The sequence below is a fragment of the Rhizobium sp. Root483D2 genome (genome assembly GCF_001426685.1).
GTDB classification, from domain to species: Bacteria; Pseudomonadota; Alphaproteobacteria; order Rhizobiales; family Rhizobiaceae; genus Pararhizobium; species Pararhizobium qamdonense.
Map to the genome: position 1 here is coordinate 126,134 of NZ_LMFB01000001.1, position 56,894 is coordinate 183,027.

Consider the following 56,894-nt stretch of genomic DNA (forward strand, 5'->3'; position numbering starts at 1 on the left):
TTTTGAGCTGAATGGAGGTGGCCTTCGGCCCCCCTCATCCGCCCTTCGGGCACCTTCTCCCCGCTGGGGAGAAGAGGGAGGATGCCGCTTCTGCCGGGGAGACGGACACCGATGTAAAACCAGGGAGCTCCGCCATCACCCCATCAATGCGCGAACGCTGCCTGCTCGTCCTTGACGCGCTGGATTTCGCGGCGGCGGGAGACGACTGAGGCGATGAGGACGCCGATGGCGACGATGCCGATCAGGATGGTGCAGACGGCGTTGATCTCGGGCGTTACGCCCAGTCTCACCTGGCTATAGATCCGCATCGGCAGTGTCGTGGCGCCGGGGCCGGAGGTGAAGCTTGATATCACCAGATCGTCGAGCGACAGCGTAAACGCCAGCACCCAGCCGGAAAAGACGGCAGGCGCGATCACCGGCAAGGTCACCTGCAGGAAGGTGGCGACCGGTGTTGCGCCCAGATCCATCGCGGCCTCTTCGATCGAGCGGTCGAAGCTTAGGAGCCTTGACTGCACGACGACGGCGACGAAGCACATGGTGAAGGTGATATGCGCCAAAGTCAGCGTCCAGAAACCGCGATCAAAGCCGATGGCAACGAAGAGAAGCAGCATAGAGAGGCCGGTGATCACTTCCGGCATGACCAGCGGCGCATAGATCATCCCGGAAAACAGCATGCGGCCGCGAAAGCGGGTGTAGCGCGTCATGGCCAGCGCTGCCATCGTGCCGAGAACCGTCGCGACCGTTGCCGAAATCAGACCGACGCGGATCGTGACCCAGGCGGCATCGAGAAGCGCCTGGTTCTGGAACAGCTGCACATACCATTTGGTCGAAAAGCCCGCCCAGACAGTCACCAGCTTGGATTCGTTGAAGGAGAAGATCACCAGAAGTACGATCGGCAGATAGAGAAAGGCAAAACCGATGACGATCGAGGCGATATTGAAACGGGACCAGCGCTGCATGACTATCTCCCCTCGCTATCGGCTTTGGACTGGGCATGCTGGAAGAACATGATCGGCACCACCAGGATGAGCAGCAGAATGGTCGCCACGGCCGCGGAAACCGGCCAGTCGCGGTTGGCGTTGAATTCGTTCCACAGCGTCTTGCCGATCATCAGCGTTTCGGAGCCGCCGAGCAGATCCGGGATGACGAATTCGCCGACGGCCGGGATGAAGACCAGCATGCAGCCGGCCACCACGCCGGGCATCGACAGCGGGAATGTCACCCGCCAGAACGCGCGGATCGGCGTGCAGCCGAGATCCTGGGCGGCTTCCGTCAGGCTGTGATCCATCTTTTCCAGCGAGGAATAGATCGGCAACACCATGAACGGCAGGTAGGAATAGACGATGCCGATATAGATCGCCCAATTGGTGTTGAGGATGATCAGCGGCTGATCGATCACGCCAAGCGTGAGCAGCAGCTGATTGAGCAGTCCTTCCGGCTTGAGAATGGCGATCCAGGCATAGACGCGGATCAGGAAGCTTGTCCAGAACGGCAGGATGACCAGCATCAAAAGTGTCGGGCGGATCGTATTGGGCGCCTGCGCCATGCCGTAGGCCACCGGATAGGCGATCAGCAGCGTCAGGAACGTCGAGATGGCGGCAATCCAGAGGCTGGACGCATAGGCCTTGGTGTAGAGCGCGTCCTCGGTCAGCCAGACATAGTTGTCGATCGAGAACTGCTTGATATTGTCGATGAACCCGCCGATGCCGGATGCGAGGTCGAACACCGGCAGATAGGGCGGCATGGCAACCGCCGTTTCCGACAGGGAAATGCGGATGACGATGAAAAACGGTATCAGGAAGAAGAACAGCAACCAGGCATAGGGGATGATGATCACCAGCCGGTTGAACAAAGCCGATCCGAATTTTGCCATGGCCTCAATCCTTCAGCACGACGCCGGCATTTTCATCGAACGAAATCCAGACTTCCTGATCGTAGCCCAGCGGGTCCTCGACGGCGCGCACGGCGTTGAGCGAGGAGGCCTTGATCACCTTGCCATCCTTCAGCTTGACGTGGAAAACCGTCATGTCGCCGAGATAGCCGATATCCCAGATTTCGCCCTGCGCAGCATTGAGCGGTGCACAGGCCGGCTGGTCGCGGCCGACGCGGATTTTTTCAGGGCGCACGGCAAAGCCGGCCTTGGCGCCGATGGCGGGCGGTTCGGTGGAGGCGACGCGGACCGTGAAGCCGCTCTGCGTTGCGATCTCGACGGTGCCGTTGCCGGCAGCGGAGACCGTGCCGTCGAAAATATTCACGTCGCCGATGAAATCGGCCACGAAACGGGAATTGGGCGCCTCATAGATTTCCGGCGGGGTCGCCACCTGCACGACCTTGCCATGCGCCATGACGGCGATGCGGTCGGCCATGGTCATCGCCTCTTCCTGGTCATGGGTGACGACGACGAAGGTGAGGCCGAGTTCCTGCTGCAGATCCATCAGTTCGAACTGGGTTTCCTCGCGCAGCTTCTTGTCGAGCGCGCCAAGCGGCTCGTCCAGCAGAAGCACCTTCGGGCGCTTGGCAAGCGACCGGGCGAGCGCCACGCGCTGCCGCTGGCCGCCGGAGAGCTGGTGCGGCTTGCGCTTGGCGAACTTGTCGAGCTTGACCAGTTTCAGCATCTGCTCGACACGCGCAGCAATATCGGCCTTCGGCATGCCGTCCTGTTTCAGGCCAAAGGCGATGTTGTTTTCGACCGTCATATGCGGAAACAGCGCATAGGACTGGAACATCATGTTGACCGGCCGCTTGTAGGGCGGGATGCCGGCAAGGCTCTGGCCGTCGAGGATGATCTCGCCGGAGGTCGGCTGTTCGAAACCGGCCAGCATGCGCAAAAGCGTTGACTTGCCGCAGCCGGATGCTCCCAGAAGCGCGAAGAATTCGCGCGGATAGATATTGAGCGAGAGATCATCGACCGCAACGAAATCACCGAACTTCTTGGTGACATTCTTGACGGCGATGAAGGGCACGGAATTGGGATCGGCCCAAGGAGCAAAGGAACGCCGGATACTGCCAAGTGACTTCATCATCTATCCCCGAATGACTTGCACGAACGGCGCCGTCCCCAGCGCCACAAAAGAAAATTGCCCGGATGAGGTCCGGGCAATTCTTTTCGACTTACTGGCCGGTGACCACTTTGGTCCACATGCGCGTTAGCACGCGCTGCTCTCTTGCATCGAAGGGCGTCGTCGTGAAGAGCTTCTTCATGACATCCTCCGGCGGATAGATCGCGGTGTCGCCCATCACGTCCTTGCTGACGAACTGTTGGGAGGCCTTGTTGCCGTTGGCGTAGAACACCACGTCGCTCGCCTTGGCAATGACTTCCGGCTTCATGATGTAATTCAGGAATTCATGCGCTTCGGCGACATGCGGCGCATCGGCTGGAATGGCCATGACGTCGAACCACATCTGCGCGCCCGTCGACGGAATGGAATAATCAACGGTCACACCGGCCTTGGCTTCGGCGGCACGGTCGCGTGCCTGGAAGATATCGCCGGAATAGCCCAAGGCCAGGCAGATATCGCCGTTGGCGAGCGCATTGATATATTCCGAGGAGTGAAACTTGCGGATGTTCGGGCGGATTTTCAGCAGCAGCTCTTCGGCCTTGGCCAGATCTTCCGGCGCATGGCTGTCGGGATTGAGGCCGAGATAAAGCAGGACGCTCGGCACGACATCGGTCGGCGAATCGAGAACCTGAATACCGCAATCCTTGAACTTAGCGGCCAGTTCCGGCTTGAAAAGCACATCCCATGTGGGCTTCTCGTCGGTGCCGAGGATTTGTTTCACCTTCTCGACATTATAGCCAAGGCCGGTCGTGCCCCACATATAGTCGATCGCGTATTCGTTGCCCGGATCGTAGGTGGCGACGCGCGTGGTGATTTCGTCCCACATATTGGAAAGATTGGGCAGCTTCGACTTGTCGAGTTTCTGGAAGACGCCGGCCGCGATCTGACGCTGCAGGAAGGTTGCGGTCGGCACGACGACATCATAGCCGGTGCCGCCGGCGAGCAGCTTGGTTTCGAGGATCTCGTTGCTGTCGAAGACGTCATAGACGACCTTGATGCCGGTTTCCTTGGTGAAATCCTCCAGGATCGACGCATCGATATAATCGGACCAGTTGTAGATATTGACCACGCGCTCCTGCGCGGTGGCAATCGTTGCGGACCCGGAAAGGATCAACGCGGCAAAGGCTGTGGCAATCGTACGCGACATAGAATTCCCCTTGGTTTTATCGGAACAGTCCGGGCGGCCGCCGTCGCCTGCCTGTCTGTCCCTCCGTATGCGCGTTTGGAAGTTAGGCATGTTTTCAAACAACCACAAGCGCTTTTACTGGCCCAAGCAGAACCATTCGGTGCACTGCCAAATTTTAGCGCTTCCTGCAAAAAGCCGAATCTTTTCAGTGCACCATCGCGGCCTGCGCGCCCGGCGGCCCGCATCCCAGCGCCGGTTAACCATAAGCGCAGATCGCGCGTGGAACACGGCGTTTACGATTGCTTAACCATGTGCGGAATGCGATTTTGCGCAGAGAAGGTTATGCGTTTCGGAGTTGGCCGTCATGAATGTGAAGTCGCAGCGGATCGATCCACGGGAATTGAAGCGGCTGTCGGTGCTGCAATCTCACAGGACGCTTCTGGCCATCGGTTTCGACTGGGCGTTGATTGCAAGCGCCATCGCCTTCAGCAAATATATGCAGCATCCCCTCGCCTATATCGCAGCGGTGCTTATCATTGCCGGACGCATGCATGCCTTCGGCTGCCTGATGCATGAGGCCGCCCACTACCGCATCATCAAGAACCGCAAGGTCAGCGACTGGATGAGCGATCTGCTGCTCGCATGGCCGATCATGGCGACGGTCGATGGCTACCGGATGAACCATCTTGTCCATCACCAGCATACCAATACCGACGAGGATCCCGATTGGGCCGCCAAGCTCGGCATGACGCAATTCACCTTCCCGCAGAAAGTCTGGCGCGGCGTGGTGCAGCTGCTCGGCTATCTCGTGGCAATCAATTCGGTGCGCGATATCCTGCACATGGCCAAGCGCATTGCCAAGCATGACCGCTCGACCCGGACCTACAAGCTCCTGCGCATCAGCTTCTATATCGCCGCCGCAGTGATCTTCTCGGTCTTCGGGCTCTGGACCGACGTCACGCTCTACTGGCTGGTGCCGTTCTTCACCTTCTTCTGCCTGTTCCTCTATGTCCGCAGCGTTGCCGAGCATTTCGGCAGCATGGATTATTCCGACGAACTGGGCAGCTCGCGCACCGTCTATCCCCATCTCTGGGAAAAGCTGTTCTTTGCGCCCCACAACATCAACTATCACCTGGAACATCATCTTTATCCGGGCGTGCCCTATTACAACCTGCCGGAACTGCACGCGGTGCTGATGACAAACCCGAATTACGCCAGCCGGGCGCACATTACACGAGGCTATACGACAGGGCTTGCTTCGGAATGCTTTGCCCCGAATGCGCCGCTGCTTCCGGCGCATCATCCTGTCAGTTACTGAATGGGCAGCTACTGAAAATCAAAGGCGCTCAGACCGGTCACCATTTCATCGAGCCCGAGCGGCCTTGTGACCGGCGGCTCAGCCCTGGCAAGACAGCCCTGCCGCTCGCAGAGACGGCAGGCGGTGCCACCGGCGACAGTTGCAAGAGGTGCGGCACCATAGACGGTTTCGCCGGCATGCGCGGCATCACAGCCGATGAGGATCGCGGTGCGGCGGACGCGATCTTGAAAATTCGCCCGCGGACCTTCGATCGTCCGGGCGATGGTCAAAAACTCCCCGCCCCCAAAAATCTCCACCCGCTCGGCCAGCACCTGGCCAGCCTGCGCAAAGGCCGTGTGAACGTTGAGCTTGGGACAGCCGCCGCCGAAGCGCGCCTGCGGGAAACCGGATGCACCCGCCTTGCGCAGCCGGTTGCCGGCATGATCGATTTCCATCAGGAAGAACGGTAGCGCCGCAGCCCCCGGGCGTTGCAGCGTCACCAGCCGGCTGGCCGCCTGTTCGAAGGAGACCTGGAAGCGGGCGCTCAACACGTCGATATCGTATTTCGCCCGCTGTGCTGCGGCGAGAAAGCCAGCGTATGGCATCATGACCGCATGCGCCGCATACCGCGCCAGCTCGAAACGGCCGATACGGCGCGCCTCGCCAGTGGAAAATGCCAGCTGCTGCAGATCGGCGGCGATGGCTTGCGGAAACGCAATCTGCGCCGCCTCCATGGCGATTTCGCGGAGCTGGTCCTGCGCCGACAGACGCTCCGACAGGAACAGCCGCATGGAATGACGATCAAAGCGGCGGCGCAGGTCCGGCATGACATGCACGGGCAGTGTGCGCACCGTCAGGCCGTGCTCCTTGCGCAGAAAGCCTTTCAGCGCTCCAGCAAGGTCTTCGCCGGGGGAAAGCTGCGCATGGAAGGCCTCTGCGGCCTCGTCTGTATCAGCGAAATGATGGGGCCGGCTTTCGAAGATGTCGCGCACCTCATCCATCGGCAGGCGCGCGTCCGACAATGCCGCCATATGGCCCTGATCGGATAAAAGCGCGCTCAGGTCCTTCAGCCGCAACGACTGTTCGCGGTAGGCGCGGTACAGTTTGAGAACGCCGATCGCGGCGTTGGGGGCAGCCTCCGCCACCTCGATCAATTCCTGATCGCCCGGCAGCTCGCCCGAGAGCAGCGGATCGGCAAACACTTCGCGCAACTGCGTGACGCTGCCGGTCGCCTCCCCCTGCAGCTCGTCGAGATCGACCTTGTAGACCGAGGAGAGCTTTAATAGCAGCTGCACCGTCAACGGACGCTGGTTGCGCTCGATCAGGTTGAGATAGGACGGCGAGATGCCAAGCGCTTCGGCCATCGCCGTCTGCGTCAGCGACAACCCATTGCGGATCCGCCGCACGCGAGCCCCTGCAAAAATCTTGTTCTCAGCCATTTGTCACGCCTTTTACAATTTAGCCAGGCCGGCGGTCTTTACAGTATTTACAAAATTACAAAGGGCCATTGTAAAAGGCAAGACATGATAACCCTTTTGAATGCAGCAAAAATCCTTTTGTTCTGGCGGGTTTGTGCAGGGCACTGTAAAACAGGTCACATCAGATCGCCGATCGAGACACCTTTAAACGAAAGTCTTATCTGTCTCGAAACATTGCAGGAGGAAACTTATGACTGATTTTTACAATCTCGTTCCCGGCGCCCCGCAGGGCCGTTTCGACAGCCTCGATCGCCCTTATACTGCCGAGGACGTCACGCGGCTGCGCGGCTCCGTCCAGATCCGCCACACGCTGGCCGAGATGGGCGCGAACCGGTTGTGGAAGCTGATCCACGAGGAGGATTTCGTCAATGCGCTGGGCGCGATGACGGGCAATCAGGCGATGCAGCAGGTTCGCGCCGGCCTGAAGGCCATCTATCTTTCCGGCTGGCAGGTTGCCGCCGACAGCAATACCGCCTCGTCCATGTATCCCGACCAGTCGCTTTATCCGGCCAATGCAGCCCCGGAACTGGCCAAGCGTATCAACAGGACATTGCAGCGCGCCGACCAGATCGAAACCTCGGAGGGCAAGGGCCTTTCGGTCGATACCTGGTTTGCCCCGATCGTTGCCGATGCGGAGGCTGGCTTTGGCGGGCCGCTCAACGCTTTCGAGATCATGAAGGCGTTTATCGAGGCGGGCGCTGCCGGCGTTCACTATGAGGACCAGCTGGCATCGGAAAAGAAATGCGGCCATCTCGGCGGCAAGGTTCTGATCCCGACGGCAGCCCATATCCGCAATCTCAACGCCGCGCGCCTTGCCGCCGACGTCATGGGCACGCCGACACTGGTGATCGCCCGCACGGACGCCGAGGCCGCCAAGCTGCTCACATCCGATATCGACGAGCGCGACCAGCCCTTCGTCGATTACGATGCCGGCCGCACCACGGAAGGTTTCTACCAGGTCAAGAACGGCATCGAGCCCTGCATTGCCCGCGCGATTGCCTATGCGCCCTATTGCGACCTCATCTGGATGGAGACCGGCAAGCCGGATCTCGAACAGGCCCGCAGGTTTGCCGAGGCCGTGCACAAGGTGCATCCGGGCAAGAAGCTCGCCTATAATTGCTCGCCGTCGTTCAACTGGAAGAAAAACCTCGACGACGCGACGATCGCCAAGTTCCAGCGCGAGCTGGGCACCATGGGCTACAAGTTCCAGTTCATCACCCTTGCCGGCTTCCACCAGCTGAACTTCGGCATGTTCGAACTGGCACGCGGCTACAAGGACCGGCAGATGGCTGCCTATTCGCAGCTGCAGGAGGCCGAATTCGCCGCCGAGGTCAACGGCTACACGGCCACCAAGCATCAGCGCGAAGTCGGCACCGGCTATTTCGACGCCGTCTCGATGGCGATCACCGGTGGCAAGTCCTCGACGACAGCCATGCACGAATCGACCGAACACGAGCAATTCCGCCCGGCGGCGGAGTAGGCGCAACCCCTCCCCAACCCCTCCCCACAAGGGGGAGGGGCTAACTTGCGGCACTTTCTGCGCTCCATCAACCACTCCAGACGTGCGGAGTTGTCTCTGGGCAGAACGGTGCGGCATGCAAGTCCCTCCCCCTTGTGGGGAGGGGTTGGGGAGGGGCTCTCAACCAATCACAACATCAACCAAGGAGGAACCACCATGACAGTCCAGACACGCGTCAAGGAACGGGCGGAGGAACAGTCCTCGGCTATGACACCGGAACAGCAGGCCATGATCCGCATGGTCGCCAACGACCTGCACAGGCTCAACCAGGCCGTCATGAAGGCGGTGGATGCTGGCGTTTCCGTCGAGCTTGTCCGCTCGGCCCGCCATCATGGTGGCGAAGGCAATTGGGGTGATCTGCTGATCCCGGTTATCGTCACGCAGGGACGCGGCTGAGGCATGACACCTTGTCCACAAACATCCCGGCGGGACAAGATCCCGCCGGGATGTCGCGTTCCGGCGAAACGCTAAAGACTGCGGCTTGGCCGCTTGCCGGCAAAGAGATCGGCATGGCTTTTGACCAGCCGGAACAGCCGCTCTGACACCATGCGGATTTCGCGGCGGTGGCGGTCCTCGCTGTTGGTGACGATCCATTGGCCGTGGCGCAACTGTTTCAGCTCCTCGCCTGCCCGCTCCAGGCCCGGATCGAGATCGCCGACGAAACAGGGCAACACCGCCTGCCCCGCCCCTGCCCGCGCCAGATCCAGCAGCGAGCGCGGGCGGCTGACGATGACGGCGACCGGGGCAGCCGCCTGTTCATGCGGAAAGCGCAGATAGGGCGAGATCGCATCCTCCTCAGACACCGCGATCCAGGCTGAGGCCAATCCCGGCTGCGCATTGCGCTGGCGGTAGGCGGCATAGGCGACCTCGCCGGTATGGCGGCTTGTCAGATGCGGCTCGTCCGGCACGACCGCCCGCACGCCGACATCGCTTTGCCGGTGTGCCAGCGTCGCCCGCCGCTCGGAAACGGACATGTCGAGGCGGAAACCGTCACGCTCGCTCCAGATCGCCTGGATGTTTTCGCAGACCAGCCACGTCACCCAGGTTCCGGCCATCAGCCGCACCACAGAGCCCCCATGCGCCTCCTGCCGCCAGCCATCGACCTTGCGCACCACGGCGTCCATGGCCTGCAACTGTTCGAACAGCGCCTGGCCATCGGCGGTCAGCCGGTACCCGGTCTGGCTGCGGACAAACAGCTGCCGGCCGATCCCCTGTTCGAGATCCAGCACCCGGCGGCCGACGGTGGCGGGGCTCAAACCATTGACCTGCGCGGCGCCGGTCAATCCGCCATGGCGCGCAACGGCCAGAAATATCTGATAGGCATCCCAGGATATGTCTTTCATCATTGAAAAACATACGCCGGTTTCTTGCGTTTATAAACCTATTTTTGAAGCATAGGTTCAAGGCGTGAACGGAGCGCGGCGGCAATGCCGCCTCATCCCAAATTGAAGAAAGCTTTCTGCAGGGCCCCAGGTCCGGCAACGGCTTTCTGTTGCCGAAGGGAAGCTGTGATGCCGGAGATGATGGGAATGGTCTTATGGATGGAGATGCTGGCGAAGGACGCGCGCAGACCGCATGAATTCCAGGAGGTGATCGACCGGAACCGCCTGTCCAGCAGGATGTCCAGCGCAATGCGGCGGCTTTGCCTGGGCTGGCTGCGACGCAAATAAAAAGCCCGGCGTCCAAAGCCGCCGGGCTTTCCGCATTTACCTAGTATCCATCAGGCGGCGCGGCCGACCTGGCGGCCGGTTGCAACAGGCTCCAGGCGGAACTGTTCGACCAGCATCATCAGCGTATCGGCCTGGTTGGCGAGTTCGCGGCTGGCGCTGGTTGCCTGATCGACCATGGTCGCATTCTGCTGCGTCATCTGGTCCATCTGGTTGACCGACCCGTTGACCTCATGCAGCGCTGCGGCCTGGTCGCGGCTGGCAGTGGCAATCATTTCCACATGGCTGCTGACCGCAACGATCTGCTGGCTGATCGATGCCAGAACCGCGCCGGTTTCCTGGACCAATTGCGAACCGGAATTTACTTCGTTGGCGGATTTGTTGATCAGGCCCTTGATCTCGCGGGCCGCACCTGCCGAACGCTGGGCGAGTTCGCGGACTTCCTGCGCCACCACCGCAAACCCCCTGCCGGCATCGCCGGCGCGGGCAGCCTCGATCCCGGCATTCAGCGCCAGGAGATTGGTCTGGAAGGCGATCTCGTCGATGACATCGATGATCTGCTCGATCTGGCGGGAAGCATCTTCGATGCGGCCCATGGCCGAGATCGCGTTGCTGACGACGACGGCCGAATTGTCGGCGCTCTTCTTGGTATGCGTGACGGCAACATTGGCCTCATGCGCCCGCTCGGCCGAGGACCGCACGGTGACGGTGATCTGGTCAACGGCGGCTGCCGTTTCTTCCAGCGACGCGGCCTGAGCCTCGGTGCGCTTGGAGAGCTGATCTGCCGATGCATGCATATCGTTGCCGCTGCGCTGGATCGACAGCGCATTGTTGCGGATCTGCAGGAGCGTGTCCTGCAGGCGGATCAGCGAACCGTTGAAGTCCATCCGCAGCTGTTCGAGACGGCCGGTGAACGGCGTTTCGATCTGCTGCGAGAGATCGCCCTGCGCCAGGCGGCCGAGACCGGCGGCGAGCTGGTTGACGGCGAAATCGATCTGGCTGTCGAGGGCGCGCTTTTCGGTATCGTTGCGGCTGCGCTCGGCATCGGCCTGGGCGCGCTGCTCCTCGCTTTCGGCTTCGATGCGAACCTTGGAAAGGGCATTTTCCTTGAAGATGCCCAGCGCCCGCGCCATGTCGCCGATCTCGTCGCGACGGGCGCCGCCATCGATCGAGGTATCGAGCGCACCGTCAGCCAGACGGCGCATGGCGGCGGTGATCTGCCCGATCGGGCCCTTCAGCGTCAGCACCAGCGCGCCACCGGCGAGAAGGGCGATCAGGATGCCCAGAACCGTTGCAAAGACCGAGACCTGGTTTGCCTTGTCGCGCTCGACCGAGGCCGTGGTCTTCTGGCCCTCGGCAAATGCGGTCAGCTGACCCCAGATGCTGTCGATTTCGGCAGCCGCAGCCGTAAATTCGGCGTGCCGTTTATGGCTGGTTGCGACCAGGGCGATGCTGTCCTGATCCATCTTCTCGATGATCGGTTTCAGCGACCCGACCAGATCGGTGAAGAATTTCAGGTCGCCGGCTGTTTGTGCAAGGCTTTGCACATCCTGGCCCATGATGGAGAATTCGCGCGAAAGCCGGGCACGGCCCTCTTCGTCGGATTTTTCCAGGAAGCTCGCGGCGGCGATGCGGATGGAATAGACGGAATTGACCAGCTTGCGTGTATCGGTGAGCACGGTTGCGGCCTTGACCAGCGGCGCATCGAGCTTGCCGAACGTGGCAGTTGCGTCGCGCATCTTGACGGTGGCTGCGGTCTGCAGCTGGATGCTGTTCTGGCGGAAGCGGGCAACCAGACGGCCGACTGCGGCGGCGTTTTCCTCGCTGAGATCGCCGGTATCGACCAGTGCCTTCATCTCGGCCACGGTCTTCTTGAAGGTTTCGGCGACGGCCTTCTGGTTTGCCGGCAGGCCGGAAGCGATCTTGCGCTGCACCTTGGTGAGTTCCCCATAGGAACTGCCCGCAAACTTGATCTTTTCTTCCGGCGTCGCCGCCTTGGCAAAGGCCGACATGAAGGCAACGAGCGTATCGCTGGACGAGGTCAGGCGGTCTGCTTCGCGCAGGATCGATTTGGCCGCTTCCTCATCCTTGCGCACTGCCCGTTCCATCTTGGTGGCTTCCTCAAGCACCTTCATCTGCTCGCCGAGCAGGCTGCCGAGGCTGTTGGAGATGGATTTGCGCAGCGCCACTTCTTCCTCGTAGAGCGTCCAGAGCTGGCCGACGCGCTCGCCGATCTTGGTGCTGCCCTCGACGGCCTCCTGCAATTGGCGTCGGCCTTCCTCGTCATTGACCTGCGCCAGCGTGCCCGACAGGACCGCTTGCTGGCCCTCGAGCTTTTCAACCACGGCCTGGCGGTTTTCCTCCGACGTGTTCTGCAGAAAGGCGTTCATGCCGGCATAGACATCCTTGAAGCCGCTCAGCGACTGCAGGACGCTATTGGAAATCTCCATCCGCCCCTGCAGCAATCCCGACGCATAAAGCCCGGTAATGCCGACGGCGCAGATGCTGACGACGAAGGGCAGGATGAACAACAGCACCTTGGTCTGGATTTTGAAGCGGGCAAGAATCTTGTCGATGAACATGAACGCACCTTGGCTCGCAGCCTGCGTCCGCCCTCCTCAAGCCGTACAGGCTTGCCCGGTGCGCCAGCACGCTGGTGATTTAACTGAAAAAATCATGCGGCGCATCGCCGCCAGCCTGCCAGGCATTCATTGCATGATCCGCCGCCTCCCCGGGGCTGAGATCACGGCAGGCTCCGTTGAGATCATTCTTCAACGGCAACGATTAATATTTGAATAAGTGGGATCTAAATCGTTTCAGATGGCTGTTGCAGCGCATCAGCGGAAAATCCCGCCCTGCGGGATTTCGCGAGACCATGCGGCATGGCATGGGCAGATATAATCCGCCTCACACAGGAAGCGGGAAGCAATCGGACCGTTTAGAACGACCAGAAGGACGGAAGGGCAACGAACGCTGCAAGAGCGAACGCGGCGATCACTGAAACACGGATGAACAAAGCCTTGCGCGCGGCACTTTCGTCGGCTTTCGCAATTGCGATTGCGCGGGCGGTGGAACGATTGCGTGATTGATTCATGGCATCATTTCCTTTCGACATCAGCAACAATAGACCCGGATGCTCCGGACCGCCAGTCCATGCCGTGCTGCAACCGCTCACAAAAGCGTAAAAAATGTCACGTTTCTGAAACAATTCCTGAAAATGACTATCGTGCCGTGCTGCAAAACGTTTGGACCAGCGTTTCAAACAGGTTCCGTCAGATGTCTTAACAAGTGCTGAAGCCGCCTGCTCTTTGATGGCTCATGCCACTTTGCCGGCTCATGCCACTTGGCCGGCCGAAAAGCCAGATGCCCAGGCCCATTGGAAATTATAGCCGCCCAGCCAGCCGGTGACATCGACGCACTCGCCGATGAAATAGAGGCCGGGAACGTCGCGCGCCTGCATGCTGCGCGAATCAAGCGCCTTTGTATCGACGCCGCCCAGCGTCACCTCGGCGGTGCGATAGCCTTCCGATCCGGCGGGCTTGATCACCCAGTCCTTCAGGGTGAGGCAGAAGGCATCGATCGCCTTGTCGGAGAGATCGGCGAGCGGCCGGTTGCTGAGCCCGGCGGCCTCGGCGAAGAATTGCGCCAGCCGTTTCGGCAAGGGTTCGGAGAGCGCCGTCTGCAGCGCCTGGCGGCCATTCTGCTTACGCGCCGCCTTCAGCACGCCGGCAAGATCGGCATGCGGCAAAAGGTTGAGGCTGATATCGCCGCCCTCGCGCCAATAGGACGATATCTGCAGGATGGCCGGACCGCTCAGGCCCCGGTGGGTGATCAGCACGGCTTCCTCGAAAACCGTCTTGCCGCAGCGCGCCTGCGCACCGACGGCAACGCCGGCCAGCGCATTCAGGCTTTCCAGTTGCACCGGATCGAGCGTCAGCGGCACCAGTCCCGGCCGGGTCTCCACCAGCGGCAGGCCGAACTGCTCTGCGATCTTATAGGCAAGGCCGGTTGCGCCCATTTTCGGGATCGACTTGCCGCCGCTCGCAAGGATCAGCGAGGAACAATCGATCGCGCCATCGGCGGTCACGATCCGGAACCCGGACACGGTTTTTTCGACCGTCTGGATCTGCGCGCCCAGCCGCAAGACCGCGCGTGCCTCCTTCATCTCGGTCAGCAGCATGCGGATGATGTCCTTGGCGGTCTCGTCGCAAAACAGCTGGCCAAGCGTCTTTTCATGCCAGGCAATCTTGTAGCGATCGACCAGGGCGATGAAATCATGCGGCGTGTAGCGCGCCAAAGCCGACTTGCAGAAATGCGGATTGACTGAGAGGAAGTTCTTCGGGCTCGCATGGATATTGGTGAAGTTGCAGCGTCCGCCGCCGGAAATGCGGATCTTTTCGCCCGGCGCCTTGGCATGATCGAGCACGGCGACGCGGCGGCCGCGCTTGCCCGCCTCGATCGCCGCCATCATGCCGGCAGCCCCTGCCCCGATTATCACCACGTCGAATTGTTCGGCCAAGACATCCATTCCCGTTTCGGTTTTCTTTCAAAGGCAAGGGCGGCAAAGTCAATTGCTGTTGTGACGATGAGGACGAATACAGCCTGTACGGCGGCAAAAGTCCCGGTTTTCACCCTAGCCAATTGCCAAACTGTGGCTATGATGCCCCATCCGAACCCAAAACCGGTGATTTATGCCCGTCAGAAGAAATGCTGCCCAACCAACTGCAAGGACTGTCAAGAGCTCGAAAATACCCGCCGCACTGCAAGCCCCCCGCGGAGTGAAGACCTGGAAGGAAGCCGCCGACTGGCTGAAAATCCGTGGCATCGAGGATATCGAATGCATCACGCCTGATATTGCCGGCGTTCCGCGCGGCAAGATGATGCCGTCCTCGAAATTCACCTCCAATACCTCGCTTGCACTGCCCTCGGCGATCTACCGCCACACGATTTCCGGCGAATATCCCGAAGAGACGGGCAATTTCCGCTATGACAGCCGCGACAGCGATATCAAGTTGGTGCCTGATCTTTCGACCCTTTCGGTGGTTCCCTGGGAAAGCGACCCGACGGCGCAGGTGATCTGCGACATTGCGGGCTCGCAGGGCGAAAAAGTTCCCTACACGCCGCGCAACGTCCTGAAGCACGTTCTCGACCTCTATGCCCAGCGGGGCTGGAAGCCGGTCGTGGCGCCTGAAATCGAATTCTATCTGGTCGCCAAGAACGAGGATCCGGATTATCCGCTGCATCCGCCGAAAGGCCGTTCCGGACGTGCCATCCAGGGCGGACAGGGCTATTCGATCGCCGGCGTCAACGAATTCGACGAGCTGATCGACGATATCTACCATTTCTCGGAAAAGCAGGGTCTGGAGATCGACACGCTGATCCACGAGGAAGGCCCGGCACAGCTGGAAATCAACCTTCGCCATGGCGATCCGATCGAGCTTGCCGACCAGGTCTTCATGTTCAAGCGGACCATTCGCGAAGCGGCCCTGAAGCACGGCATCTACGCAACCTTCATGGCCAAGCCGATGCAGGCGCAGGCAGGCTCCGCCATGCATATCCATCAGTCGGTTGTCGAAGTGAATACCGGCCGCAACCTGTTTTCCAATGCCGACGGCTCGCCCTCCAAGGAGTTTTTCTCCTTCATCGGCGGCATGCAGACATTCGTGCCCAAGGCGCTGTCGATGATGGCCCCTTACGTCAACTCGTACCGGCGGCTGACGCCGGACATGTCGGCGCCGGTCAACAATGCCTGGGGCTACGACAACCGCACGACCGCGTTTCGCATTCCGGTTTCCGAACCTGCCGCACGGCGTGTGGAAAACCGCCTGCCAAGCTCGGACGCCAATCCCTATCTGGCGCTCGCAGCCTCGCTCGGTTGCGGTTATCTCGGCATCATCCAGGGACTGGAGCCATCGGCACCGGCGGAAGCGTCGGCCGATAGCGGGACGATCGACCTGCCGAGGGGGCTGTTGGAAGCGGTGTCGCTCTTGGAAGCGGAACCGGCTTTTGCCGAGATCTTCAGCCCGGAATTCATCGCGATCTATGGCGGCGTGAAGCGGGGCGAGTTCGAAACCTTCATGCAGGTGATCAGCCCCTGGGAGCGCGAATACCTGCTTCTCAATGTCTGATACGAAAGGCGCAGCCATGCCTTGGCAAAGCCCGATCTCGCCGGGGATTTCCTGGTATGAGTCCAGTGTCGCGGAGCGGCCGGAATATCCGGCCCTTTCGGGTTCGGTGGAGACCGATGTCGCGATTGTCGGCGGGGGCTTCACCGGGCTGCAGGCCGCCTACAATTTGGCGCGCAAGGGCGTGCGCGTGACGCTGATCGATGCCTGCCGCTTCGGCGACGGTGCGTCTGGCCGCAATGGCGGACAGCTCGGCACCGGCCAGCGCTGGTCTCCCGAGGAGATGGAAGGAACGCTCGGTTACGAGCGGTCCAAGGCATTGTTTGATCTGGCAGAGGATGCCAAGAAACATCTGCTCGACTTCGCATCCACACATGGCATCGATATCGAATATGTCGAGGGGCAGCTGAATGTCTGCCACAGGCCACGGCTTGAGAAAGACTATCGCGACAGCGTCGAGATCGCCGCATCGCGCTATGGCTATGCGCACCAGAGCTTCATGGACCGCGACGAGACAGTGGCGCGGCTGGGCTCGCAGCGCTATCTGTTCGGCATCCGCGATACCGGCACCGGCCATATCCAGCCGATGAAGCTGCTGGTTGGCCTCGCCAGACAGGCGGCCCTGGCCGGCGCATCGCTGCACGAGCAGACCAAGGCGCTGAAGATCAACCAGGCCGGCGGCCGGGTGACGATCGAGACGGACAAGGGCACCATCCGCGCCGACCGTGCCCTGATTGCCTGCAACGGCTATATCGGCAATCTCGAACCGGTCACGGCACGGCATGTCATGCCGATCCGCTCGTTCATCGGCGCCACCAAGGTTCTCAGCGATTTTCCCGATGTGCTGCCCGGCGGCGAAGCGGTAGCGGATTCGCGCTTCGTCGTGCGCTATTTCCGCAAATCCAAGGACGGGCGCCTGCTGTTTGGTGGCCGCGAGGCCTATACGGCTGACAATCCGCGGGAAATTTCCGAACATATCCGCCGGCAGATCACGGAGATCTACCCGTCGCTGGCGAATGTCGAGATGACCCATTCCTGGGGCGGCTCGGTTGGCATCACGCTGCCGCGCCAGCCCTTCGTGCGCGAGGTCATGCCCGGCGTTACATCGATTGGCGGCTATTCCGGCCATGGCGTCATGCTGTCGAACTATTGCGGCAAGCTCTATTCCGATATGGTGACCGGCAACCGCTCGGACCTCGACCTGTTGCGGGAGCTGAATGTTCCGGCTTTTCCAGGCGGCACGCGGTTCCGCTCCGTGCTTTTGTTCGTCGCACTCAGCTGGTATGCCTTGCGCGACAAGTTTTAAAAGCCGCACCTGAAAAGCGCAGGAAACGCATTTTGTTGCGTCGCACCCTAGCGCTTTTAAATCGATTAGATTATACACTCCTCAGACCAGAACGAGATCGAGATTTCTCATGAGCAGCCAGATCATTCCTGTGGAACCCTTTGACTATGTGGTTTTCGGAGGCACCGGCGACCTTGCCGAACGCAAATTGCTTCCTGCCCTTTATCATCGCCAGCTGGATGGCCAACTCACCGATCCGACCCGCATTATCGGTGCGTCACGCAGCGTGCTCAGCCATGACGAATACCGTAAATTTGCGACCGACGCCCTCAAGGAACATCTGAAGCCGAGCGAGTACGATGAGGCGCAGGTGAAGATCTTCACCGACCGTCTGTTCTACGTGCCTGTCGATGCCAAGTCGGACAATGGCTGGGATCAGCTGAAGGCGCTTCTGGACGAAGGCAAGGACCGCGTGCGGGCCTTCTATCTTGCCGTCGCGCCGGCCATCTTCGGCGACATCTCCGAAAAGATCCGCGACCACAAGCTGATCACCAAGATGACGCGCATCGTCGTCGAAAAGCCGATCGGCCGTGACCTTGCGTCGGCGCTCGAACTCAACGACACGATCGGCAAAGTGTTCAAGGAAGAGCAGATCTTCCGCATCGACCATTATCTCGGCAAGGAAACCGTGCAGAACCTGATGGCGCTGCGCTTTGCCAACACGCTGTACGAACCGCTGTGGAACTCGTCCTATATCGATCATATCCAGATCACCGTTGCCGAATCGGTCGGGCTGGAAAGCCGTGCCGGTTACTATGACAAGGCCGGTGCGCTACGCGACATGGTGCAGAACCATATCCTCCAGCTGCTCTGCCTGGTCGCCATGGAAGTGCCGCCGTCGATGAACGCGGAAGCGGTGCGCGACGAGAAGCTGAAGGTGCTGCGTGCGCTAAAACCGATCAATCCCGGCAATGTCGAGAAGATGACCGTGCGCGGCCAGTACAAGGCCGGCGCTTCGGCCGGGGGTGCGGTCAAGGGTTATCTCGAAGAACTCGAAGGCGGCGTGTCCAACACCGAGACCTTCGTTGCCATCAAGGCCGAAATCAACAACTGGCGCTGGGCCGGCGTTCCCTTCTACATCCGCACCGGCAAACGCATGGCCGGCCGCATGTCGGAAATCGTCATCACCTTCAAGCCGATCCCGCATTCGATCTTCGACGAGGCTGCGGGCCGCATCGAGGCCAACCAGCTGATCATCCGCCTGCAGCCGGACGAAGGCGTCAAGCAGTCGCTGATGATCAAGGACCCGGGCCCGGGCGGCATGCGCCTGCGCAACGTCTCGCTCGACATGACCTTTGCCGAAGCCTTCAACGCCCGCAGCGCCGATGCCTACGAGCGCCTGCTGCTCGACGTGGTGCGCAACAACCAGACCCTGTTCATGCGCCGCGACGAAGTCGAGGCCGCATGGCGCTGGGTCGACCCGATCCTGAAAGCCTGGGAAGCCGTCAACCAGCAGGTCCAGGCCTATACGGCCGGCACCTGGGGACCGAGCCAGGCCATCGCGCTCATCGAGCGGGACGGCCGCACCTGGCATGAAGTGATCTGAGGACGGGCGCCATGACGGCTGCGATGCATGTATTCAACGATGGTGCGGCCCTGGCGGAAGGCCTTGCGCAAGCGGTCGCCACTGCGCTGTCGGCAGCCGTTGCGGCCCGCGGGCAAGCCTGCATCGCCGTGTCCGGCGGCTCGACGCCGAAGGCTTTCTTCAAGGCGCTGTCCGGCAAGGCGATCGACTGGACCAAGGTCACCGTGGCCCTGGTCGACGAACGCTTCGTCGCACCCGATACCGACCGCTCGAACGAAAAGCTCGTCAAGGACAACCTCCTGATCAACGCTGCGGCGCTCGCGATCTTCGAGCCGCTCTATTATCCAACGGCGACCGCCGAAGAGGCGGCTGCCGCAGCCAGCAAGCAGACCGCCGCCATCGGCTGTCCCTTCGACGTGGTGATCCTCGGCATGGGCGGCGACGGGCATACGGCCTCGTTCTTTCCGGGCGGCTCGCGCCTTGCAGAAGCGCTCGACCCGGCCACGCCGCGCGGCGTGATGACGATGGAAGCCGAAGGTGCGGGCGAGCCGCGCCTGACATTCACATTCTCCAGCCTTCAGGATGCCCGACTTCTGGTGCTCCATATCGAGGGAGCGGCCAAGAAGGACGTTCTTGCGAAGGCCGAAGCGCCCGGTGACGAGGCGGAGATGCCGATCCGCGCCATGTTGCGCCGGGCGGCCTCGCCGCTCCAGATCTACTGGGCACCCTGAAGCGGGCCGCGATCTCTCGAGATCGCTTCCCGCGCTTCAGGTCTTAGATTTACGCATGCCGTCATCGCCAACCGCTGCATACGTTTGCGCGGCATGCTGAAAGCCCGAAATCCGGGGACCCAAGACCCGGATAACCGCAACCATGCCGACCACAGGAGTGCCGAACACTCCGGAACAGGATTGCCATGTCCGCCGACAGCCGTATTGCCGCGATCACCGCCCGCATCGTCGAACGCTCGAAACCTTACCGCGAGCCTTACCTCGCCCGCGTTCGCGCGGCGGCATCCAAACGCGTCACCCGTTCGGTCCTCGGCTGCGGCAATCTTGCCCATGGCTTCGCCGTCTGTTCCCCCTCCGAGAAAGTGGCGCTTTCCGGCGACGAAGTGCCCAATCTCGGGATCATCACCTCCTATAACGACATGCTCTCGGCGCATCAGCCCTTCGAGACCTATCCGGCGCTAATCCGCCAGGCCGCCCATGACGCCGGCGGCGTGGCGCAGGTGGCGGGCGGCGTTCCCGCCATGTGCGACGGCGTCACCCAGGGACAGCCGGGCATGGAACTTTCGCTGTTTTCGCGCGACCTGATCGCCATGGCTGCAGGCGTCGGCCTGTCGCACAACATGTTCGATTCCACCGTCTATCTCGGCGTCTGCGACAAGATCGTTCCCGGCCTGATGATCGCCGCCATGACCTTCGGGCATCTGCCGGCGGTGTTCATTCCCGCCGGGCCGATGACCACGGGCCTGCCGAACGACGAGAAGTCGCGCGTCCGCCAGCTGTTTGCCGAAGGCAAGGTCGGCCGCGACGAATTGCTGGAGGCGGAATCGAAGTCCTATCACGGCCCCGGCACCTGTACCTTCTACGGCACGGCCAATTCCAACCAGATGCTGATGGAGATCATGGGCTTCCATCTGCCCGGCGCCTCCTTCATCAATCCGGGTACGCCGCTGCGCGATGCGCTGACCCGCGAGGCAACCCGGCGGGCACTGGCGATCACCGCGCTCGGCAACGAATTCACCCCTTCCGGCGAGATGATCGACGAACGCTCGATCGTCAACGGCGTGGTCGGCCTGCATGCAACGGGCGGCTCGACCAACCACACGATGCATCTCGTCGCCATGGCCCGCTCGGCCGGCATCGCGCTGACATGGCAGGATATTTCCGAGCTTTCCGACATCATCCCGCTGCTTGCCCGCGTCTACCCGAACGGGCTTGCCGACGTGAACCATTTCCATGCCGCCGGCGGCATGGGTTACCTGATCAGCCAGCTTTTGAAGCACGGCCTGCTGCATGACGACGTGCGCACCGTTTTCGGTCAGGGGCTCGATGCCTATGCGATTGACGTCAAGCTCGGCGAAAACGGCACGGTCGCGCGCGAACCGGCACCGGATGTCAGCCATGATCCCAAGGTGCTTTCGACCGTCGAACAGCCCTTCCAGCATTCCGGCGGGCTGAAGATGCTGACCGGCAATCTCGGCAAGGCCGTCATTAAGATTTCGGCGGTCAAGGCGGAGCGCCACGTCATCGAGGCACCGGCCAAGATCTTCCACGATCAGTTAGAACTGCAGACGGCGTTCAAGGATGGCAAGCTCGAGGGCGATTTCGTCGCGGTCGTGCGTTTCCAGGGCCCGAAGGCCAACGGCATGCCGGAACTGCACAAGCTCACCACCGTGCTCGGCATCCTGCAGGACCGTGGTCAGACGGTGGCGCTCGTAACCGACGGCCGCATGTCCGGCGCCTCCGGCAAGGTGCCTTCGGCGATCCACATGACGCCGGAAGCCAAGGATGGCGGACCGATCTCCAAAATCCGGGAGGGCGACATCATCCGGCTGGATGCCATCCATGGCACGATCCAGGTGCTGGTCGATGCTGCCGAACTTGCCAACCGGACTCCGGCCGAGGCCGATCTGTCCGGCAACGAATTCGGCATGGGCCGCGAGCTGTTTGCCCCGTTCCGCGCGGCAACGGGCTCGGCCGACCATGGGGCGAGCGTGTTCTTTCACTGATAGCGGAAGCTCCCGGCCTGACAATTGAGAGTCTGCATGGCCGTGGCCCTACCCGTTTGACGTTTGGCATGGCGGTGTTATCCTTGGCTCTCAGCGTGGAGCAAGAGTGTGAGATTACATCGCCGAAAGTCCGATGCCACAGCGGAGGAGACCGAAGTGAGTGAACACCGTGCTGATCGCCAGCCGCTTGCCTCAAAGCGCCTTGATGCATCCGCAATCATGGCGCTCGGCAAAAAGGTGGCCGATATGCCGCTCATCAGCAGCCGTACACCGCAGGAGATCCTGGATGGCATTGGCGATTGACGCCGCAGCTATCGATACATCCGTCCTTATCGCAATTTTCGAGCAAGAGCCGGATGCAGGTGTCTATGCGACTTGGCTGGCACAGATTCCGAATTTGTATATTTCTTCCGTGACAATCTATGAGGCATCAATCGTTTTGCTGACGCGGCGCGGCATGCGCGCTGTAGACGTGCTCCACGACTTCATCAAAGTGCATGGAATCTTGGAAATCACCTTCGATAGAAAATTCGCCGACATAGCGTTGGAAGCTTACAGCCAATATGGAAAAGGTATTGACCCAAAGGCGCGCCTGAACTTCGGGGATTGCGCCGCCTATGCACTGGCAAAAGGTATGAGGGCCCGCCTGATCTACAAGGGCGACGACTTCAGTCGGACGGACCTAGCTTATGACTGGGAGCAAGCGGCCACCTGAGATTGGCGATCACGCTTGATGCCACTAACCGCAAATCTCTATTCGCTCAGCTCAAATCTCTATTCGCTCAGCTATAGATATCCAGCACCCGATTGCGATGATTGGGGTGTGTCGAATAGACGAAGATGCGATTGAGGTCGCGCTCCGACATCAGGCGCAGGAAACGGGCCTCGATGATATTGTTGGCATGCACGCGCTTGACGACGCAGCCGACCATGCCGATGCGGGCGCTGGGCACATCGAGATAGAAATTCTGAGGCAGCTTGAACTGCGTGGCGATGCCGAGAACCGCGCTACTTTTGGATATTTTCAACAGTTCGCAGCGGCGGGAGGTGAGGTTGAGCATGCCGTTTTCGGTATATTCGATCCGGGCATCGTTGCGGGTATCCTCCATCGGGAAATTGGCTTCCCGGTCGTACATGAAGGATTCTTCCTTGCTGAGATATGTCGGTTTATCGGATGCCTGTCCCCGCATCTGTCTGCTCCATGCGCCTCTGTTTTTTTTGAAACTTTAGCCGCTGAAATTTAACAGAGCGTGACCCGGCGCCCAATTTGATCACATCGCGCATAAAAAAACCCGCCGGGAAACACAGCCCCAGCGGGTCTTTCAGGGATGGACGGGTTCTACGTGCGGTAGCTTTTTCCCTCCGCATCGAAGAGATGCAGCTTTGCCTTATCCGCGGTGAAACGCACCTTTTCGCCGCGCTTGATGTCGAGAATGCCAGGCACTTTGGCGATGATCGGTTCGTTGGCAACGAGGCCTTCGATATAGAGCAGCGTGACTTCGCCCAAGGCTTCGATGATGGCGACCGTGCCTTCGAACAGGAAATTGTCTCCGGTCGAGACGCGCAGGTCTTCCGGCCGCACGCCAAAACTTGCCGCCTTGCCGTTTTCGGAGGCTGCAGTCGGAATATCGAGAACATCCGTCTTGCCGCCGGGCAATTCCACCGTGGTTTCGGCATCGGTGGCGACGATCTTGGCCGGGATGATGTTCATTGCCGGTGAGCCGATGAAGCGGGCGACGAAGAGGTTGGCCGGGCGCTCGTAGAGTTCCAGCGGCGGGCCGACCTGTTCGATGCGGCCGGCCGACAGCACGACGATACGGTCGGCGAGCGTCATCGCCTCCACCTGGTCGTGGGTGACGTAGATCATCGTCGTATCCGGCATGGATTCATTGAGCTTGGCGATCTCGATGCGGGTGGCGACGCGCAGCGCGGCATCAAGGTTCGACAGCGGCTCGTCGAACAGGAAGACTTTTGGATCGCGGCAGATGGCGCGGCCGATGGCGACGCGCTGGCGCTGGCCGCCGGACAGCGCCTTGGGCAGGCGGTCGAGATACTGGGTCAGCTGCAGGATATCGGCGGCGGAGCGGACGCGGCGGTCGATCTCTTCCTTCGATTCCTTGGCGATGCGCATGCCGAAGGCCATGTTATCGTAAACCGTCATGTGCGGATACAGCGCGTAGGACTGGAACACCATGGCAATGCCGCGCTGCGAGGGCGGCACCTCGTTGACCAGCCGTTCGGCAATATACATCTCGCCGCCGGAGATTTCCTCAAGGCCGGCGATCATCCGCAGCAGCGTCGATTTTCCGCAGCCGGACGGACCGACGAAGACGACGAACTCGCCCTGCCTGATATCCAGATGGATGCCATGGATGACATCCACCGCGCCATAGGACTTGCGGATATTCTTCAGTTGCAAACCTGCCATGTCATCCTCCCCTTCATTCTCTCGTCTTTGGCCGGCTCTTTCAGGAAACCGGTTTGATCTGGTTATTCCACCCGAGCGAAAAAGCCGCTCCACGCCGGTAGCGTGATGGTGTCACCGGTCAAGGCCGATCCGAAGCCATGGCCGTCAAGAAGCTCAAGCTTGGCAGCCGGCTTTACGGTCGTGACCGTGTCGGCGCTCATGTTGAACAGGCACAGGATCGTCTCGTTGCCGAGCTTGCGCTCGAAACCGAGCAACGGTGCCTCATAGGCCAGAAACGCGATATCGCCCTTGGCAAAGGCCAGGTGCTGGCTGCGGAATGCCAGAAAACGCCTGTAGTGATTGAGGACCGAATTGGGGTCCGCCTGCTGCACCGAGACGGCGCTGCGGACATGTTCCGGCGACACGGGCAGCCAAGGCTTGGATGTCGAGAACCCGCCATTGACGGCGTCCTTGTCCCAGACCATCGGCGTGCGGCAGCCGTCGCGGCCCTTGAAATCGGGCCAGAACTGGATGCCATAGGGATCCTGCAGGTCTTCATAGGCGAGATCGGCTTCGGACAAGCCCAGTTCCTCGCCCTGGTAGATGCAGACGGAGCCGCGCAAGGTCATCAACAGGCTCGCAAGGAATTTCGCATGCGCCGGATGATCAGTGATCCCCTCGCCCCAGCGGCTGACATGGCGCACGACGTCATGATTGGAAAACGCCCAGCAGGCCCAGCCCTCGGGTGCGGCCTGTGCAAAGTCATGCAGCACCTGCGCCACACCTGCCGGCGTCAGCGGATCGGGCGCCAGGAATTCGAAGGCGTAGCACATGTGCATCTTGTCGTTGCCGGACGTATATTGGCCGGCAATCTCGAGGCCGATCTGGCTGTCGCCGACTTCGCCAACGGCGGCGATCGCCGGGAATTCGTCAATGACGGCGCGGAAGCGCTTGAGGAATTCCAGGTTTTCCGGGCGGTTCTTGTCGTAGAGATGCTCCTGGTAATTGTAGGGGTTGACGGCCGGCGCCGTGTTGGCATTGCGGCGCTCGGGCGCCAGCGCCGGGTTGTCGCGCAGTTCCAGATCGTGAAAGTAGAAGTTAATCGTATCCAGCCGGAAACCATCGACGCCGCGTTCCAGCCAGAACCGCTCGACGGCGAGAAGCGCCTCCTGGACCTCCGGGTTGTGCAGATTGAGATCCGGTTGCGAGGTCAGGAAGTTGTGCATGTAATATTGCAGGCGCGTCGGATCCCATTGCCAGGCCGAGCCGCCGAAGATCGACATCCAGTTGTTGGGCGGCGTGCCGTCCGGCTTGGAGTCTGACCAGACATACCAGTCCGCCTTCGGATTGACGCGGCTGGACCGGCTTTCGACGAACCATGGATGCTGATCCGATGTATGCGACAGGACCAGATCGATCATCACGCGGATGCCGAGACGGTGGGCTTCCGCGATCAGCTCGTCGAAATCCACCAGCAGGCCGAAGATCGGATCGACGCCGGTATAGTTCGAGACGTCATAGCCGAAATCCTTCATCGGCGACGTGAAGAACGGCGAGATCCAGATGGCATCGACCCCGAGAGAGGCGACATGCGGCAGGCGGGCGGTGATGCCCTTCAGGTCGCCGATACCGTCGCCGTTGCTGTCCTGATAGGAGCGCGGGTAGATCTGATAGATCACCGCGCCACGCCACCAGTCCCAGTCGGCCTGCAAGAGGGAACCCTTCTGCTCGGTCATGTTCATATTCATTCAGTCGAGGTCCTTGTCCAATCGAAAAGTCTCAGCCGCCCTTGACCGACCCCGCCAGCAGGCCGCGCACGAGGTAGCGCTGCAGCGTGAAGAAGACGATCAGGGGCACGATGATGGTGATGAAGGCCGAGGCCGTCAGGATTTCCCAATTGCCGCCGCGCGACCCCAAGAGGTTGACCAGGCGGCCGGTCAGAACCAGCTCATTATTGCCGGTTCCAAGGAAGACCATGGCGACGAGCAGATCGTTCCACGTCCACAGGAACTGGAAGATCGAGAAGGAGGCGAGCGCCGGGAAGGACAGAGGCAGGATGATCTTGATGAAGATGTCGAAATCGCTGGCGCCATCGACGCGGGCCGATTCCATGATTTCACGCGGCAGGCCGGCCATATAGTTGCGCAGAAGATAGATCGCCAGCGGCAGGCCGAAGCCCATATGCGCCAGCCAGATGCCGACATAGGTCTTGGCGGGAACGCCAAGGAACGCGCCAACGCCGTTGTAGAGTTTCAACAGCGGGATCAGCGACATCTGCAGGGGAACGACCAGCAGGCCGACGACGACGGCGATCAGGATCGCCCGGCCGGGAAACTTCATCCAGGCCAGGGCATAGGCGGCAAAGGCTGCAACCAGGATCGGGATGATCGTTGCCGGAATGGCGACGGTCAGCGAATTGATGAAGGATGCGCCGATACCGGCGGCGCGCATGACCTCGCGATAATTGTCGAACGTGAAGCGCGGCGGGATGGCGGCGGTATAGAAGATGCGCTGGCCACGCGACCCTTCCATCGCCGTATCCGAGACGATCTGGAAAGTGCCGTCGGCCTGAACCGTCAGCTTTTCGCCGTCATTCAGTTCGGCGGTCTCGCCGGGCTTGAAGGCGGTCGGCGCCCTGCTGTTGAAGCCGAAGGCCGAAACCTGCGCGCCCTGGCCTTCCAGGACAGTGCCGGCAATGACGAATTTGCCGTCTTTTTCCACCTGCATATCGGCACCCGGAGCACGGAAGACGAGGTTCTGGCTGGAGGTGGACAATGCCGTCCACCAGCCGGAAACGGCGAGCTGATCCTTGTCGCGCAGCGACGAAATCAACAGGCCGGCGGTCGGCAGGGTCCACAGGACGACAAGCAGGATGACGGAAATATGGACAACCCAGATGAGGGGGGAGCGGGAAGAAGCAATCATCTCAATGGCCCTCCATTTCCTTGGTTGCGTTACGGATGTTCCAGATCATGATCGGGATCACCAAAAGCATGATGATGACGGCGATGGCGGCACCCCGGCCGAAATCACCGCCGCCGCGGAACATCCAGTCGAACATCAGATTGGCGAGAACCTGGCTTTGCCACTGCCCGTTGGTCATGGCGAGAACGATGTCGAAGACCTTGAGCACCAGGATGGTGATGGTGGTCCAGACGACGGCGATCGTGCCCCACATCTGCGGGATCATGATCTTGAAAAAGATCTGCAACCCGTTGGCGCCGTCGATGACGGCAGCCTCGATCGTTTCTTCCGGAATGCCGCGCAGCGCGGCCGACAGGATCACCATGGCAAAGCCGGTCTGGATCCAGATCAGGATCACCATCAGGAAGAAATTGTTCCAGAAGGGCAGCGTCACCCAAGCCTCCGGCGTGCCACCGAAATAGACCACCACGGCATTCAAAAGACCGATCTGCGCGGTGCCTTCGGCGCGGTAATCGTAGATGAATTTCCAGATGACGGACGCGCCAACGAAGGAGATCGCCATCGGCATGAAGATCAGCGTCTTGGCGATATTGCCCCACCATATCCGGTCGGTGAGCGCCGCGATGATCAGTCCGAAGAATGTGGCGGCGGCGGGCACGACCAGCAGCCAGAGGAAATTGTTGTAGATCGACTGGCGGAACTCGCCGTCGTTGAACATCCAGATGAAATTGTTCAGCCCGGCGAAATTCTCACCCGACCTGTCATGCAGGCTGAGCCACACCGAGGCGATCACCGGGTAGATCAGGTAGATGGTCAGCGAGAACAGGGCGGGGCCGAGGAAGAGCCAGGGCCGGATGGCATTGGTGATGCGCAGGTTGCGCGAGGCAACGGGGCCTGTCAGCCCTTTCGATGGAAAGAGCCGGTCAAGGATCCAGTTCGTGCCGAAGAAATAGGCGGCGCAGGCCAGAACCCCCGCAGCCATCGTGGCAATGGCGAATATCAACTGCTGCATGACGTTTCCCCTCCCCGAGATAACCGCCGGAGGAGAATTTCCCGCTCCGGCGTTCGTGACATCTTCCCGTAAAGGGAAGATCAGGCTGCTGACAAACCTCGAAAAACTCAGTTCGAGGACATGCAAAACCTTTCTGCCTCATCCCCGCCGGCCTGGGCGGGGACTTCAGTGACCCGGCGGCGGCCGGGTCAGTCGCAGCGCGGTTTGGAGATCCTACTTGATCGAGTCCCAGGCCTTCTGGATGCCGTCGGAGACATCCTTGGCCGACTTGCCGCCGACATAGTCGATCATGCCGGTCCAGAAGGCGCCGGCGCCGATCTTGCCTGGCATCAGGTCGGAGCCGTCGAAGCGGAAGGTGGTGGCGTTCAACAGGATTTCGCCCTGCTTCTTCATCGGGCCGTTGGCATAGGCATCCTTGTTGGCGCTCTTCAAAGGCGTCAGAAAGCTCGACTGCGCCATCCAGACTTCATGTGCGATCGGCGTTTCCAGGAACTCGATGAAGGCGCGCGATGCCGGCGTATCCTTGGTGATCATGGCCAGCGTGCCGGCGCCCAGAACCGGATTGCCGAGGTCCGGCTTGCTGGCATAGGGCGGCATGTAGAAGAAATCGGCATCTTCACCCACCTTCGTGCCTTCGGGGAAGAAGGACGGAATGAACGAGGCCTGATGGTGCAGGTAGCATTTCGGCGGCGAGGCAAACAGGCCCTTCGGGCTATCGCGGAAGTCGGCGGAGGCGACGGCTGCAGCGCCACCATCGACATTCTTGTCGTTCTTGGCAAACCAGCCAAACTCGTCTATGGCGCCGATGACGGCGGGATCGTTGAACGGGATCGCGTTGGTGACCCACTTGTCATAGATGTCGGCCGGCTGCGTGCGCAGCATCATGTCCTCGACCCAGTCGGTGGCCGGCCAGCCGGTCGCACCGCCGGAGCCGAGACCAATGCACCAGGGCGTGCCGCCATCGGCGACGATCTTTTCCGTCAGCGCCTTCAACTCTTCCATGGTCTTCGGGACCTCATAGCCCGAATCCTCGAAATTTTCCGGCACGTACCAGACGAGCGACTTCACGTCGATCTTGTAGGGGAAGGCGTAGAGTTCCTTCTTGCCGTCCTTGCCGGCATAGGTCGACAGATCGACCCAGGACTGGCCGGCGGCGTAATTGTCGAGCAGCCATTTCTGGGTGTCTTCGCCCAGCGGCGTCAGGTAACCCTTCGAGGCCAGGTCGGCAATCAACCCCGGCTGCGGCAGGATGGCGATATCCGGCGGGCTGCCGGCCTGCGTGTCGATGACGATCTGCTGCTCGTAGTTTTCAGACGACGAGTATTTCACATCGACGCCGGTCGCATCGCGGAAATAGTCGAGCATGGATTGGGCCAGCGCTTCGTCCTCACCGCGCCAAGGGCCGAAAATGGTCAGCGTCTGACCCTTGAGGTCATGGCTTTTCTTGAACTCTTCGAAGCTTGCCCAATTGAATTTGGAATCTTCACCCGGCTTGAATTTTAGCTCGGCTGCATGCGTTGCACCCGCGACAAGCGCAAGGGCGGCCACGCCCAACAGGAATGTTCTTTTCACGCCATTTCCTCCCAAGAAAGGCCCGGCCCCATGAACGCCGGGCAAATACCGCAGCGCCGCCAAAAAATTCAAAGCGCTTTGAGTTTGCTAACAAACCATTGCGACGGGCTTCAAGTCAAGACCTTTCCCGCATGGGTCGAGTTAAGCCCCATTTTCTTGCGGCGCAGCGAAGTTTTGCAGCGCAATGAGGCCGATTTTTCTAGATGATGATCAAACCCGATGGTACAAAAACTGCCATGCGTGGAGATTAGAAGCAAAAACTGAAGAGAAATCAAAGCGCTTTGGGAGTGCGCGCCTGTCATGAACGTGAATTTGAAGCAGCTGGCGGAGATGTTGGGCCTGTCGCAAACGACAGTCAGCCGGGCGCTTAACGGCTATCCGGAAGTCAACGCCGAGACGCGTCAAAGGGTGCTCAGCGCCGTACGCGAGACCGGTTACCGGCCAAACCGTGCGGCCCAGAGGCTTGCCACCGGCCGTGCCGGGTCGATCGGGCTGGTGATGCCGATCGCCCGGGGCATTGATTCCGATGTGCATTTCGGCGAATTTCTGGCCGGGCTCGGGGAGGAATCCGTCCGGCATGATTTTCATTTCGTCATCAATCCGAGCGCCCCGGACGACGAGGAAGCGACGTTCAAGCGGCTGGCCGCCAGCGGCAATGTCGATGCGCTGTTCGTTGCCTATGTGCGGGAACATGATCCGCGCATCGCCATGCTGAAAACCCTGTCGATCCCTTTCGTCGTGCATGGCCGGGCGGTCGGACAGCCTGCCGATTATCCCTTTCTGGATATCGACAATACCGGCGCCTTCTACGATGCGACGCGGCTGCTGATCCAGCTGGGCCACCGGCGGATCGCGCTGATCAACGGGCCGGGGAACCTTGCCTATTCCATCCGCCGGATGAAGGGAATGCGGCGCGCACTGGAGGAAAACGGGCTGCGGTTTGACGAGGGCCTGGTGCGCAATTCCCTGATGACCGACGAATATGGCCACCGCGCGATGCAGCAGTTTCTCGAGCGGGATGAGCCGCCGACGGCCGTCCTCTGCTCCAGCACCGTGATTGCGCTCGGCGCCGTCCGGGCGATCAACAGGGCCGGCCTGCAGATGGGCACGGATATTTCACTGATTGCCCATGACGACGTGTTGCCGATGCTGAAGCCTGAAAATTTCAGCGTGCCGCTGACGACGACGCGCTCATCTCTGCGGGCCGCCGGCGCCCGGATCGCCACACGGCTGATTTCGCGCATTCTGAAAACCGGCGACTATCCGGAACAGGAACTGTGGCGCACCGAACTGATCGTCAGGGCCTCGACAGGCCCTGCCCCGAAATCGTAGGTGCTTTCCCGCTCAATCCATCAGAACTTTGGCGCTGTTTTTCCGGCCTTGCGGTAGGCGGCGATCACCGTGTTGGCCATCAGCATGGCGATGGTCATCGGCCCGACGCCACCCGGCACCGGCGTGATGACGGCTGCCACCTCGGCGCATTCGTTGAAGGCGACATCGCCGACAAGGCGCGACTTGCCCTCACCCTTTTCGGGCGCTGCAATGCGATTGATCCCGACATCGATGACGGTGGCGCCGGGCTTTACCCAATCGGCTTTCACCATTTCCGGACGGCCGACGGCGGCCACCAGGATATCGGCATTGCGGCAGACGGCGGGCAAATCCTTGGTGCGCGAATGGGCGATCGTCACCGTCGCATTGGCGGCGAGCAGCAATTGCGCCATCGGCTTGCCGAACAGATTGGAACGGCCGACGACGACGGCGTTGAGGCCGGAGAGATCCTCGCCGTGGGTTCGCTTGACGAAGACCATGGCGCCCGCCGGGGTGCAGGAAACCAGGCCGCCATCGAGATCGCCGGTCGCCAGCTTGCCAGCGTTGACGACATGCAGTCCATCGACATCCTTTTCCGGCAGGATCGACTGGATGATCGCCTCGGAATTGAAATGCTTGGGCAGCGGCAGCTGCACGAGAATGCCGTGCAGGCTCTCATCCTTGTTCAAGGTCTGGACCAGCGCTGCGAGTTCTTCCTGCGTCGTCTCCTCCGGCAGCGTATGCTGAACCGAGGTGAAGCCACATTCCTTGGCCATCTTGCTCTTGGACGACACATAGGCGTGGCTTGCCGGGTCGTTTCCGACGATGACGACAGCGAGACCGGTCTTGACGCCGGTCTGTTCGGTCAATGCCTGCGATGCGGTTTTCACGGCATCGATCACCGATGCTGCAACGTCTCTGCCATCAATCACGGTCGTCACGGTGTTCTCCCAGATTCTCTTTTGTTCTGCTTACTGTAGTTTCAGCAAAAAATAGCGGTGGCCTCAATGCGTCCTATGCTGTTCAGATCGAATAAATTCAAGGCCGCGTGCCAAATGCCGTAGCGGCAGCACCGGCTTACCAGCATTTTCCATCATTGATGAGAGATGAAGCCGCGCATGACCCGGCTTCGGGGCGTGGCCATCTGGGAGCGTGGGGCCTAATACCGCCGGCCGCCGGTGCGCAGCTTCGTATAGTGTTCGACGCGCGACCGCAGAGCCCGGAGATTCTCCTGCACTTCGGCAATATCCCCTTGATCAGCATCGCCGTCCTGCATTTCGCGGAGATAGTCGCGCAGATCGGGCGGCGTGCTGTCGCCGCGATGCGGAAAAGCCGAGAGCGCTGCAGCTGATGCTGCCGCATGATGGACTGAGGGCATCCGGGACCGGTACTCGACGGGTGCCGGCACTGGATCCTCGACATGCCGTGGTGTCCCCGGACCATCGGGATCGTTGCGGCCGGGTGGATCACGCTGTGGGACCATCTCAACGGGCCTGCCCGACCGCGTTAGCAGGTCCTTCATGCTCCGGTAGATGCCGAGCGCGATGCCCAGTCCGACGCCAGCCATGAAGCCGGCAATCAGGCCGCCGATCGCGATCAGTTTGCGCGACGGTCCGGTCGGCTGAAGCGGCGGCTGCGCCGAGGCGATCACCCGGATGTTTTTCGACGTCAGCTTTTCTTCCTGGCCGGTTTCGCTGGCCCGCTTCAGGAAGGATTCGTAGATCGTGCGCGTCGCATTGGCCTTGCGCTCCAGCTCACGCAGCTCGATGAAGCCGGTGGAGGAGTTCATCTGCTGCGCCTTCTGCACCGCCAGCTGCTGGAGGAGATCCTTTTCCGTGCGGATCGCCCGGTCCAGTTCGGTCTGCGCCGTCGCCTCGATGCGGCGGATTTCATGGCCGATTTCCGAGCGCGCGACCTCCAGAGACTGGACGGCAGCCAGCCGTTGCGGATGGCGCGGCCCAAGGCTTGCATCGAGCGCGCCCAGCTGCGCACGGGCCTCGGAATACTGCTTGCGCAGTTCCTGAAGCGTAACCGAGCTTACCTCTTCGGGAAACGCACCGCTCAGCACGTCGTTCAGCCGGATCTTCGTTGCAATATCGACCTTGGCACGGGCATCGGCGATGCGATTGCGCACAGCGCCGACCTGATCGTTGAGCGCCAGCAACTGCTTGTCGAAAATCAGCTCGCCGGCGGCACCGACGATATCGTGCTCGGCCTTGTATTTCTCCACCGCGTTTTCAGCCGAATCCAGCTCGGTGCGAAGATCAGCCAAGCGGCTGTCGAGCGCCAGCGTGGTGCGCTGGAAAAAGCCGGATTGGGCGGCCTGCTCTTCGTTGAGAAACGTTGCGACCAGCCGGTTGGTGATGAGCGCCGATTTGGCCGGATCCCGGCTCTTGACCTCGATGGTGACGATAAAGGTTTTCGGATCGCGCGATACGGTGACGGCGTCGCTCAGCTTTTCCAAGGTGCGCGGATTGACCCCGGAGGCCGGAGCCGGTTCCGCCTTGCCGGGGGAAACGAGATCGCGGATGACGCCTATGCCATCGGCGATACCGCCCGTGCCGGTGGAGACACCGCCAAATTCGGGATCACGGTCGAGACCGAGATCAACGGCGACCTTTTCCAGGACGGTGCGCGACCGCAGCACTTCGAGCTGGCTATCGACCAGCGCCAGGATCGCCTCGGTTGCCAGGCTTTCCTTGGACAGATCGGAATCCGTCAGCCTGACTTCGCGCGGATCGACATAGAGCTTGCTCTGGGAAACGTAGACGCTGGGGGTCGACATGGCCAAAAGCACACCGCCGATGGCACCGGCAGCCGTCAGGACCAAGATCACCTTTCGAAGCTGCCAGACGGACGTCATGATCGTGGCGATATCGATCAGCGGCCGGTCCTGCGGCTCTCCATAATGGGTGTCCGCCGCTGCGGCAGGTGCCGAAACGGTTGCTTCGGCCAGAGGTGGGGTGGCAAGCGGTGGTGTGGCAAGCGCTGATTTTCCACGCTTGAACCAGCCGGAAATCCGGCCAGTACCCTTTTCCGGCGCCGCACTGGCTGGCTGCGGCGCATATCCTTGTGTTTTCGGCACTTCTGTCTTGGGCTTGGCGGTGGCGCCATTGAGGCGGTCCAGCAATTCGCTGGCGGTGCGCGCCACCGGGGCTGCTCCACGCGCAGCCGGTCTCGAACGCGACGGCGTGCCCGCCGGCCCTTGGCCGATGGGGGAGCGGTGCGCCGCAGTCCTTTTGTTATCTTCCGGATCGAACATCAATGCCTGCAAACGCCCGCACCGGGGCAAAGTGACGAATTGTGAACGAAGCTTAAGTTTTTGTGGAAAACAAATCGTTAATATACGACGGGCTAAAGGCCGCAAATACCGGAAATCGGCGGGATCGAACTGCTCATTAAGCTTTAGCGGCTAGAAACGGAGCAGCACATCCGGACGCCGCTCGTGATCGATTTCGCCAAGACCCTCTATGCACGCCACGCCAGCGTCATTCACGCCTATATCTCGATGACGAGCGGGTCGGCGGGCCGGCTTGTGCTGTCGCTCGTCTATTTCATCTGCATTGCCAACGGACTGTCCATTGCCGAGTTCGGCCTGTTTGCCACCGCTTCTGCCGCCGGCATCATGATCTCGCGGGTGCTGGCCTTCGGCTTCATGTCGCCGCTCTACCGGGTCGCGACCGTCAAGCCTCTGTTGGTCGGGACCTATAGCGCAGGCTTTGCCGCAGGCGCGCTCCTGTCGCTGCCGCTGATCGTTCTGCTCTGCCTTGCGGTCTATTACGCGGTGTTCGCCGGCGATATGAAGCTTGTCGTGTTTCTCGCCTTCATGGCTGCCGAAATCCTGTGCTGGCGTGGCCTTGAGGTCGTCGTCATCGTGCTCAACGGCCTCGGACGCTTCGGCCGCGCCGCTCTTCTCGTGGTCATCGGCACAGGCATCCGCACCACTGCCGCACTGGCCTTCTCCCTGTCGCAATCGGCATCGCTCGGGACCTGGTCGCAATTCTATCTTGGCGCCAACCTGATCTCTCTCATGATCGCGCTCATCTGGTTCTTCCCGAAAGTGCGGCTGCGCTTTCGCCCGGCGCTCTATATCCGCCGCTGGGCGGATTCGGTGACCGTCGCCGGAGCCGAAGTGCTGTTTTATATACAGTCGGAATTCGACAAGATCGCGGTTCTGGCGATCGGCGGGCCGGAGGTTTCCGGCATTTATGCGATCATCATGCGGCTTGCCGACCTGACAGCCCTCCCGGTGCGCTCGTTCAATACGCTCCTGGTGCAAAAGATCATGCGCACGCCGGCAACGATCTCATCCTGGCGGACCCGGCTGACGATCGAGACATTGGTCGCGGCCGTCTCCTTCCTGGCGATAGCCGCCATGGCCGCCTATCTCTTCATCTTTCCGCGCGGGCTGGGAAACAATGTCGCGCAGGCGGCGCCCTATCTCATTGCGGTGCTTCTGGTGCCATCCTTCCGCAACCTGGTCGAATATCACTCGGAATTGCTCTATGCGACCGGACGCACGGTGCGCCGGATGGTCAATCTGGTGATTGCGGGGATCATCAAGGTCAGCCTGCTTGCCATGCTCTTCAAGACCAGCACGGATGTCGCCTATTGGGCGCCGCTGCTGAACGGCGTTTATCTCGCTCTTTACGCCGCATCCTTCACGCTGACCTATTCCGCCCTGCGCCGCGAGACCGGCCGGGTGATTTGACGCGATCAGGCGGCGCGTTCGAGAACGACGTTGCGGATATCGGCGAGGTCGTGGCCAACGAAGGATTGGACGCCGATGCCGATCTGACGGGGTCCCATCTCGCGCATGAAATGCCGCAGGCCGCTGATATCGCGCGCATAGCTGTCGTCGAACCACAGCACATGGCAGAGCCCTTCGGCGGACGCCACATGCCCGCTGCCCATCTGCACCTCATCGACGAAGCGGCCATAGATCAGGCATTCGGAAAACTGGCGCGAGCGAATGACCGCGCGGATCCAATTGCGGCCATGCAGAGCCTCGATATGATCGAGCAGCGCCCGGCAGGTATCGGTGCGCCAGGCAATCAGCGTGTTGATATAGTCGTTGGCAGGCAGGCTGAAGGGACCGATCCCCAAGAGCCTATCGGAATGGGCGAGCCATTCGAGATGATTGGAGCGCATGCGCTCGCCGATCGCGCCATCCTTGCGGTAGAGCGTCAGGCGGCCGTCCTGCCAGAGATCCTTGGGATCGAAATCGCGCAGCAGCACCACGTCGGAATCGACCGCGAACATCGTCTCTTCACCGATATGCCGCGATAGCGCCAGGCGGCGCAGCTGCTGCGCATGCCAGCCGCGCAAGGGCAGGCTGTAAGGGCTGATCCAGAGCTTGCGGCGGCCGGCCGAGAGCGGGTCCGGAATGGCGCGCAGCCACCAGGGAAGCAGGTCGCTTTCGCTGACGACCTGGCGGCGCGAGCCTTCGATCTGCCGGAAAAGGGCGACATCGTAGGGTGCCACCAGCAGATAATGGGTCCAATCGCCCTTCAGCCGCAGGTCCATGCTTTCGCACAGCAGCCGGCAGCGCTCGAAATCATTGGCATAGGAAGCTGTGACGACAGCTGTGCGCATGATGGTTTCCGTCAGAACGATCGCGATCCCGCGCGCGGCCCGCCGGTCTGCGGAGGGCTCTCGCGCCCGCCCAGTTTATGGCGGAGAATATAATATATGAACAACGGGTTTCCGAGCAGATAACGGCGCCACAGCCGGCGGGGTTCATGGACCAGCCGGTGCAGCCATTCCAGGCGCAGGCGCCGCACGGTAGAAGACGCGCGCGGCACTTCCTCGGCCATGAAATCGAAGAGAGCGCCGACGCTGATCACCAGCCTGGCGTGGCCGGGACCGACATGGCGGTCGATCCATTTTTCCTGCTTCGGACTGCCCATGGCGATCAACAGGATATCCGGCTTCACGGCGCGAACTCTGGCCATGACTTCATCGGACTGCGCCGCGTCGAAGAAGCCGTCGGAAACGGCAATGAACTCGTGCCATGGCGCATGTTTCTGAAAATTCTCGGCAGCACGCTTGAGCACGTCCGCGCGGGCGCCAACCATGGCGATGCGCTTGGGTACCGTCATGTAGGTCATCAATGCCGGCACGAAATCGGTGCCGTTCAGGTTGGCCGGAAAGGTCTTGCCGTGAAACAGCCAGGAGGCGAGATCGATGCCGTGGCCGTCGGGCAGGACGATGTGACGGCTGAGCACGGCCCGGTATTCCGGATCATGCATCATCAGGTTGGAATTATGGGCGTTGAGGAACGATATCACCGTCTGCCCGATCGGCAGCGAGGCGACTTCGTCGGCGAAGGCGAAGGCATCGGCCCAGCCGAAATCGCAGATCGGCATGTCGAGGATCATGCGCTGCGAGGCAACGATCGATGTGCCCGGGAAAACGTTCATCGGGATTGTCCCCCCTCGTGCGCGGCAAGGCTGTAGGATGTGCTGAGCCCATTGCTTGTCCGCGCCCAAGCGTCGTCCCTTGGAAACGCGAAGTCGAAGGCGGTCATGGGATTTCCGAAACGGGAGAGGCCTTCCTGAAGCGTCTCCAGCAGCTTGGTTTTCTGTGCCTGGTGAAAGACCGATCCCGACAGACGCTGACGGTCTCCCGCCCGCACTTGCGCGACCTTTTCGATCAACAGCTTTGCAAATTCGGCGGGGTCGTCGCTGACAGCACAATTGCCGGGAAGCGCGCCGATGCCGCGCAGGGATGCGCGTGTCGCAACACAGGGCATGCCGAGTTCAAAGGTCTCGATGGTCTTCAACTGCACACCAGTGCCGCCACGGCTGATCAGCGGCAAGACGGCGCCGGACTGGACGAAGGCGCGGGCATCAGCGACGCGGCCGAGCAGGCGCACGCCGGGATGGACGATCTCAGGCGCGTCTGGCAACTGACCGGCGATGGCGATCGACATATCGGAGGGCAAAAGCGGCACGACCTTTGACAGAAACCAGTCGAGGCCGGTCCGGTTGGACTTCCAGCTCCAGGTTCCAATCAGGGAGAGATCATATTGCGGCGGATTTTCCGGGCTACGCTCATCAAGGTCCCACCGCGTGACGAGCGGCAGGACGGTGGCGCGGCTGGACACCGCATGGCCAAAGCCGAGGCGATCGGCCTCCGCAAAGGTCCAGACCGCCGAGGCGCCCCGTGTCAATGTCCGCTCCAGCCGTGCGAGATGATCCGCTTCGCGGGTAAACAGCCAACGCTCCACCAAGCCGGACGCAGTGACGGCGTTTTCACGCGCCGAACCGGCTTCGACATTGTGCGCGATATAGATCGTCTCATATTTCTGGAAGGCGGCGGCAAAGGCACCGGGCAGTTGCACGGAGTTGAGAATGATGCCGTCGAACGGCTGCAGGCGCTGCAAAAGCGCCTCCACATGCTGGCGGCTGACCTCCAGCATTTTTGCCGATGACAGCGTGGTGCGGTGCAGACAGGCTTTTGCCAGCCAGCGCAGCTTGGCGGCGGTGCCGACCTTCGCATTGGTGACTTCGAGTTCGCCGAGAAGATGGACGTCGCTGCCGCAGGCGGGCGTTTGTCCCGGCTGCAGGTAGCCGATCACGCTGACCGTGTGGCCAAGGGCGCGAAGGCCGTCGAAGACGGCGCGATTGGCGATGTCAAAACCCGATGAAGGATTTTCGACCGGCACCAGCGATGAAACGAAAACCAGATGCATGCCGCCACGCGAGACTTGAGAACAACTGCGCGGACTGTAGCAACACGGCGTGAAATCAGCTTTAAACCATTCATTCGAAAGCGAATTCGGAAATTCAGCATCTGTTTAGGAAGATTTGCTTTAGTGCGTTGAGATTCCCGCCTTCAACACGGTACCGCCATGACCCCGCCTGCCCAGGATGTGACTGTGTTTTACCGGACGGCGGTCGACAGCAATGACACTATCGAGCTGGTGGTGACACTGCCGACGTTCCGGCGTCCCGAACATCTGCTGAAAACTCTCAAAACCGTTATTTCTCAGGCCCCCGGATGTCCCTTTGCCATCGTGGTGATGGAGAATGACGCGGACGGACTGGAGGGGGCGAAGGCTGCAAAAATGTTCTTTGCCGACCACCGGGTCAACGCCCTGGTGGTGATCGCGCATCAGCGCGGCAATTGCCATGCCTACAATGCCGGCTGGTCGATGGCGCTTTCTGCCTATCCCGGTCTGCAGGCCATCGCTGTCATCGACGATGACGAGCTGGCAGCCCCGGATTGGCTCGACAATCTCGTTTCGGTACACCGGCAGACGCGGGCGGACCTGATCGGGGGGCCGCAGCTGCCCGATTTCGAGGACAAGGCCCGTAATGACCGCAAGCGGCACCCGGTCTTCCTGCCCCATTATGATGCGACGGGTCCGGTCCCCATTCTCTACTCGTCCGGCAATGTGCTGATCACGCGCCATGTGCTCGATGCGATGCCGAGGCCGTTCCTCGATCCGCTGTTCAACTTCATCGGCGGGGGCGACAGCGACTTTTATCGCCGCTGCAAGGAAAACGGGTTTTCCTTTGCCTGGGCAGCGCAGGCCTGGGTGGCCGAAACCATTCCAGCACGGCGCACGCAATTGTCATGGATCCGGTCGCGCAGCCTGCGCAACGGGGCGATTTCCGCCCTGCTCGAGCACCGCGCCGCGCCAGGCTTTGCCGGGCGCGTGAAGACGATTGCCAAATCGCTCGCTCTCCTGGCGGCCTCGCCGTTTCGCGGCATTTCGCTGTGGAGATCGTCCGGCCTGCCAGCGGCCGGCCTCTATCATTTCTATGTGGCGTGCGGGCGGCTGATGATGGAATTCGGCTTCGTCAACGAGCAGTATCGCAACCCCGAGAAAAACTGAGCCGCACGCGCCTCATCCCAGGGAACGATCCCCGGTATCAATGGCCGGCGGCTGCGGCCCGCTTTTCGCTTTCGGGCATCTGGTCGCTGGCAGTATCGCCATTCTTGTCGACGATCGGCACCGGCTTGCGCTGCTTCTCATTGGCCGAATTGGCGATCCGCGCCACGTCGGTCTTTGAGAGATATTCGAGCTGCTCGACCAGGACCTGGAAAATCACCTCGTCGCGCAGCTGCTTGTTGAGCTGATCCTTGACGATGGTCTTGAAGCTGGCGAGATCGAAATTGCTGGTATCGGCGACATTGATCAGTTTCTGGCCAACCAGGATGTCGAACAGGGCGTTCGTCACCGATTCCTTGAACGGCACGTCCATGGCCTTGGCTTTCGCCTTATCGACCGAGAAGGACAATTTGGTGAGGAAATAACCCTGCACCGCACCATCGGTGATCACCGGCACGGTGATCAGCTCGCCGGGTATATATTCCTGCAATGCGCGGCGTTCAGCCTCCGCATCCGTTTCCACCGGGGCCGACGCATGCTGGATCGAAAAATAGACGGACCCGAGCGATACGGCGCAAATCCACACACCGGTGAAAACAAGCTTCAGCATCAGAAATCGCCGTAGCGGAACTGCTGTTCGGTGTAGATGCCATCCGCATCGGCGTCCTGCACGGCCGCCTTCAACAGATCGACCACCGACCGGCAGGCTTCCATATGGGCGTTGACCTTCTGCGAATTGGTCATCAGCTTGGTCTTGATGTGCCGGGTCTGCGATACGAATGCCGGCGAAATCTCGTCCGGCGACGCGTCGCGATGGATCATCGTCAGCTCATAGAGGCAACGGCTCTTGCGGGCGTTCGAGGTTTTCAGGTCGAAACTCGGATCGACACCGATCCGGGTATTCTCGTTGTCGAGGATCATTTCGAGACGTCCCAGCACATTCTGGATACGCACGTCGCTCGATGCTGCAACTTCCATCATTCGGCTCCCATTGACGCCTTGACCACGCGGGGTCCAAGCCCTTGGCGTGATCTGTGCGCGAAATTTCTATCTGAGACCGGTCCGGCCGGCCTATCGTCAGGCCTGATCGTTACCGTCTGGCGTTGCCCCGAACTTGGCGACGGCCTTGCGCTCGTATTCCTGCACCATGCTCAGCGCGACATTGCTGCTATTGCCGTCGAGCGACGCGCTGACGCGGTTGGGGCCCTCCCCGACGATGCGGTCGGTGACCATGCGCTCGGCAATGCCGACGCCGTCGCCCTGCGCCATGACGTTGCCGATCTGCTCGGCCATCATGCTCTTCCACATGTCGCCGGCCGTGCCCTTGCCGTAGACCTCTTCGCTTTCCGACGGCAGCATCGACTTGACGAAATTCTGCAGCACCATCGCTTCGAACTTGCGGTAGCTTTCCGGGATCTTCTTGGCCTCGGCCCTGTTGGTGATATCGCCAAGGCTGTTGGTCGGGCTGTCCTGGTTGAGAACTGCGACCGTGTTGGCAAAACCGTTTCCGTTTTCTGCAAGGCTCGTCGCCTGGAATGCGGCACGGTTGGCTTTCAGCCGCGACTGCGCTTCCTGCACCTGCGCCGGATCGGCGGCGCGCACGACATCCAGCACCAGGTCGCTTGGGGGAGAAATGGCCATGCGGTGTCCTCTCGGTCACGAAGTCACTGCGGCGCCTTTGCCAGCGCCAGCGATAACTCCATAAAATCAGCATTTTAGCGAGCGGCTCAGTCACAACTGGCGACCGTTCCTGACCGGTACTATGACCGGCCAACCTTACCGGAAGCTGGTGATCCGCTCATCACATGCTGATCGACGAGATCGTAGATGGCATCGTCGGCTTCCGTGCGGTCTTCGAGAACGCGGGCGTCCTTCATGTTTTCCGCCAGCCGGTCGCCTTTTGCCCGTTCCTTCAGAACACGGGCCTCGTGCCCCAGCTGAATATCCAGAAGCATCTGGTCCTTCATGGCAAGGCGGCCAAGCTGCGAAGCGTAATGCCCGGAAAACATCGCATGCAAAGGGCTCGCCGACCCCATCGCGTCCACCACCACATCGATGGTTTCGGCGAGATCGCGGCGCTGTCTGGAGGTTTCGGCCAGCTCGTTTTCCGCCATCTGTTCCAGATGCCGCTGAACGGCCACGAGGCGCTTGAGCTTTTCCGACCGGCTTTTCATCGGCCTAGATCCCTTGCATCATCGGGCCGAAACCATCGGCAAACAGTTTCAGCATGGCGGCGATGCCGAGATAGAGCAGGAACATGCCGCCCATGATCAGATAGGGCAGGGAGATGAAGTAAAGCGGCATTTGCGGCGCCAGCTTGTTGACCATGCCGATCGCGACGTTGAACAGCAGCCCATAAATGATGAAGGGGCTCGCCAGCCGCAGCATGATGTAGAACGTGGTCTCCAGCGCATTGGTCAGCGTGATCAGCACGCCCTGCGGATCAAAGCCGACGCCGAGCGGCATCACCTTGTAGGAATCGACGAGGCTCGACAGGATGACGTGATGGAAATCCAGCATGAACAGGATCATCAGGCCGGCAAAGCTGATCAGGTTGGTCAGCTGGTTTTCGGCAGTGTCTTCCAGAACGTCATTGGCGGGCGGGGCATTGAAGCCGATCATCATGGTGATCACGGTGCCGGTGAACTGCAGCCCCAGCACATAATAGCGCGCGATCAGGCCGATGACGCCGCCGATGACGGTCTCGGTGGCGACAATGTAGATATAGGTATGGCCCTTGCCGGAAATCTGCGGGTAGATCTCGTTCCACATGATCGGCAGGATCGCCATCGAGATTGCCACGGCAACGAAGAGGCGGATCTGGACCGAGACGCGGGCCGTGGAAAATCCGGGCATGACCATGATGCAGGCGCCGATCCGGCAGAATGCGGCAAAGAGCGCCAGCACTGTGCCTTCCGGATCGGTGATCATGAAATCGAGCCGATGATCTTTATCTCGAGGCCCTTGGCGAGCTCGACATGCGAGAGAACCGGCAATGTTGCAAAAAGACGCTCGATGATCATGCGCACATAAGAGCGGGATTCGGGCGAACTTACCAGTACGAACGGCATGCCGCGATCGAGATGTTCACGGATAACCTTGGTCGCCTGCTCGCTGAACTCCTCCAGATGGCGCGGATCGATGTCGAATTCGACGATATCGCCCTTCGCATCACGCTTCAGCGCCTGATGGAAGACCATGTCCCATTTGCTGCCGAGTCGCAGGACGCGCAATGTCCCGTTGTCGGCGAGATCGCCGCAGAGCTGCTGCGACATGCGCACGCGCACATGCTCGACGATCTGCTCGGTCTTCCTGACATGCGGCGCGAGTTCGGCGACCGCTTCGAGGATCAGATGCAGGTTGCGGATCGAGACGCGTTCGGCAAGCAGCAGCTTCAGCACGGCCTGCAGGCCCGAATAGGACATATGCGAGGTGCAGATTTCGTCGGCCAGCTTGCGGTATTCCGGGTCGAGCCGTTCGATCAGGATCTTGACGTCCTTGTAGGACAAAAGCTGCGGCAGGTTGTTGCGGATCACTTCCGACAGATGCGTCAGCACCACCGAAACATTGTCGATGGGATGGAACCCCTCGCGCTTCAGGTCCTCGGTGAAGGTCTCCAGGATCGACACGGCAGGCATGCCGAAGGCGGGTTCGCGGATATCGTCGCCGGGAACGCTCGGCTTGCGGCCGCCGCCGGTGACAACGATGACTTCGCCGACGCGCACCGTGTTCGAGGCGATCGTCGTGCCATGGATGCGGACATGATAGGCCTTGTCGGGAATGCTGATATCGTCGGAAACCTTGATTTCCGGAACGATGAGCCCGTATTGCCCGGCGAACTTGCGGCGCATCTTGCCGACGCGGAAGGCCAGTTCCTGGTGTGCCCCAAGCAGGCGGGTGGAGACCTGCTTGCCGAGCAGCAATTCGATCTCGGCCGTCTTCAGGACCGACTTGACCGAGTCCTTTTCGCTGTCGGTCTTCAGCTGAGCCGTCTGCTGGTCCTGGTCACGCTTCAGCTTGTTGGCGGCTGCGATCTGACGCGGGATCACCCAGCTGAGGAAGGCCATGCCGCCGCCCAGCACCGCAAACGGCAGGAACGGCAGGCCCGGCATCAGGGCCAGCATGATGATGAGGCCGGAGGCGACCATCAGAGCGCGCGGGTAACCGCCGAGCTGGTTGATGACGGCCTGATCGGTGGAACCGGACGTGCCGCCGCGCGAGACGAGCAGGCCTGCGGCGAGCGAGACGATCAGGGCCGGGATCTGGGACACCAGGCCATCGCCCACAGACAGTTTGACGAAGACGTCGGCGGCTTCGCCGATCGACATGTCGTGGCGAACGTAACCGATGATGATGCCGCCGAAGACGTTGATGGCGGTGATCAGGAGGCCGGCGATGGCATCGCCGCGCACGAACTTCGACGCACCGTCCATCGAGCCGTAGAAGGAGCTCTCCTCTTCCAGCTCGCGGCGGCGGCGCTGCGCCTCCTTCTCGTCGATCAGGCCGGCCGAAAGGTCGGCGTCGATCGACATCTGCTTGCCGGGAATGGCATCGAGGGTGAAGCGCGCGCCGACTTCGGCGATACGCGTCGCACCCTTGGTGATGACGATGAAGTTCACGGTGATCAGGATCAAAAAGACGATCAGGCCGATGACGAAGTCGCCGCCCATGACCAGATCGGCAAAGCCTGCGATGACGCCACCCGCCGCATCATGACCTTGATGACCGTGCGAAAGGATGACGCGGGTTGTCGCAATGTTCAGCGCCAGCCGGGTCATGGTGGAAATCAGAAGGATGACCGGAAAGGACGAGAAATCCAGCGGTTTCTGGATCCACAGCGACACCATCAGGATCAGCACGGAAAAGGCGATGGAAAAAGCCAGCCCGATGTCGATCAGAAAGGGCGGGATCGGCAGAAACAGGATCGACAGGATCGCGACGATGCCGAGCGCGAAGCCGATATCCCGGCCTTTGGGCGCGACTTTCGGGATGATCAGAGCAGGAGGTTGTGCCATCGGAAATTCCGTCTCTTCATGAGAGGCGGACAGCATTCATACCTGCTGCCCATACTAGGCAGCAGATTTAAAGTACCAAACTTGCGCGAGGGTGGCATCGATGCGGGAAAGACAAGCAAACGCACTTTGCAAAGCGGCCGCCCGATGTGGCGCCTGCCCGGCTCAAAAGCCGGTTTGAATGCGGGAAAAGACGAGATCGGTGAAGATGGAAATCTGCGCGCCGACAAAGGAGGCAGACAGGGCAACGGTCACCAGCACAGCGAGAATTTTCGGCACGAAGGTCAGGGTCATTTCCTGAACCTGGGTCAACGCCTGGATGAAGGCGATGACGACGCCGACGACCATGGCGGCGACGACGGCGGGGCCGGAAGCGACGACCACTGTCCAGATCGCCGCCTGCACGATATCGAGGGCATCCGCCTCATTCATTGGCTATCACTTTATGGTAACACCCGGGCCGACGACAAGCTCCTTGCCGGTATCGAGCACCGCGATGATTCCATCCGAGTATAGCTTTACTTCCTTGACGATGCCAGTTGTCTTGCCATCGGCGCTGGTGACCGTCTTGCCGATCACCGCATTGGCTTCGCTGAGCGAGGTGCGCTGCAGGAGGCTCTCCAGATTGGTGTTGGTCTTGATCGTCTGCTCGACCTGCGAGAAGGTCGCAAGCTGGGCGATCTGCTGGGTCGAATCCATCGGCTGGGTCGGATCCTGGTTCTTCATCTGCGCCACGAGCAGCTTCAAAAAGCTGTCATAGTTAAGGCTTGCCTTGGCCTTGTCCGCACCTGATTCCGTGCCGGAGGCCGAGGGAAGATAACCATTGGCCGAATTGACGCCGCTTACCGCCATGGTGCGATCTCCTTGCGAATCTGTTCGATCGTTGCCGGGGTGATTTCCTGGTTGTTCAGGATTCTGTCTTCGAGCGCATAGAGACCGCGGATCGCCTTCAAGGCATCAAAAGCGCGGCCTTGCGTCACCATGCCGTCGATCTTCTTCAGCTCGGACACGATCTCTTCGTTCTTGAAGCAGGTCAAAAGCATGACGACCGACTTGCGGAACATGTTCGTCGATTGCTCGGCGCCTTCCGGATTGATCAGGATCATCTGGGCGATGAAATAGAGCTGCTTCAGCGGTGTGGTGGCGTCTTCCGGCTGCAGAACGTGGTTTTCAAGCAGGAATGTCACGTCATTCAGGAACTCGACGGCGACCTTGCGGTCGACACGCAGCACTGCCCCGTTGACAAAAATTCGTTCGCCGGATTTCAGCGAAATACGCAGTGTGCTTTTCATTTGAGTCCATCCCTGATGATGGTTGTGATATCAATAATGCCCTGGAAATTGGAGGATTCGCGTTTGCGGATCTTCTCTGTCTCACCGAGAATCCAGATGGCTATGGAAATAAGATTGGCGCGCAGTTCGTCGTTCAGCTGGTTGTCTGAAGCGCGAAGATCCTCGATGAACCGGATCCAGACCCGCCTTGTGTAGTAAATCGCCTCGATCGCTTCGCGCGAATAGCCCTTCTGCCGTTTTGCGGCTGAAAGTAGCACGATGGAGCGGTCGAGCACTTGCCGTTCGCGATCCTTGGAGTCGGCAACGCCATCCTCCATGATCTCGGCATATGAAAACTGATACATTCAGACATCCTTCATGTTTGTCCTGGTCCTCACCGCATCAGAGGAAATTAATCAAACTCAACTGCTGGAGCCGCGAGGTCAGCGTGTAGGAGGTCTCAAGCTGCGTCTGCAGGGTCTTCAGCATGGTGGACGCCGCGAAGGTATCGATACCTTCGAGATCCAGCTGGTGGGCCTTGACGATCTTGGTCTGCGCCTCGATCGATGTATTGGCCTTCTTGACGCGTTCCTGCGACAGGCCGAGATTGCTCTGCATGCTGATGAGGCCGGTCACGGCTTCGCCCATATAGCTCACGGCCTTGTCGGTCACCACGCCACGCACCTCGTCGCTCAGGCCAACGCTCAGGAGTTCCGTGGAGATCATGCTGGCGAGCGCGAATTTGCGTGCGCCTTCGGCATTGAGATTTGCCGAGCTTTGAATGACTTCGTTGGCGCTGATGCGGCTTGTCATGTTCTGGCTTGATGCATCCGACCAATCCGCCCATTTCGACCCCGCAACCGAGGGGTCCGCGTACATCGGTGCCAGCTTGTTGTCGATGAAATCGGTCATCTGCGCCTTGGTGAACTGGCTGACGGATGTCAGCGGCGGCACCTGGGCAGGCTGGGATGAAATGAACGACGACAGGGCGGCATTGTAGGAGGCCTTGGCGTCCGATGTTTCCGAGTATTCGGTGAACGGCTGCACATCGGTGTTGATGCCGGAAAACAGATATTCGCCATTCAGCGACGTGTTGGCCGCCGACGTGAACGTCGTCATCGCTGCCGTATTCTGGTCCTGCGCGATCTTCAAGAGGTCTGCGGTGCTGTTGTCGCGGAAGGCCATCAGCGAGGTCAGCGACTTCTGCGCCGCATCCTGCATGGTCTTCAAGGCTTCCTGCGAACCGGCAAGCCTTTGCGTGACGATGGAATTGGTGCTTTTCAACGTCGACAGCCGGTCGAGCTGCGAGGTGATATTGACGGACTTGGACGTCGATGCCCCGAGCGCCAGGCCATAATCCGCATGAACGCCGGTCGAGACCTCATCGTTCAGCTTCATCATTTCGACCTGACCCTTTTGAATGGTCAGGCGCATGGCGTTTTGCACGGCCAGATTGGAAACGAAAGACGTTTTCATGAATTTACCTTACAGCTTGTAGAAGGGCCGTCATCATGGCGTCCACCGTGCTGACCAATTTTGCCGAAGCCTTGTAGGACTGCTCGAGATCCAGCAGTTGCGACAATTCTTCATCGAGGCTGACGCCCGTGACATTGCTCAATGCATCCTGCGTCCGCGACAGCATGGCCATCTTGTTGTCATTGGCGGTCGATGCGCCGCTTCTGAGCTCTTCCAGCCAGCCGATCGAGGAGGCCGAAAAATCGAGGATGCTGCTGGAGCCATCGAGACCCGTGGACGGGTCGAACGACATGCTTGTGCCGAGCGACGTCACAAAACTATCGATCAGAGCCGTATAGCCGGAACTGCCTGTTGTATTCGACTTGTAGCCCGGGCCATTGAACCCACCGTCGCGGATCAGCGTCGGGTCGGTTGCGGCCAGCGGATTGATCGTCAGCGATGCCGCCATGCCGGGGATAGTGGTACCAGCCGCCGGGACCGTGCTGCCCGCCCAGGTGAAGAGACCCGGTTTTGCCGTTGTGGCCGGTGTGGTGTTTTCCTGAAACAGCGTCACCAGACCACGGGCGATTTCGTCGAGCTGCGACTGAAATTTCGGCGCTGTCTCGTCGCGCAACTGGAGCAGGCTGGCAAGCTTGCCCTCGCCCGACGTATCGGCGCCCTTGCCGGCCTTCAAGGCCACGCCATCGACATAGATCGCGTTACCGGCCGTGGTCGCGCCAAAACCGGGCGTCGCCTGAAACGTGACGGAGCGCGCGGTATTTTCAAACAGGACCGTGCCATCGGATGTGTAGATGACGGTGTCGTTGTTGGCGCGGGTCACCGTCGAGATACCGACGACTTCGGAAATCTGGCGAAGCAGCTTGTCGCGCTGGTCGAGCGCGTCGCTGGCATCGGCGCCGCTGGCCGTTGCGCCTTGGACCGCCCCATTGGCCTTTTCGAATTCGGCCAGCAATCCGTTCAGCTTCTTGACGGAGGCATCGATTTCCTTGTCGGCATCGTAGCGCACTTCCTGGACGGCAGCCGATGTCTTGTTCAGCGACTTGGCAAGGTCTGCCGCACTCGACACGGTTGTTGCTGCGATCGATGTGTTGCCGGGGGTCGCCGCATAGGTCTGCAGGCTGTCGCGGAAGGATTTTAGATAATTCGACGGCGAGGTTTCATAACCATTGCCGCCGAGTGCCGACTTCACAGCTTCCAGGCCCGTCAAGAGAGCGTCCTGGGCGGAAGCCTGCGAAATGCTCAGCGAGTGCTGTTTCATCAGCGCGTCGTTCTGGGCGCGCTGAATGGAGACGATCTGCGCACCGTTGCCGCTCGTGCCGAGCATGGCCATGCGGCGCGAATAATCCGCATTGCTCACATTCTGGATATTCTTCGAAACGAGAGCCGTCTGGGCCGCCGTGTTGTTGAATATCGTCTGTGCGGTGTTGATGGCTGAAGACAGCGACATGACGCAGACCGTACCTTTTCAATTAACGCTTGAGGTTCACAAGAACGTCCAGCAGATCCGCACCCGTCTGGAAAACCTTCGAGTTTGCCGTGTAGCTGCGCTGGGACTCGATCATCGCCGTCAACTCGTTGGCGATATCGACATTGGAGCCTTCGAGGGCACCGGACTGAATGCTGCCGAAATCGCCGGAGCCGGCAAAGCCGGTAACGATGACGCCGGAATCCACGCCCTGCGAATAGACGTTGCCCGACTGGGGAACGAGGTTGTCCGGGCTCTGGACATTGGCAAGGGCGACGCGGTAGCGCGGGTCGAGATTGCCGTTCTCGTACTTGACGTAGACGATACCGGCCTTGTCGATCTGATAGCCAGCCACCTTGCTCGGTGCGTTGCCATCGATCTTGCCGCCATCGGGATTGAACTTGTAGCCCAGCTGCGTCGTCTTGGTCAGATCGATGGTCAGCGAGGCAAGGTTTGCACCCGTGCCGGGAAGGCCGGGCATCGCGGTCGTTGTGACCGACGTGGCTGAGCCCGCTGCCAGGCTGCCGTCCGCATTGAAGCTCAGGTTGGCTGTGCCCAAATTCGTGCCGGATGTTCGATCAGTGACTGTGACCGTCCATGCATTATCGGCAGTCTTTTTGTAATTGAAGTCGAGCAGCCGGGAATTGCCCTGACTGTCGAAAACGCTCAACGACGTTGTGGATGCGTCCGTTGACGTCGTGTCGGCAGAGTTCAGGTTAGCACCCATGGCGCCCTTGGTCGAACCCTTGGCGACCAGGCCATCGGAGGAAAGATTGATCTTGGAAAGGCCATCAAAACCATTGACGACAACCGTCGGATCGACACCCTCCTGGTATTCATAGCCCATCAGGCTGTAACCGGCGGAATTGACCAGGTTACCATCACCATTCGGCGTGAAAGCGCCGGCACGGGTCAGGAAATTGTTGCCGTCGGCGCCGGAGACGATGAAGAAACCGCCGCCGCTGATGGCCATGTCGGTGCCGGAGGTCGTGTAGCTGGTCGGGCCCTGTTCCGAAATGCTGTACCGGATCTTGGTATCGACGCCGCCGGAATTATAGGAGCCGTTGCTTGTCGGCAGGATCAGCGAGGAGAACTCCGTCGATGCCCGCTTGTAGCCGGTGGTGTTGGCGTTGGCGATATTTTCCGCGACTGTTCCCAGGCGGTTTGCCTGCGCATTCATGCCGGAACCACCGGTTCGCATCATTCCGTAAAGACTCATGTCCGATCCTCGTTTTCGTCGTTATGGAAAGACTATGGGGCGGGCCTTGCGTGAACCTGTCTTGGGCACCGGTTTGGGGCGCCGGATGCCGCACATCCGGACCCCCGTTGCAGATCAGCTCCAGTCGATGCAGTAGCCAAGGAAACGCTTGGAATCGATGGGATCAAAACCCAGCCGCTTGCGCAGCTTCTTGCGCAGCTTGCTGATATGGCTTTCGACGACGTTCTCTTCGACGTCCTCATCGAAAATGCCGTAAATCGCGTTGAAAATCTGGGACTTGGATACACGGCGTCCGCGATTGGAGACCAGATATTCCAGAATGCGGCGCTCGCGGCGCGGCAAGGCGAAAACTTCACCCTGAACTTCCGGATCCCGGCCATCGGAAAACACCCGGATCGGGCCGATATCGGTGAAATTCACCAGGGCCTTCAGGCGGCGGCGGATCGCTGCGGCCCGCGCCAGGATTTCGCGGGGATGAACCGGCTTGCGCACGACATCATCGACACCACAGTCGAAGAACGCCAGCGTTGTTTCCAGAGACGGGCTGTCGCTGATTGCAATCACCGGTGCCGTCGAACGGTCCCGGATGGCGCGTGGAAGGCTCATGGCCTTTTCGCCCTGGCCGATCAGGAAAGCCTCGACCGCGTCGATATCGCTATCGGCCGCCTTCGAAACCCAATCGCCGAATTCGCTGGGATCGAACCCTTGAGAGGGCACGCCCTCGCGTCCGAACAGTGAAGTATATCCGTCTTTTACAAGCTCACGCTCATCAACCACTACGATCATTCGTCCGCCTCCGAATCAGTATCGCGTCTCTATGGTTAAGAGGTACGAATCGGGGGATTCATGAACAACTATGGAATGTGAGTGACTGAAATTAATAGTAGATTAAGATTTGTGTGCCGATTTGAACTAGATGTAGTGGCAATGTCCAATTCTGGCACTAAATTTCATGTGGAAACGTTAACAGCGTATTAAGAAACAGCTTGTGGTCATTTTTCTATCTCAATGTTGCCGCAATCCGTTGAAGCAGCAAAAGCGATTGTTAATTCACTCATAGATTGAGTTATTGGCAAAAATTCGTCGCGTTTGTTGTCCATTTTCCATAGCCGGTTGCGACCAGATTGGCGATGACCCGGCAGACATATTTCTTTTGCGCGGGATCATTGTTCGGTCCGGCGTGATAGCGAGCGACGGCCATGGTCCAGGTTTCGTGCCGGGCATGAAGATTGGAGAGGAATTTTGCCGCGTATTCGACATTCTTCCGCGGGTTCAGCATCTCGTCCGGCGATGTAAAATTCTCGCCATGGAAGTAATAATTGATCTGCATGCAACCAAGATCGATCAGCTTGGCCCCTTGCGCCCTGGCAGAGGCAAAGCGCTGAAGAACGTCTCCGGCGCTGTTTTCGAAATATGCCTTGCCCTCGATGTTCATGGCGAACGGCTGCAGCGATCCCTTTCTGCCGGTCTCCGTCAACCCGACGGAATAGAGGATGCCCTCGGGGATCTGATACTTCGCCGCCGCTGCCGTGATCTCGCTTTCGCAAACGCCTACATTTGCCTGCGCGTTACATATAGACATCACCAGTGCGGTTAAGCTCAGCCCCAGAAGACGCATCGCCCGTACCGTCATTGCCTGTCCACCTTTCGCGGCCCTGTTGCTGGCCGCCATTGTCATTGCGCTGACCGCGCGTGCCATCGCCGGCCGTTTCGCGGCCCTGCTGTCCAGCCTGGGGCTGGGCCTGCTGCTGCGCGGTGTTGCTGCCGGATGCATCGGAAGCATTGAAGACGATATTGACCTGATCGACGGCGAAGCCCTGCGCGCGCAAGGCCTTGACCATTGCGCTCTGATCGTCGCTCAACTGCCGGAAAGCATCGCCGGTCTCCACCTTGATCTCGACATGCAATTCATCGTCCTTGAGCCGCAGCGTCGCCGTGACCATGCCGAGGTCGATCGGGTGCATCTGGATCTTCAAGCTGTTGAGAACCTTGCCGGTCGCGGCCTGCGTCAAGGGTGTTTCCGCAGCGGCGCTTGGCTGAAGCGCACGGGCCCATTCCGGATTGCCGGCGATCTGGCTGGTGACAGCAGCTGCGTTGCCGGCGGGCGCCAGCCCGAGGTAGCGGCGCGCCTCCACGACGGTGACGGTCTCAGCCTTGGCTCCGGCAGCGGACGCCTCGTTCTTCGCCAAGGTCTTGTCGCCGTCCGAAGCCACGCTCATCGACACCGCCTGCCCTTTGCCATCGGCCCGCGCGAAGCGGAACACCTGGTCGGAACCGGCCTGGGTCGCATTCTTCACGGCGTTTTCATCACTGGCAGCGTGAGCGTCGGCTTTCGCCGCATCCTTAACGGCAGGCTTACCCTCGCCCGCGCGCTCTGCAAGCGCTTGGAATTCCGACATGGCCGGTGTCGTGTCCGCGCCAGTGGGTACATTTGTGGCCGCTGGTTTCAGGCTTGCATCGAGAAGGCTGAGCAACTGGCTGACATCGCCGGTTGCCACAGCAGCCGCATCGTCCGGCGGGGCCGTTACCAGAGCATCATCGGGCGTGCCGCCGCTGTGTTTGCCAGGGTTGGCTTGGGTATTTTTGATGAGGCCGGCGATCTTTTCACTGGCAGGCGCGTCGAGGGTCTTGCCCGCATCCTCGCCAATTCCAGAAAAGTCCGCCTGAGCCAAGGTGAATTTTTGCGCGTGATCGCCCTTTGCAGCCGGCGCTGCACCCTGCGCCGGGACGGTCTTGCCGGTGGCATGGAGGTCGGCCGCGTTGGAAGAGCCAAGGGAGGGTTTCATGAAGCGATTGTTGTCCGGTGCATCATCCTGCGGGGGCACGAGGCCGCTCGCTTCGTCGCCGAAAGCAGGCGTGTCGATGCCGCTCTCTCTGGACGATGCGGCAAGCGCTTCCGCCGCCGACTTGAGCGACGGAGTGGGATTGCCATCGGCACCTGATTTGCCGCTGATCGAGATCACCGGCTGCTTCTTCTTGCCGGCGTCGGCAAAGGCATTCTCGAAGGCGGACTTCTGATTGGCGGCGTCGAGATCCAGCGACTTGCCCGCGCCTTTGGCGCCAGCTTTGCCGGACCTTGCGGGACTTGCGCCCAGAAGGGTGTCGTCTACGAATGTCATTGTTGGTCTTCCCCCTTCAGGAGAGAATCAATCTCGTCGAGCTTCGAGCGGCCTGTGCTCAAAAACGCGTCGAGAACCGGATCAGCAGGCTCCTTTTCGGACAAGGCCGCTTGCGGCACCGCATCCGGTTGAGCCGCCTTCAAGGCCGCTTCCGATGCCGGTGTTGCAAACGGACTGTCGCCGCTGCCGGTAACTCCCCCGCCCTCCTCCATGGTCGTATCGGATTTGACATTAGAAACAGTTGCTTGCGTCAGGCTTTCTAATTCGGGCACGCGCAGCACTTCCTGCGCAACCACGTTTGCCGCCCGGCGCAAGGCGCGGTCCCTGGGCGACAACTCCGCTTCGGGAATGGCGCTGATATCCTTGACCGCTTCGAGAATGCCTTTGGAGGGAATGCCGACCAGACCGGAATAGAGGCTGGCCAGAGCCTTCGGGCCTGCATCCGCAACATCCGAAAGGTCCTGCGCCCGCGTCGAGGCGAGCGTTGCCAGTTCCTGCATACCACCGATCGCCGCACGGCGGGCAATGCGCAGATAGACCTCGCGCTGGCGGGGTTTGTCCATGAAGCCCAGAATTTCCTGGATCTTTGCTTCGGTCTCTTCGTTGTAATTGGCGACTGCCAGCTCGACAAAGACATCGGCAAACTGGCTGGCATAAGGAGACGTCAAAAACCGCCGGGCATAGGAAAGCGAATAGGCAAAGCCCTTCTGCGGCATGCCGCCACGGGTCGCCAGCGCAATCGAACGCCGCAAGGCAGCTTCCTCGATATTGGTGCCGGGAGATGTCAGCCGCGCCCAATCGTAATATTCGATCGACTTGACCGGATTCTGCTGCGCTGTGGCATTGCCCAGCACCAGATAGAGATAGGGTCCGACCCGAGAATTGCGGTATTCCGGAACGGCCTTGGCCAGGTTTTCGACCATCAGCCCGCCCTTACCGGCCAGATAATGGCTGAGTGCATCGACGACGCGGGTATCGAAATTGCCTTCGATATCGTGGTTGGCGAGATAGGACAGGGTTTCCGGATTGCCGCCGCTCATCGCATAGATAAAGGCCGCATCGACATTGCGCGGATCATTGAACACCGCTGTGTCGGCCTCGCGCAGCCGCTTGTCGACCGCCGCCAGCATGAAGCGCTGCATGTCGGCTGCGGAATGATCGCCAAGAACAATGGCGTCCTGGATGGCCTGCAGCGAACGCAGCATCTTGTACGGCGGCAGGTCTTCCGGCCCCTGCGCATGCGCCGCTACTGCCGGGCCGGCGGCACAAGCGCAGAGAAGGAGGGTGCGGATCGCCTTCAACATGACAATCAGCCCTGGTTCGTCTGCAGCAGGATTTCGATACGGCGATTGACCGGCGCCATCGGATCCTTGGTATCCTGCAGGCGCTTGTCGGCAAAGCCGCTGATCTGGCTGACGCGGTTCTCGGCAAGGCCGCCACGGACGAGCATGTAATAGGCGCTCTGGGCGCGGTCGGACGAGAGCCGCCAATTGTCATAGGCGCCCCGCTTGAACGGCCGCGCGTCGGTATGGCCGCGAATGGCGATGGCGCCGCTGCGGGCAGACAGGAGCTTGCCGATCTTTTCCATGGCAATGACCATGTCTCTTTCCGGAACGGCAGAACCGAGCCCGAACATCGGCGTATTCGCCTGTTCGCTGATCGTCACCAGAAGCCCGCCTTCGGTCGGCGTGACCAGCAGCCCCTCGGCAAGCTTGCCGGCTGAGCCGCCGATTTCCTTCTCGATATCGGCCTTCAGGGATTTGGCGGCGTCCTCGCCAGCCTTTGTGGTTGTGGCTGCATCTGCCGGCTGCGCGATTGCCGCGTCAGCCTGGTCCTTGCCTGCCTCAGGCTTCGTCTTCGTTTCGTCTGTCGAACCGTTTCCGGCTTTGGCCTCCAGGCTGTCGCCGCCCTTTTCGGCGTTCTGCAGCTCGACCTGCTTGGTCCAGAAATCCGGGTCGAACGGGTCACGATAGGCTTCGCCGCCATCGGCGCCGGTCGCAGGCCCAGATGTCGATGCGCCGCCCTCACCCTTGGCACTGATATTGGCGTTGCGCCCGGTCTCGTTGACGATCTCGGACATCACCGAATAGGGATTTTCGAAGAAGTCCGCGTCGGAATATTGGGTTTCCTCGCCGGAGGTCGCCGTCATGTCGTCGCCGTTTTTCGCCGATCCGCCCGTCTTCGTTTCGGTGCCATCGACCTTTGACTTCATCTGGTCTTCTTCGCCCTTGGCATCCTTGGCCGGCTGCTTGACGCCCTTTTCCGAGGGCTTGGCATCGGTCAGTTGCACCGGGTTGAAATAGGATGCGAGCGCCGCCTTGGTCTGCGGATTGGCGGCGTTGATCAGCCACATGACGAGAAAGAACGCCATCATCGCCGTCATGAAGTCGGCATAGGCAATCTTCCAGGCGCCGCCATGGTGGCCATCATGCCCGCCGCTATGGCGCTTGATGATGATGATTTCGTTCTTGCCGTGGTGATGGCCTTCGTTCTCGCTCATGCCAGCACCTTGCCAACGGTATCGGCCCAAGCGGCCATGCGCGTCACCAGAATGGAATCACCGAACTCGACCGAAAGATCGATATCGTCGGCTTCCTGATGGCGGAAAACCAGGGTTTCGTCATCGAGATGCCGCTTCAGCGCCTCGAACTGGGTGACCGGACCCTTTACCAGGATCTTTGCGCCGTCGCCGGCACCCACGGACTGCGTGATCACCCGGGCGAGATCGGCAATGGATTTCTGCACCAGCACGTCATTCATGACCGGGGCCAGCACCCGCGCCGTCTGGTCCGACATCATGGTTACCAGCTGCGATCCCATATCGGAAAAACGGTCATAGATCATGGCGGCAATTTCGTTTTCACACCGCACGCGCATGGCGTCCAGTTCGGCAGCGTGGCGCGCGGACAAGGCGGCAATTTCGGCCTCCCGAAGTGCCTGCTGCTCGCCTTCAGCTTCGCGGCGCCCCTGCGCAAACGCCTCGCGGCGCTCAGCGTCAATGTCGATCTGCGGCTGCACCGGCGGCTTCATGGCAAACGTACCGTTGGCCGGAAAGTCGTCGTCCAGGTCCGGAAAATACCGGGGTGGAAGCAGGGACAGTTCGACTTTCGGGGCGCTGAAATCCTTGAGATAACGCGAAATGGACGCGGTCATCGGCGGCCTCCCGTAACCGGGGCCACGGCCAGGCCGGCTGCCCGTTTTTGTGCGGACGGCAGGGGCCTGAAAAGCCTGAGAACATAAGACTGTGACACTTCCGGAATGTCTCCCCAAGGACCCTGTGGGAGCGGGAGTGCCGCAGGGCCCGAACATTTTCAATCCGTACCAGCCCGGCGCCGGACGAACCGGCAGCGCAGGCGGTATACAAAGGCAACACAACAATCATGTC

The 56,894-nt window shown here is 60.5% G+C and carries 54 protein-coding genes; 15 read left to right on the forward strand and 39 right to left on the reverse strand.

All coding sequences use genetic code 11. The annotated features are described in order from the left end of the window. Positions 1 to 143: 143 nt before the first annotated feature. From ASD32_RS00580 to ASD32_RS00595, 4 genes are all read right to left on the reverse strand, one after another. The gene (locus tag ASD32_RS00580; RefSeq protein ID WP_060635969.1) at positions 144 to 959 is read right to left on the reverse strand and encodes an ABC transporter permease subunit; all 816 of its coding nucleotides are present in this window, start codon (positions 957 to 959) and stop codon (positions 144 to 146) included. Positions 960 to 961: 2 nt separating this feature from the next. Further along, a complete protein-coding gene (locus ASD32_RS00585; protein WP_060635970.1) occupies positions 962 to 1,873 on the reverse strand; it encodes an ABC transporter permease subunit in 912 nt (303 codons plus the stop codon). Positions 1,874 to 1,877: 4 nt separating this feature from the next. Then, positions 1,878 to 3,020, reverse strand: a complete 1,143-nt coding sequence (locus ASD32_RS00590) for an ABC transporter ATP-binding protein (RefSeq protein ID WP_060635971.1) — start codon at positions 3,018 to 3,020, stop codon at positions 1,878 to 1,880. 91 nt (positions 3,021 to 3,111) lie between these two features. Then, the gene (locus tag ASD32_RS00595; protein ID WP_060635972.1) at positions 3,112 to 4,206 is read right to left on the reverse strand and encodes a polyamine ABC transporter substrate-binding protein; all 1,095 of its coding nucleotides are present in this window, start codon (positions 4,204 to 4,206) and stop codon (positions 3,112 to 3,114) included. Positions 4,207 to 4,549: 343 nt separating this feature from the next. Between ASD32_RS00595 and ASD32_RS00600 the strand changes: the two genes are divergently transcribed. Then, positions 4,550 to 5,503, forward strand: coding sequence for a fatty acid desaturase family protein (locus tag ASD32_RS00600; protein WP_060635973.1), 954 nt, complete (start codon positions 4,550 to 4,552; stop codon positions 5,501 to 5,503). An 8-nt stretch (positions 5,504 to 5,511) separates the two neighbouring features. On the opposite strand, the gene ASD32_RS00605 is transcribed toward ASD32_RS00600, so the two are convergent. Continuing rightward, positions 5,512 to 6,921, reverse strand: a complete 1,410-nt coding sequence (locus tag ASD32_RS00605) for a helix-turn-helix transcriptional regulator (RefSeq protein ID WP_060635974.1) — start codon at positions 6,919 to 6,921, stop codon at positions 5,512 to 5,514. 229 nt (positions 6,922 to 7,150) lie between these two features. On the opposite strand from ASD32_RS00605, the gene aceA reads away from it, so the two are divergent. Both aceA and ASD32_RS00615 read left to right on the forward strand, forming a co-directional pair. Next, on the forward strand, positions 7,151 to 8,440 hold the full coding sequence (gene aceA, locus ASD32_RS00610; RefSeq protein WP_060635975.1) for an isocitrate lyase: 1,290 nt from the start codon (positions 7,151 to 7,153) through the stop codon (positions 8,438 to 8,440). A gap of 195 nt (positions 8,441 to 8,635) precedes the next feature. Next, positions 8,636 to 8,875: a hypothetical protein gene (locus ASD32_RS00615; protein ID WP_037119629.1), complete on the forward strand. Its 240-nt coding sequence runs from the start codon at positions 8,636 to 8,638 to the stop codon at positions 8,873 to 8,875. A gap of 71 nt (positions 8,876 to 8,946) precedes the next feature. Here the strand turns inward: ASD32_RS00615 and ASD32_RS00620 are convergent, their stop codons facing one another. After that, entirely contained in the window at positions 8,947 to 9,822 is an 876-nt protein-coding gene (locus ASD32_RS00620) for a LysR family transcriptional regulator (protein ID WP_060636235.1), read from the reverse strand. A gap of 168 nt (positions 9,823 to 9,990) precedes the next feature. On the opposite strand from ASD32_RS00620, the gene ASD32_RS29305 reads away from it, so the two are divergent. Then, positions 9,991 to 10,149 (forward strand): hypothetical protein, encoded by a 159-nt coding sequence (locus tag ASD32_RS29305; RefSeq protein WP_156382983.1) that lies wholly within the window; start codon positions 9,991 to 9,993, stop codon positions 10,147 to 10,149. Between the two features lie 50 nt (positions 10,150 to 10,199). On the opposite strand, the gene ASD32_RS00625 is transcribed toward ASD32_RS29305, so the two are convergent. Next, the gene (locus ASD32_RS00625) at positions 10,200 to 12,728 is read right to left on the reverse strand and encodes a HAMP domain-containing methyl-accepting chemotaxis protein (RefSeq protein ID WP_060635976.1); all 2,529 of its coding nucleotides are present in this window, start codon (positions 12,726 to 12,728) and stop codon (positions 10,200 to 10,202) included. Between ASD32_RS00625 and ASD32_RS29310 the strand changes: the two genes are divergently transcribed. Then, a complete protein-coding gene (locus ASD32_RS29310) occupies positions 12,721 to 12,945 on the forward strand; it encodes a hypothetical protein (RefSeq protein ID WP_156382984.1) in 225 nt (74 codons plus the stop codon). The genes ASD32_RS00625 and ASD32_RS29310 overlap by 8 nt on opposite strands. Before the next feature lie 139 nt (positions 12,946 to 13,084). Here the strand turns inward: ASD32_RS29310 and ASD32_RS29315 are convergent, their stop codons facing one another. Continuing rightward, the gene (locus tag ASD32_RS29315) at positions 13,085 to 13,408 is read right to left on the reverse strand and encodes a hypothetical protein (protein ID WP_156382985.1); all 324 of its coding nucleotides are present in this window, start codon (positions 13,406 to 13,408) and stop codon (positions 13,085 to 13,087) included. A gap of 72 nt (positions 13,409 to 13,480) precedes the next feature. Continuing rightward, positions 13,481 to 14,665: an NAD(P)/FAD-dependent oxidoreductase gene (locus ASD32_RS00635; RefSeq protein WP_060636236.1), complete on the reverse strand. Its 1,185-nt coding sequence runs from the start codon at positions 14,663 to 14,665 to the stop codon at positions 13,481 to 13,483. Between the two features lie 172 nt (positions 14,666 to 14,837). On the opposite strand from ASD32_RS00635, the gene ASD32_RS00640 reads away from it, so the two are divergent. The 7 genes from ASD32_RS00640 to ASD32_RS00665 all read left to right on the forward strand — a co-directional run bounded on the left by ASD32_RS00640 (position 14,838) and on the right by ASD32_RS00665 (position 22,593). After that, complete coding sequence (locus ASD32_RS00640; protein ID WP_060635978.1) at positions 14,838 to 16,274, forward strand: glutamine synthetase family protein; 1,437 nt, start codon at positions 14,838 to 14,840, stop codon at positions 16,272 to 16,274. Between the two features lie 16 nt (positions 16,275 to 16,290). Then, on the forward strand, positions 16,291 to 17,577 hold the full coding sequence (locus ASD32_RS00645) for an FAD-binding oxidoreductase (protein ID WP_060636237.1): 1,287 nt from the start codon (positions 16,291 to 16,293) through the stop codon (positions 17,575 to 17,577). Between the two features lie 109 nt (positions 17,578 to 17,686). Then, positions 17,687 to 19,162: a glucose-6-phosphate dehydrogenase gene (zwf, locus tag ASD32_RS00650; protein WP_060635979.1), complete on the forward strand. Its 1,476-nt coding sequence runs from the start codon at positions 17,687 to 17,689 to the stop codon at positions 19,160 to 19,162. Between the two features lie 11 nt (positions 19,163 to 19,173). Beyond that, positions 19,174 to 19,872 (forward strand): 6-phosphogluconolactonase, encoded by a 699-nt coding sequence (pgl, locus tag ASD32_RS00655; RefSeq protein WP_060635980.1) that lies wholly within the window; start codon positions 19,174 to 19,176, stop codon positions 19,870 to 19,872. A gap of 185 nt (positions 19,873 to 20,057) precedes the next feature. Beyond that, positions 20,058 to 21,878 (forward strand): phosphogluconate dehydratase, encoded by a 1,821-nt coding sequence (gene edd / locus ASD32_RS00660; protein ID WP_060635981.1) that lies wholly within the window; start codon positions 20,058 to 20,060, stop codon positions 21,876 to 21,878. A gap of 156 nt (positions 21,879 to 22,034) precedes the next feature. After that, positions 22,035 to 22,181 (forward strand): hypothetical protein, encoded by a 147-nt coding sequence (locus tag ASD32_RS29320; RefSeq protein ID WP_156382986.1) that lies wholly within the window; start codon positions 22,035 to 22,037, stop codon positions 22,179 to 22,181. Continuing rightward, positions 22,165 to 22,593, forward strand: a complete 429-nt coding sequence (locus tag ASD32_RS00665) for a type II toxin-antitoxin system VapC family toxin (protein ID WP_060635982.1) — start codon at positions 22,165 to 22,167, stop codon at positions 22,591 to 22,593. Before ASD32_RS29320 ends, ASD32_RS00665 begins: the two co-directional genes overlap by 17 nt. 67 nt (positions 22,594 to 22,660) lie before the next feature. On the opposite strand, the gene ASD32_RS00670 is transcribed toward ASD32_RS00665, so the two are convergent. From ASD32_RS00670 to ASD32_RS00695, 6 genes are all read right to left on the reverse strand, one after another. Continuing rightward, entirely contained in the window at positions 22,661 to 23,068 is a 408-nt protein-coding gene (locus ASD32_RS00670) for a hypothetical protein (RefSeq protein ID WP_060635983.1), read from the reverse strand. A 149-nt stretch (positions 23,069 to 23,217) separates the two neighbouring features. Next, positions 23,218 to 24,306 carry a sn-glycerol-3-phosphate ABC transporter ATP-binding protein UgpC gene (gene ugpC / locus ASD32_RS00675; protein WP_060635984.1) on the reverse strand — a complete coding sequence of 363 codons (1,089 nt, stop codon included), beginning with the start codon at positions 24,304 to 24,306 and terminating at the stop codon, positions 23,218 to 23,220. 62 nt (positions 24,307 to 24,368) lie between these two features. Then, a complete protein-coding gene (locus tag ASD32_RS00680; protein ID WP_156383011.1) occupies positions 24,369 to 26,027 on the reverse strand; it encodes an alpha-glucosidase in 1,659 nt (552 codons plus the stop codon). A 37-nt stretch (positions 26,028 to 26,064) separates the two neighbouring features. Continuing rightward, entirely contained in the window at positions 26,065 to 27,210 is a 1,146-nt protein-coding gene (locus ASD32_RS00685; protein ID WP_060635985.1) for a carbohydrate ABC transporter permease, read from the reverse strand. 1 nt (position 27,211) lies between these two features. Beyond that, entirely contained in the window at positions 27,212 to 28,222 is a 1,011-nt protein-coding gene (locus tag ASD32_RS00690) for a sugar ABC transporter permease (RefSeq protein WP_060635986.1), read from the reverse strand. A gap of 213 nt (positions 28,223 to 28,435) precedes the next feature. Next, positions 28,436 to 29,794, reverse strand: coding sequence for an ABC transporter substrate-binding protein (locus ASD32_RS00695; protein WP_060635987.1), 1,359 nt, complete (start codon positions 29,792 to 29,794; stop codon positions 28,436 to 28,438). Between the two features lie 300 nt (positions 29,795 to 30,094). Here ASD32_RS00695 and ASD32_RS00700 point away from each other — a divergent pair, with 300 nt between their 5' ends. Continuing rightward, entirely contained in the window at positions 30,095 to 31,126 is a 1,032-nt protein-coding gene (locus tag ASD32_RS00700) for a substrate-binding domain-containing protein (RefSeq protein ID WP_060635988.1), read from the forward strand. Between the two features lie 20 nt (positions 31,127 to 31,146). Here the strand turns inward: ASD32_RS00700 and folD are convergent, their stop codons facing one another. After that, positions 31,147 to 32,046, reverse strand: a complete 900-nt coding sequence (folD, locus tag ASD32_RS00705) for a bifunctional methylenetetrahydrofolate dehydrogenase/methenyltetrahydrofolate cyclohydrolase FolD (RefSeq protein ID WP_060635989.1) — start codon at positions 32,044 to 32,046, stop codon at positions 31,147 to 31,149. Between the two features lie 218 nt (positions 32,047 to 32,264). Then, complete coding sequence (locus ASD32_RS00710; RefSeq protein ID WP_060635990.1) at positions 32,265 to 34,256, reverse strand: GumC family protein; 1,992 nt, start codon at positions 34,254 to 34,256, stop codon at positions 32,265 to 32,267. A 294-nt stretch (positions 34,257 to 34,550) separates the two neighbouring features. Between ASD32_RS00710 and ASD32_RS00715 the strand changes: the two genes are divergently transcribed. Then, positions 34,551 to 35,816 (forward strand): transporter, encoded by a 1,266-nt coding sequence (locus ASD32_RS00715; RefSeq protein ID WP_060635991.1) that lies wholly within the window; start codon positions 34,551 to 34,553, stop codon positions 35,814 to 35,816. A gap of 5 nt (positions 35,817 to 35,821) precedes the next feature. Here the strand turns inward: ASD32_RS00715 and ASD32_RS00720 are convergent, their stop codons facing one another. From ASD32_RS00720 to ASD32_RS00730, 3 genes are read right to left on the reverse strand one after another with little or no spacing between them, the layout of a single operon-like run. After that, positions 35,822 to 36,700 (reverse strand): DUF6492 family protein, encoded by an 879-nt coding sequence (locus tag ASD32_RS00720; protein ID WP_060635992.1) that lies wholly within the window; start codon positions 36,698 to 36,700, stop codon positions 35,822 to 35,824. An 11-nt stretch (positions 36,701 to 36,711) separates the two neighbouring features. After that, positions 36,712 to 37,527 (reverse strand): WecB/TagA/CpsF family glycosyltransferase, encoded by an 816-nt coding sequence (locus tag ASD32_RS00725; protein WP_060635993.1) that lies wholly within the window; start codon positions 37,525 to 37,527, stop codon positions 36,712 to 36,714. Beyond that, on the reverse strand, positions 37,524 to 38,801 hold the full coding sequence (locus tag ASD32_RS00730) for a glycosyltransferase family 4 protein (RefSeq protein WP_060635994.1): 1,278 nt from the start codon (positions 38,799 to 38,801) through the stop codon (positions 37,524 to 37,526). The genes ASD32_RS00725 and ASD32_RS00730 overlap by 4 nt, the downstream gene beginning before the upstream one ends. Positions 38,802 to 38,960: 159 nt before the next feature. Between ASD32_RS00730 and ASD32_RS00735 the strand changes: the two genes are divergently transcribed. Next, the gene (locus ASD32_RS00735) at positions 38,961 to 39,950 is read left to right on the forward strand and encodes a glycosyltransferase (RefSeq protein WP_060635995.1); all 990 of its coding nucleotides are present in this window, start codon (positions 38,961 to 38,963) and stop codon (positions 39,948 to 39,950) included. 37 nt (positions 39,951 to 39,987) lie between these two features. Here ASD32_RS00735 and ASD32_RS00740 read toward each other — a convergent pair whose 3' ends face one another. From ASD32_RS00740 to ASD32_RS00830, 19 genes are all read right to left on the reverse strand, one after another. Next, entirely contained in the window at positions 39,988 to 40,557 is a 570-nt protein-coding gene (locus tag ASD32_RS00740; protein ID WP_060635996.1) for a hypothetical protein, read from the reverse strand. Continuing rightward, positions 40,557 to 40,925, reverse strand: a complete 369-nt coding sequence (locus tag ASD32_RS00745) for a hypothetical protein (protein ID WP_060635997.1) — start codon at positions 40,923 to 40,925, stop codon at positions 40,557 to 40,559. Before ASD32_RS00745 ends, ASD32_RS00740 begins: the two co-directional genes overlap by 1 nt. Positions 40,926 to 41,024: 99 nt before the next feature. Further along, positions 41,025 to 41,588, reverse strand: a complete 564-nt coding sequence (locus ASD32_RS00750) for a rod-binding protein (protein WP_060635998.1) — start codon at positions 41,586 to 41,588, stop codon at positions 41,025 to 41,027. A gap of 119 nt (positions 41,589 to 41,707) precedes the next feature. Beyond that, entirely contained in the window at positions 41,708 to 42,121 is a 414-nt protein-coding gene (locus ASD32_RS00755) for a hypothetical protein (protein WP_060635999.1), read from the reverse strand. Positions 42,122 to 42,125: 4 nt separating this feature from the next. Next, positions 42,126 to 42,878: a flagellar biosynthetic protein FliR gene (gene fliR, locus ASD32_RS00760; RefSeq protein WP_060636000.1), complete on the reverse strand. Its 753-nt coding sequence runs from the start codon at positions 42,876 to 42,878 to the stop codon at positions 42,126 to 42,128. Then, complete coding sequence (flhA, locus tag ASD32_RS00765) at positions 42,875 to 44,962, reverse strand: flagellar biosynthesis protein FlhA (RefSeq protein WP_060636239.1); 2,088 nt, start codon at positions 44,960 to 44,962, stop codon at positions 42,875 to 42,877. The genes fliR and flhA overlap by 4 nt, the downstream gene beginning before the upstream one ends. Positions 44,963 to 45,124: 162 nt before the next feature. Next, positions 45,125 to 45,391 (reverse strand): flagellar biosynthesis protein FliQ, encoded by a 267-nt coding sequence (gene fliQ / locus ASD32_RS00770; protein ID WP_060636001.1) that lies wholly within the window; start codon positions 45,389 to 45,391, stop codon positions 45,125 to 45,127. Between the two features lie 6 nt (positions 45,392 to 45,397). Beyond that, entirely contained in the window at positions 45,398 to 45,811 is a 414-nt protein-coding gene (gene flgD / locus ASD32_RS00775) for a flagellar hook assembly protein FlgD (protein ID WP_060636002.1), read from the reverse strand. After that, a complete protein-coding gene (flbT, locus tag ASD32_RS00780; protein ID WP_060636003.1) occupies positions 45,802 to 46,251 on the reverse strand; it encodes a flagellar biosynthesis repressor FlbT in 450 nt (149 codons plus the stop codon). Before flbT ends, flgD begins: the two co-directional genes overlap by 10 nt. Further along, complete coding sequence (gene flaF, locus ASD32_RS00785) at positions 46,248 to 46,595, reverse strand: flagellar biosynthesis regulator FlaF (RefSeq protein ID WP_060636004.1); 348 nt, start codon at positions 46,593 to 46,595, stop codon at positions 46,248 to 46,250. The genes flbT and flaF overlap by 4 nt, the downstream gene beginning before the upstream one ends. Positions 46,596 to 46,632: 37 nt before the next feature. After that, the gene (locus tag ASD32_RS00790; RefSeq protein ID WP_060636005.1) at positions 46,633 to 47,706 is read right to left on the reverse strand and encodes a flagellar hook-associated family protein; all 1,074 of its coding nucleotides are present in this window, start codon (positions 47,704 to 47,706) and stop codon (positions 46,633 to 46,635) included. A gap of 4 nt (positions 47,707 to 47,710) precedes the next feature. Continuing rightward, on the reverse strand, positions 47,711 to 49,153 hold the full coding sequence (gene flgK / locus ASD32_RS00795) for a flagellar hook-associated protein FlgK (RefSeq protein WP_060636006.1): 1,443 nt from the start codon (positions 49,151 to 49,153) through the stop codon (positions 47,711 to 47,713). A 22-nt stretch (positions 49,154 to 49,175) separates the two neighbouring features. Continuing rightward, the gene (locus tag ASD32_RS00800) at positions 49,176 to 50,390 is read right to left on the reverse strand and encodes a flagellar hook protein FlgE (RefSeq protein ID WP_060636007.1); all 1,215 of its coding nucleotides are present in this window, start codon (positions 50,388 to 50,390) and stop codon (positions 49,176 to 49,178) included. Between the two features lie 114 nt (positions 50,391 to 50,504). After that, entirely contained in the window at positions 50,505 to 51,176 is a 672-nt protein-coding gene (locus tag ASD32_RS00805; RefSeq protein ID WP_060636008.1) for a response regulator transcription factor, read from the reverse strand. Between the two features lie 280 nt (positions 51,177 to 51,456). Continuing rightward, on the reverse strand, positions 51,457 to 52,008 hold the full coding sequence (locus ASD32_RS00810) for a transglycosylase SLT domain-containing protein (protein ID WP_060636009.1): 552 nt from the start codon (positions 52,006 to 52,008) through the stop codon (positions 51,457 to 51,459). Continuing rightward, entirely contained in the window at positions 51,959 to 53,509 is a 1,551-nt protein-coding gene (locus tag ASD32_RS00815) for a flagellar hook-length control protein FliK (protein WP_060636010.1), read from the reverse strand. The genes ASD32_RS00810 and ASD32_RS00815 overlap by 50 nt, the downstream gene beginning before the upstream one ends. Further along, entirely contained in the window at positions 53,506 to 54,813 is a 1,308-nt protein-coding gene (motC, locus tag ASD32_RS00820; RefSeq protein ID WP_060636011.1) for a chemotaxis protein MotC, read from the reverse strand. Before motC ends, ASD32_RS00815 begins: the two co-directional genes overlap by 4 nt. A 5-nt stretch (positions 54,814 to 54,818) precedes the next feature. After that, positions 54,819 to 56,009, reverse strand: coding sequence for a flagellar motor protein MotB (locus ASD32_RS00825; protein WP_060636012.1), 1,191 nt, complete (start codon positions 56,007 to 56,009; stop codon positions 54,819 to 54,821). Beyond that, positions 56,006 to 56,662 (reverse strand): hypothetical protein, encoded by a 657-nt coding sequence (locus ASD32_RS00830; RefSeq protein WP_060636013.1) that lies wholly within the window; start codon positions 56,660 to 56,662, stop codon positions 56,006 to 56,008. The genes ASD32_RS00825 and ASD32_RS00830 overlap by 4 nt, the downstream gene beginning before the upstream one ends. Between the last annotated feature and the right edge of the window lie 232 nt (positions 56,663 to 56,894).

What these genes read in the sequence shown, in the direction of transcription:
- ASD32_RS29310 (WP_156382984.1), top strand. Translation starts at nt 12,721, where the DNA reads ATGAACATGAACGCACCTTGGCTCGCAGCCTGCGTCCGCCCTCCTCAA.
- ASD32_RS00670 (WP_060635983.1), bottom strand. Translation starts at nt 23,068, where the DNA reads ATGCGGGGACAGGCATCCGATAAACCGACATATCTCAGCAAGGAAGAA.
- flgK (WP_060636006.1), bottom strand. Translation starts at nt 49,153, where the DNA reads ATGTCGCTGTCTTCAGCCATCAACACCGCACAGACGATATTCAACAAC.
- ASD32_RS00790 (WP_060636005.1), bottom strand. Translation starts at nt 47,706, where the DNA reads ATGAAAACGTCTTTCGTTTCCAATCTGGCCGTGCAAAACGCCATGCGC.
- ASD32_RS00800 (WP_060636007.1), bottom strand. Translation starts at nt 50,390, where the DNA reads ATGAGTCTTTACGGAATGATGCGAACCGGTGGTTCCGGCATGAATGCG.
- ASD32_RS00745 (WP_060635997.1), bottom strand. Translation starts at nt 40,925, where the DNA reads ATGGAAGTTGCAGCATCGAGCGACGTGCGTATCCAGAATGTGCTGGGA.
- ASD32_RS00645 (WP_060636237.1), top strand. Translation starts at nt 16,291, where the DNA reads ATGCCTTGGCAAAGCCCGATCTCGCCGGGGATTTCCTGGTATGAGTCC.
- motC (WP_060636011.1), bottom strand. Translation starts at nt 54,813, where the DNA reads ATGTTGAAGGCGATCCGCACCCTCCTTCTCTGCGCTTGTGCCGCCGGC.
- zwf (WP_060635979.1), top strand. Translation starts at nt 17,687, where the DNA reads ATGAGCAGCCAGATCATTCCTGTGGAACCCTTTGACTATGTGGTTTTC.
- ASD32_RS00605 (WP_060635974.1), bottom strand. Translation starts at nt 6,921, where the DNA reads ATGGCTGAGAACAAGATTTTTGCAGGGGCTCGCGTGCGGCGGATCCGC.
- edd (WP_060635981.1), top strand. Translation starts at nt 20,058, where the DNA reads ATGTCCGCCGACAGCCGTATTGCCGCGATCACCGCCCGCATCGTCGAA.
- flaF (WP_060636004.1), bottom strand. Translation starts at nt 46,595, where the DNA reads ATGTATCAGTTTTCATATGCCGAGATCATGGAGGATGGCGTTGCCGAC.
- ASD32_RS00815 (WP_060636010.1), bottom strand. Translation starts at nt 53,509, where the DNA reads ATGACATTCGTAGACGACACCCTTCTGGGCGCAAGTCCCGCAAGGTCC.
- ASD32_RS00700 (WP_060635988.1), top strand. Translation starts at nt 30,095, where the DNA reads ATGAACGTGAATTTGAAGCAGCTGGCGGAGATGTTGGGCCTGTCGCAA.
- ASD32_RS00725 (WP_060635993.1), bottom strand. Translation starts at nt 37,527, where the DNA reads ATGAACGTTTTCCCGGGCACATCGATCGTTGCCTCGCAGCGCATGATC.
- flbT (WP_060636003.1), bottom strand. Translation starts at nt 46,251, where the DNA reads ATGAAAAGCACACTGCGTATTTCGCTGAAATCCGGCGAACGAATTTTT.
- ASD32_RS00585 (WP_060635970.1), bottom strand. Translation starts at nt 1,873, where the DNA reads ATGGCAAAATTCGGATCGGCTTTGTTCAACCGGCTGGTGATCATCATC.
- ASD32_RS00740 (WP_060635996.1), bottom strand. Translation starts at nt 40,557, where the DNA reads ATGCTGAAGCTTGTTTTCACCGGTGTGTGGATTTGCGCCGTATCGCTC.
- fliR (WP_060636000.1), bottom strand. Translation starts at nt 42,878, where the DNA reads ATGATCACCGATCCGGAAGGCACAGTGCTGGCGCTCTTTGCCGCATTC.
- ASD32_RS00620 (WP_060636235.1), bottom strand. Translation starts at nt 9,822, where the DNA reads ATGAAAGACATATCCTGGGATGCCTATCAGATATTTCTGGCCGTTGCG.
- flhA (WP_060636239.1), bottom strand. Translation starts at nt 44,962, where the DNA reads ATGGCACAACCTCCTGCTCTGATCATCCCGAAAGTCGCGCCCAAAGGC.
- ASD32_RS29305 (WP_156382983.1), top strand. Translation starts at nt 9,991, where the DNA reads ATGCCGGAGATGATGGGAATGGTCTTATGGATGGAGATGCTGGCGAAG.
- ASD32_RS00665 (WP_060635982.1), top strand. Translation starts at nt 22,165, where the DNA reads ATGGCATTGGCGATTGACGCCGCAGCTATCGATACATCCGTCCTTATC.
- ASD32_RS00750 (WP_060635998.1), bottom strand. Translation starts at nt 41,588, where the DNA reads ATGGCCATTTCTCCCCCAAGCGACCTGGTGCTGGATGTCGTGCGCGCC.
- ASD32_RS00625 (WP_060635976.1), bottom strand. Translation starts at nt 12,728, where the DNA reads ATGTTCATCGACAAGATTCTTGCCCGCTTCAAAATCCAGACCAAGGTG.
- pgl (WP_060635980.1), top strand. Translation starts at nt 19,174, where the DNA reads ATGACGGCTGCGATGCATGTATTCAACGATGGTGCGGCCCTGGCGGAA.
- ASD32_RS00690 (WP_060635986.1), bottom strand. Translation starts at nt 28,222, where the DNA reads ATGCAGCAGTTGATATTCGCCATTGCCACGATGGCTGCGGGGGTTCTG.
- ASD32_RS00735 (WP_060635995.1), top strand. Translation starts at nt 38,961, where the DNA reads ATGACCCCGCCTGCCCAGGATGTGACTGTGTTTTACCGGACGGCGGTC.
- ASD32_RS00755 (WP_060635999.1), bottom strand. Translation starts at nt 42,121, where the DNA reads ATGAAAAGCCGGTCGGAAAAGCTCAAGCGCCTCGTGGCCGTTCAGCGG.
- ASD32_RS00640 (WP_060635978.1), top strand. Translation starts at nt 14,838, where the DNA reads ATGCCCGTCAGAAGAAATGCTGCCCAACCAACTGCAAGGACTGTCAAG.
- ASD32_RS00720 (WP_060635992.1), bottom strand. Translation starts at nt 36,700, where the DNA reads ATGCGCACAGCTGTCGTCACAGCTTCCTATGCCAATGATTTCGAGCGC.
- fliQ (WP_060636001.1), bottom strand. Translation starts at nt 45,391, where the DNA reads ATGAATGAGGCGGATGCCCTCGATATCGTGCAGGCGGCGATCTGGACA.
- flgD (WP_060636002.1), bottom strand. Translation starts at nt 45,811, where the DNA reads ATGGCGGTAAGCGGCGTCAATTCGGCCAATGGTTATCTTCCCTCGGCC.
- ASD32_RS00580 (WP_060635969.1), bottom strand. Translation starts at nt 959, where the DNA reads ATGCAGCGCTGGTCCCGTTTCAATATCGCCTCGATCGTCATCGGTTTT.
- ASD32_RS00810 (WP_060636009.1), bottom strand. Translation starts at nt 52,008, where the DNA reads ATGCGTCTTCTGGGGCTGAGCTTAACCGCACTGGTGATGTCTATATGT.
- ASD32_RS00680 (WP_156383011.1), bottom strand. Translation starts at nt 26,027, where the DNA reads ATGAACATGACCGAGCAGAAGGGTTCCCTCTTGCAGGCCGACTGGGAC.
- ASD32_RS00685 (WP_060635985.1), bottom strand. Translation starts at nt 27,210, where the DNA reads ATGATTGCTTCTTCCCGCTCCCCCCTCATCTGGGTTGTCCATATTTCC.
- ASD32_RS00600 (WP_060635973.1), top strand. Translation starts at nt 4,550, where the DNA reads ATGAATGTGAAGTCGCAGCGGATCGATCCACGGGAATTGAAGCGGCTG.
- ASD32_RS00730 (WP_060635994.1), bottom strand. Translation starts at nt 38,801, where the DNA reads ATGCATCTGGTTTTCGTTTCATCGCTGGTGCCGGTCGAAAATCCTTCA.
- ASD32_RS00825 (WP_060636012.1), bottom strand. Translation starts at nt 56,009, where the DNA reads ATGAGCGAGAACGAAGGCCATCACCACGGCAAGAACGAAATCATCATC.
- ASD32_RS00805 (WP_060636008.1), bottom strand. Translation starts at nt 51,176, where the DNA reads ATGATCGTAGTGGTTGATGAGCGTGAGCTTGTAAAAGACGGATATACT.
- aceA (WP_060635975.1), top strand. Translation starts at nt 7,151, where the DNA reads ATGACTGATTTTTACAATCTCGTTCCCGGCGCCCCGCAGGGCCGTTTC.
- ASD32_RS00595 (WP_060635972.1), bottom strand. Translation starts at nt 4,206, where the DNA reads ATGTCGCGTACGATTGCCACAGCCTTTGCCGCGTTGATCCTTTCCGGG.
- ASD32_RS00615 (WP_037119629.1), top strand. Translation starts at nt 8,636, where the DNA reads ATGACAGTCCAGACACGCGTCAAGGAACGGGCGGAGGAACAGTCCTCG.
- ASD32_RS00830 (WP_060636013.1), bottom strand. Translation starts at nt 56,662, where the DNA reads ATGACCGCGTCCATTTCGCGTTATCTCAAGGATTTCAGCGCCCCGAAA.
- ugpC (WP_060635984.1), bottom strand. Translation starts at nt 24,306, where the DNA reads ATGGCAGGTTTGCAACTGAAGAATATCCGCAAGTCCTATGGCGCGGTG.
- ASD32_RS00590 (WP_060635971.1), bottom strand. Translation starts at nt 3,020, where the DNA reads ATGAAGTCACTTGGCAGTATCCGGCGTTCCTTTGCTCCTTGGGCCGAT.